Raw genomic sequence first — 48,358 nt, 5'->3', positions numbered from 1 at the left:
CTCGGTCTGCTGGGGGTCTGGTACAACAACTTCCACGACGCGCAGTCGCACGCGGTGCTGCCGTACTCGCACTACCTGTCGAAGTTCACCGCCTACCTCCAGCAGCTCGACATGGAGTCCAACGGCAAGTACGTCGGCCGGGACGGACGCGAGGTCGACTGGCAGACCGGCCCCGTGGTGTGGGGCACGCCGGGCACCAACGGGCAGCACGCCTACTACCAGTTGATCCATCAGGGCACCAAGCTGATCCCCGCCGACTTCATCGGCTTCGCCGAGCCCGTGGAGGAGCTGAGCGACCGGCTCGCCGCCCAGCACGACCTGCTGATGGCCAACTTCTTCGCCCAGACGCAGGCGCTGGCCTTCGGCAAGACCCCGGACGAGGTGCGCGCCGAGGGCGTGCCCGAGGACCTGGTCCCGCACAAGACCTTCCGGGGCGACCACCCCACCACGACGATCCTGGCCACCGCGCTGACCCCCTCGGTGCTGGGCCAGCTCGTCGCCCTCTACGAGCACAAGGTGTTCGTGCAGGGCGCCATCTGGAACATCGACTCCTTCGACCAGTGGGGCGTCGAACTCGGCAAGGTGCTCGCCAAGCGCGTGGAGCCCGCGCTCACCGAGGGCGCCGACGTCCCCGGCCTCGACCCGTCCACCAAGGCCCTGGTCGCCGCCTACCGGGAGCTGCGCGGACGCTGACACCGGGTGCGGGGGGCGGCCGTCCGCTCCCCGCACAGCACCAGCAGCGCGGGGGAGGGCGGCGGGGCGATCCCCGCGCCGATGCCGCTCGACCTGCCCCGGGTGCCGATCAGCCGGTGCGCCGGCGGCAGCCCTGGAAGGGCGGAGGGGTGTTCGCCCCTCCGCCCCTCCTTCCCGTTCCTGGGGGCCGCGCCCGTCCCCTCAGGGCCTCGTCCTCAAGCGCCGGACGGGCCGGCTACGGCGTCGCCGGCGGGTACAGCGACCTCGGGAGCTGGGACGCCGCCGCCGCGTCCAGGAGCCACAGGGTGCGGGAGCGGCCGTACGCGCCCGCTGCGGGGGCCTGGATCTCGCCTGCGCCCGAGAGGGCGAGGGCGGCGGCCTCCGCCTTGTCCTCGCCCGCGGCCAGGAGCCACACCTCGCGGGCCGCGCGGATCGCGGGCAGGGTGAGGGTGACCCGGGTCGGCGGGGGCTTGGGAGCGCCGTGGACGCCGACGACCGTGCGCTCCGTCTCGCGGACCGCGGGCAGTTCGGGGAACAGGGACGCCACATGGGTGTCCGGGCCCACGCCCAGCATCAGGACGTCGAAGGCCGGCACCGGGCCGTGGTCCTCCGGCCCCGCCGCCGCGGCCAGCTCCTCTGCGTAGGCGGCGGCCGCCGCCTCCACGTCCGAGCTGTGCGGACCGTCCGACGCGGGCATGGCGTGCACGCGCTTCGGGTCCAGCGGCACCGCGTCCAGCAGCGCCTCCCGGGCCTGGGTGACATTGCGGTCCGGGTCGCCCTCGGGCAGGAACCGCTCGTCGCCCCACCACAGGTCCAGACGCGACCAGTCGATCGCGTCCCGGGCCGGGGCGGCGGCCAGCGCGGCCAGCAGGCCGTTGCCGTTGCGGCCGCCGGTCAGCACGACCGACGCCCCGCCCCGGGAGGACTGCGCGTCCACGATCCTGGTGATCAGCCGGGCCGCCGCGGCCTGCGCCATCAGCTCCTTGTCCCGGTGCACGACCAGCTGGGGTGTCGTACTCACTTCGCCGCCGCCCTCTTCACCGGCGCCTCCGCCGTCGCTTCGGCCGCGGGACCCTTCGCGACCGACTCGACGGGAGCGGGGACGGCTTCCCGTTCTCCGCTCTCCCGTCGCCCGGCCTCCCCTTCTCCTTTGGCCGGCGCGTCACCGCCGTCCCCCTGCTTCAGCCGCTCCACGCCGTAGCGCAGGGCGGACGCGTAGGTGTCGTCCGGGTCCAGCCGGCGCAGTTCCTCCGCGATCAGCTCGGCGGTGTCCCGGCGCTTCAGCGCCACCGCGCGCTTCGGCTGGCCCTGGATGGCCAGCGTCGCCAGCGAGCCGTCGGCGCGGTCCAGCACGATCGGGCCGCAGTCGGTGTCCATGCGGACCGCCGTGAGACCCGGGCCCGCGGAGCGGGTGCGCCGGACGGGGACGTCCAGCCGGTCCGCGAGCCACATCGCCAGCAGCTCGCAGCTCGGGTTGAACTCCTCGCCCTCCACCTCGACGCCCTGCACCTCGCAGGCGACCTGGTCCAGCGCGGCGGCCAGCATCGAACGCCACGGCGTGATGCGGGTCCACGACAGGTCCGTGTCGCCCGGGGTGTAGGCGTCGGCGCGGGCGGCCAGCTCCTTCACCGGCTGCTCGCAGGCGTAGGTGTCGGTCACCCGGCGCTGGGCCAGCGCGCCCAGCGGGTCGTTCGCCGGGTCCAGCGGCGCGTTGACCGGCCACCACACCACCACCGGGGCGTCCGGCAGCAGCAGCGGCAGCACCACCGACTGGGCGTGGTCGACGACCTCGCCGTACAGCCGGAGCACCACCGTCTCGCCGGTGCCGGCGTCCGCGCCGACCCGCACCTCGGCGTCCAGCCGCGACTGCGTGCGGTCCCGCGGCGAACGGGAGACGCGCTTGATGACGACCAGCGTGCGCGAGGGGTGCTCGCGCGAGGCGTCGCCGGCCGCCTTCAGCGCGTCGTAGGCGTTCTCCTCGTCCGTCACGATGACCAGGGTCAGCACCATGCCGACGGCCGGCGTGCCGATGGCCCGCCGGGCCTTCACCAGCGCCTTGTTGATCTTGCTGGCCGTGGTGTCCGTGAGGTCTGTCTTCATGGCCGGCGCCAGCTCCGTCCGTCTCGTTCGAGCATGTCGTCCGCCTCGGCGGGTCCCCAGGTGCCGGCCTGGTACTGGGCCGGCTTGCCGTGGGCGTCCCAGTACTCCTCGATCGGGTCGAGGATCTTCCAGGACAGCTCGACCTCCTCCGTGCGCGGGAAGAGGTTGGAGTCGCCGAGCAGGACGTCGAGAATCAGCCGTTCGTACGCCTCCGGGCTGGACTCGGTGAACGACTCGCCGTAGGCGAAGTCCATCGACACGTCCCGGATCTCCATCGACGTGCCCGGCACCTTCGAGCCGAACCGCACCGTGACGCCCTCGTCCGGCTGGACGCGGATCACGATGGCGTTCTGGCCGAGCTCCTCGGTGGCCGTGGTGTCGAAGGGGGAGTGCGGCGCCCGCTGGAAGACCACCGCGATCTCGGTGACCCGGCGGCCCAGCCGCTTGCCGGTGCGCAGGTAGAAGGGGACGCCCGCCCAGCGGCGGTTGTCGATGCCCAGCTTGATCGCCGCGTAGGTGTCCGTCTTGGAGGACGGGTCGATGCCCTCCTCCTCCAGATAACCGATGATCTTCGCGCCGCCCTGCCAGCCGGCCGCGTACTGCGCGCGCACGGTGTCCCGGCCCAGGTCCCCCGGCAGCCGCACGGCGCCGAGCACCTTGGTCTTCTCCGCGGCCAGCGCGTCCGCGTCGAAGGAGGCGGGCTCCTCCATCGCGGTCAGCGCGAGCAGCTGGAGGAGGTGGTTCTGGATGACGTCGCGGGCGGCGCCGATGCCGTCGTAGTAGCCGGCCCGGCCGCCGATGCCGATGTCCTCGGCCATGGTGATCTGCACGTGGTCCACGAAGGACCGGTTCCAGATCGGTTCGAACATCTGGTTGGCGAAGCGCAGCGCCAGGATGTTCTGGACGGTCTCCTTGCCCAGGTAGTGGTCGATCCGGAAGACCTGCTCCGGGGCGAACACCTCGTGGACGATGGCGTTCAGTTCCTCCGCCGACCTCAGGTCGTGCCCGAACGGCTTCTCGATGACCGCGCGCCGCCAGGAACCGTCCGTCTGGTCCGCCAGCCCGTGCTTCTTCAGCTGCTGGATGACCACGGGGAAGGACCGCGGCGGCACCGACAGGTAGAAGGCGAAGTTGCCGCCCGTGCCCTGCGCCTTGTCCAGTTCCTCGATCGTGCCGCGCAGCCGCTCGAAGGACTCGTCGTCGTCGAAGGTGCCCTGCACGAACCGCATGCCCTGGACGAGCTGCTGCCAGACCTCCTCGCGGAAGGGGGTCCGCGCGTGCTCCTTGACCGCGTCGTGCACCTCCTGCGCGAAGTCCTCGTCCTCCCACTCCCGGCGGGCGAAGCCCACCAGTGAGAAGCCCGGCGGCAGCAGCCCCCGGTTGGCGAGGTCGTACACGGCCGGCATCAGCTTCTTGCGTGACAGGTCGCCCGTGACGCCGAAGATGACCAGGCCCGACGGCCCCGCGATACGCGGGAGCCGTCGGTCAGCGGGGTCACGCAGCGGATTGCTGCTCGACAAGATCTCAGCCCTCCGAGGGGGCGAGGCGCTGGAGCTCCGCCTCGGTCGACTTCAGCAGGTCGTTCCAGGACGCCTCGAACTTGTCGATGCCCTCGTCCTCCAGAAGCCGCACCACCTCGTCGTAGGAGATGCCGAGCCGCTCGATCGCGTCCAGATCGGCGCGCGCCTGCTCGTAGGTGCCGGAGACCGTGTCGCCCCGGATGTCACCCTGCTCCTCGGTGGCGAACAGCGTCGCCTCCGGCATGGTGTTCACCGTGTTCGGCGCCACCAGCTCGTCGACGTACATGGTCGCCTTGTACGCCTTGTCCTTCACACCGGTGGACGCCCACAGCGGACGCTGCTTGTTGGCGCCCTCGCGCTCCAGTGCGGCCCAGCGCTCGGTGGAGAAGACCTCCTCGTACGCCTGGTAGGCCAGGCGCGCGTTGGCGATGGCGGCCTTGCCGCGCAGCGCCTTGGCCTCGTCGGTGCCGAGCGCGTCGATCCGCTTGTCGATCTCGGTGTCCACGCGGGACACGAAGAAGGACGCCACGGAGTGAATCTCCGACAGGTCCAGGCCGCGGGACTTGGCCTTCTCCAGGCCCGCCACGAACGCGTCCATCACCTTGCGGTAGCGCTCCAGGGAGAAGATCAGCGTGACGTTGACGCTGATGCCCAGGCCGATGACCTCGGTGATGGCCGGGATGCCCGCCTCGGTCGCCGGGATCTTGATCAGGGTGTTCGGCCGGTCCACCAGCCAGGCGAGCTGCTTGGCCTCGGCGACCGTCGCACGGGTGTCGTGCGCCACACGCGGGTCCACCTCGATGGACACCCGGCCGTCCTGGCCGTCGGTGGCGTCGAAGACCGGGCGCAGGATGTCGGCGGCGTCGCGGACGTCCGCCGTGGTGATCATCCGGACGGCCTCCTCGACGGTCACCTTCCGGGCCGCGAGGTCGGTGAGCTGCGTGTCGTAGCCGTCGCCCTCGGAGATCGCCTTCTGGAAGATCGTCGGGTTGGTGGTGACGCCCACGACGTGCTGCTGGTCGATCAGCTCGGCGAGGTTGCCCGAGGTGATCCGCTTGCGCGACAGGTCGTCCAGCCAGATCGCGACGCCTTCGTCGGAAAGGCGCTTCAGTGCGTCTGTCATGGAAATTCCCTCTCCTACGTGTCGTATATGAGCGTCAGCGCCGGGCGGCGGCGATCGATTCCCGCGCGACGGCGGCCACGTTGTCGGCGGTGAAGCCGTACTCCTGGAACAGCACCTTGCCGTCGGCCGAGGCACCGAAGTGCTCCAGCGAGACGATGCGGCCGGCGTCGCCCACGTACTTGTGCCAGGTGAGGCCGATCCCCGCCTCGACGGCCACGCGCGCCTTCACGGACGGCGGCAGGACGCTGTCCCGGTACCCCTGGTCCTGCTCCTCGAACCACTCCACGGACGGCATGGACACCACGCGCGTCGGCACGCCGTCGGCCTGCAGCCGCTCCCGCGCCTCGACGGCGACGTGCACCTCGGAACCGGTGGCGATGAGGATGACCTCGGGCTCGCCGCCCTCGGCCTCGAACATCACGTAGCCGCCGCGGGCCGCGTCCTCGTTGGGCTCGTACGTCGGCACGCCCTGGCGGGTCAGCGCCAGACCGTGCGGGGCGCCCTTGCCGAACTCCTTGGTCCAGCGCTTCAGGATCTCGCGCCAGGCGATCGCGGTCTCGTTCGCGTCCGCCGGGCGGACCACGTTCAGGCCCGGGATGGCGCGCAGCGACGCGAGGTGCTCGACCGGCTGGTGGGTCGGGCCGTCCTCGCCGAGACCGATGGAGTCGTGCGTCCACACGTACGTCACCGGCAGGTGCATCAGCGCCGACAGGCGGACGGCGTTGCGCATGTAGTCCGAGAACACCAGGAAGGTGCCGGCGTAGATGCGGGTGTTGCCGTGCAGCGCGATGCCGTTCATCTCCGCGGCCATGGCGTGCTCGCGGATGCCGAAGTGGATCGTGCGGCCGTAGGGGTCCGCCTCGGGCAGCGGGTTGCCGGCGGGGAGGAACGACGACGTCTTGTCGATCGTCGTGTTGTTGGAGCCGGCCAGGTCGGCCGAGCCGCCCCACAGCTCCGGGATCACCGCGCCGAGCGCCTGCAGCACCTTGCCGGAGGCGGCGCGGGTGGCGATGCCCTTGCCGGGCTCGAACACCGGCAGCGCGTCCTGCCAGCCCTTGGGCAGTTCGCCGGCGGCGATCCGGTCGTACTCGGCGGCGCGCTCGGGGTTGCCGTCCCGCCACTGCTGGAAGGACTTCTCCCAGTCGGCACGCGCGGCCCGGCCGCGCTCCAGCGCCTTGCGGGTGTGCGCGATGACCTCGTCGGCGACCTCGAAGGTCTTCTCCGGGTCGAAGCCGAGGACGCGCTTGGTGGCCGCGACCTCGTCGTCGCCGAGCGCCGAGCCGTGCGCGGCCTCGGTGTTCTGCGCGTTCGGGGCGGGCCAGGCGATGATCGAGCGCATCGCGATGAAGGACGGCCGGTCGGTGACCTTCTTGGCCTCCTGGATCGCGTCGTAGATCGCGTGCGGGTCCAGGTCGCCGTCCGGCTTCGGCGCCACGCGCTGCACGTGCCAGCCGTACGCCTCGTACCGCTTGACCGTGTCCTCGGAGACGGCCGTCTCGGTGTCGCCCTCGATCGAGATGTGGTTGTCGTCCCACAGCAGGATCAGGTTGCCGAGCCTCTGGTGGCCGGCCAGCGAGGACGCCTCGGCGGAGATGCCCTCCTGGAGACAGCCGTCACCGGCGATGCAGTAGACGTAGTGGTCGAACGGCGACTCCCCGGCGGGGGCCTCCGGGTCGAACAGACCACGCTCGTAACGGGCGGCCATCGCCATGCCCACCGCGTTGGCGACACCCTGGCCGAGCGGGCCGGTCGTGGTCTCCACGCCCGTGGTGTGGCCGTACTCCGGGTGGCCCGGGGTCTTCGAGCCCCAGGTGCGGAAGGACTTCAGGTCGTCCAGCTCCAGGCCGAAGCCGGCCAGGTAGAGCTGGGTGTAGAGGGTCAGGGACGAGTGGCCGGCGGACAGCACGAAGCGGTCTCGCCCGACCCAGTCGGCGTCCGCCGGGTCGTGCCGCATCACCTTCTGGAAGAGGGTGTACGCGGCAGGCGCCAGGCTCATCGCCGTACCCGGATGGCCGTTGCCGACCTTCTGTACGGCATCGGCGGCCAGGACGCGGGCGGTGTCGACGGCCCGCTGGTCCCACTCGGTCCACTCGAGGTCTGTGGTGGTCGGCTTGATGCTCACCCTGAGTCAGGGCTCCTCTCCACATGTCGGATGCCGGTGTTCACCCACCGGCGAGGTCGAGCCTACCCCCGGAGGACGTGCCTTCCCCCGGGTCGTTCCAGAGTGCGGGCACTCCCTGGGACCCGCCTCCTGACCGGGAATTTTCCGCATCCGGCAGATGAATACGGAGCCGCTCATCCGCGTGCTCAATCGAGCCGGAGGGCGCACCTCGGAGGGGTTTCGCCAACACGACCGGACCCCCGCGAATGCCGGGGTCTGGGCAACGTCTAGAGTGGCGTGGTACGCGCGAGCCCTTACCGCCAGCTCACAGGGAAGGCTCGCTGGGATGTCTCTGTAGGGGTGTGCGTGACGGCCGTTGAATCCCGCCCGGCGGGGGTTTTGGGGACGAGTCAGAGCCCTGCGCATCGGCCGTTCCGGGCCCGTGTGATGGCTTTCGTGGCTCTCACCAAGCCGCGGATCATCGAACTGCTGCTCATCACCACCGTCCCGGTGATGTTCCTGGCGCAGCAGGGCGTGCCCGACCTGACGCTCGTGCTGCTGACCTGTGTCGGCGGCTACCTGTCGGCCGGCGGCGCCAACGCGCTCAACATGTACATCGACCGCGACATCGACGCGCTGATGGACCGCACCGCGCAGCGCCCGCTGGTGACCGGCATGGTCAGCCCGCGCGAGGCCCTGGTCTTCGGCATCACCCTGGCGGTCGCCTCCACGCTGCTGTTCGGCCTCACCGTCAACTGGCTGTCCGCCTGGCTCTCCCTCGGCGCGCTCCTCTTCTACGTGGTCGTCTACACGATGATCCTCAAGCGGCGCACGGCGCAGAACATCGTGTGGGGCGGCATCGCCGGCTGCATGCCGGTGCTGATCGGCTGGTCCGCGGTCACCAACTCGATGTCCTGGGCCCCGGTCGTCCTCTTCCTCGTCATCTTCTTCTGGACGCCGCCGCACTACTGGCCGCTGTCCATGAAGGTGAAGGAGGACTACGCGCGCGTGGGCGTGCCGATGCTGCCGGTCGTCGCCGGCAACAAGGCGGTCGCCCGGCAGATCGTCCTCTACAGCTGGGTGATGGTCGGCGTGTCGCTGCTGCTCACCCCGATGGGATACACCGGCTGGTTCTACACCGCGGTCGCCCTGGCGGCCGGCGGCTGGTGGCTGTGGGAGGCGCACGCGCTGCTGAACCGCGCCAAGGCCGAGGTGACGGGCGCCAAGCTCAAGGAGATGCGGCTGTTCCACTGGTCCATCACCTACGTCTCGCTGCTGTTCGTCGCCATCGCGGTGGACCCGTTCCTGCGCTGAGACACCTCCGGCACGCCGACGGGCGGGGCACGTGGCCAAGGCCACGGACCCCGCCCGTCGCCGTTTGATCTACCCGTCGGTAGCATCCTGGTCATGGCAGACACGCAGCAGGTGGACCCGAAGGACGGGCAGAAGGCGGCCCGGCTCGCCAAGCGGATCGGCGGCTTCGCCAAGGAGCACGGCGGTGCCGAGGGGCAGGTGTCGTACCTCGGGCAGCGCGGCGCCCGGATCGTCCTCGTCGGCGGGGACGGCGCCTGGGGGGACCTCCACGCCCCCTCCATGGAGAGCGCGCGGCTGGCCCTCGAGAAGGCGGGCATCACCGTCCACGAGGAGTTCGACGGCGAGTTCGCCGCCAAGGTGAGGACCGGCCCGTACGAGTGGAGCCGTATGGCGGGCATCCAGGTCGGCGGCCCCTCCAACGACTGACCGCCCCCGGGGCAGCACCTCTTCACCGGTTCACCCGTTAGGACCTGTAGGCAGCGACAGCGTCCACACGGGGAGAGCCCGGAGATGATCGACCCGCCATCCCTCGTGGACCAGTACTGCCACGGCGTACTGCGCACGGAGCTGGGCCTCGGCACGTTCGAGGCCCAGCTGGCCCGCACCGAGGGACCACCGGCCCCCGGCACCACCCTCTTCGACACCCAGACCGGCTTCGCGGTGCGCCGCTGGTGCCCGCCGCTGCTGGGCCTGGAGCCGCACTGCCCGCCCTCCCGGTACCTCGCCCGCCGCCGTGAGCTGGGCACGGCCGAGGCGGGCCGCCGGCTGCTGCGGGGCAGCGGCATCATCGCCTACCTCGTCGACACCGGCCTGCCCGGCGACCTCACCGGCCCCGCCGAGCTGGCCCGCGCCGGCCAGGCCGAGGCGCACGAGATCGTCCGCCTGGAGCAGCTCGCCGAACAGGTCGCCGACACCTCCGGCACCGTCGCGTCCTTCCTCGCCAACCTCGCCGAGTCCGTGCACGGCGCCGCCGCGCACGCGGTCGCCTTCACCTCCGTCGCCGGACTGCGGCACGGCCTCGCGCTCGCCCCCGAGCCGCCCGGGGCGGGGCAGGTGCGCGGCGCGGCCGGACGCTGGCTGGCCGCGCGGGGCGCCGGGGACCGGCTGACCGACCCGGTGCTGCTGCGCCACCTGCTGTGGACCGCGGTCGCCTCAGGACTGCCGCTCCAGCTGCACGCCGGGCTCGGCGGACCGGGCGCGCGCGTCGGCCGCACCGGCCCGGTGCTGCTGACCGACTTCGTCCGGGCCACCGCCGGACTCGGCACCGACCTGGTGCTGCTGCACGGCTACCCGTACCACCGGCGCGCCGCCCACCTCGCGGGCGTCTTCCCGCACGTCTACGCCGACTGCGGCGCCGCCCTGATCCGCACCGGCGCCCGCGCGGCCACCGTCCTCGCGGAGGTGCTGGAGCTGGCCCCCTTCGGCAAGATCCTCTTCTCCAGCGGCGCCCGCGGTCTGCCCGAGCTGCACGTGGTCGGCGCCCGCCTGTTCCGCGAGGCCCTCACCCGGGTCCTCGGCGGCTGGGTCTCCGAGGGCGCCTGGTCCCTGGACGACGCCCGGCGCGTCGCCACGATGATCGCCTCGGGCAACGCGGCACGGGTGTACGGCCTGACCTGACCGGAAAAGGCCGCCCGGGGGAGCTCCGGGGCGGAGACTGGGCGGATGCAGCAGACCGACGCCCTGCTCGGCCGCTTCCTGGCCGGACTCGCGCCCCTGTCCCCGGTCGCCGTGTGGGCGCACGGCTCACTGGCCGCGGGCGACTACCTCGAGGGCCGCAGCGACCTGGACCTGATCGCGGTCCTGCCGCCCCCGATCGGCCCGCGCACGGTGTGGCGGATCGCCGTCCTGCACGCCCGGCTGCGCGGCGAACCGCTCGCGGACGGGCTCCACTGCACGTATCTCACCCCCGGAACCGCCGCGGGGGCGGAGCGGCGCCACCTCACGTGGGCGCACGAGCGGCTGTTCCGGCGCACCGTCACCCCGGTCACCCGGACGGAGCTGCACACCTTCGGCCGGGTGCTGCGCGGGGCGCCGCCCGCGGACGTCCTGCCTCCGGTGCCGGACGGTGAACTCGCCGCGTACGTGGTGCGCGACCAGCGCGACTACTGGCGGCCGCAGGTGGACCGGACCGGCCTCTGGACCCGGGACGTCTGGGTCGACCTGGGCATGGTGACCTTCGCGCGCGCCACCGTCACCGTCCGGGAGGGCCGTCTGATCTCCAAGCGGGAGGCGCTGGAGGTGCTGCCGGGACTGGGCGCTCCCGAGGAGGTCGTCGCGGACATCCGGGCGCGCCGCCACGGCGGGACGGCGGCCACCGGCGAGGCGTGGATCCAACGGCGCGCCGAGCTGGTCCGCGGCTACCTGGGGCCGGCGATCGACGGGCTGGTGGCCGGTTCCTGAACCGGCACGGGCGCGGCCGCCGGGGCCGTCTCCTCCGGGCGTTCGCGCAGGGACAGCAGGACGCGCAGCACCCAGATCCACATCACGCAGGAACCGAGCATGTGCGCGCCCACCAGGACCTCGGGCAGGTCGGTGAAGTACTGCACATAGCCGATCACGCCCTGCGCCAGCAGGATCAGGAACAGCTCACGGGTGCGGGCCAGCGGGCCGCTCGGCGCGTCCACCGCCTTGAGGACGAACCACAGCGCGAAGGCCAGCGTCACCACGATCCACGCCAGCACGGCGTGCAGCTTGGTGACCGCCTCCCAGTCGACCGGCATCCGCGGGACGTCGCTGGAGTCGCCCGCGTGCGGGCCCGCGCCGGTGACCACCGTGCCGACCGCGATCAGCAGCACGGACACGGCCACCAGGAACCACACCAACTGCACCACGGCCCTGCCGGCCAGCGGCCGCGGCGCGGCGTCGCCCTCGCGGGTGCGCTGCCACATCACCGTCGCGACCGCGATCAGCGCCGAGGACAGCAGGAAGTGCGCCGCGACCGTGTACGGGTTCAGGCCGACCAGCACCACGATGCCGCCGAGCACCGCGTTGCCCATGACGATCCAGAACTGCGCCCAGCCCAGCCGGGTGAGGCCGCGCCGGTACGGCTTCTGCGAGCGCGCGGCGACGATCGCCCAGCCGACGGCGGCACAGAGCACGTACGTCAGCAGGCGGTTGCCGAACTCGATGATCCCGTGCAGACCCATCTCGCGGGTGGTGGTGAGCGAGTCCTCGGTGCACTTGGGCCAGGTCGGGCAGCCCAGGCCGGAGCCGGTGAGCCGGACCGCGCCGCCGGTGACCACGATGACCACCGACATCACGAGCGCGGTGAGGGCCGCGCGCCGGACGGTCCGGGGGTCCGGGGTCCAGCGGGCGGCGACGAAGGCGAGCGGGTTGCGCAGCAGCGTCGGGGCGTCGGCGCGGGTCACGTTTGGCACGCGTCCCATCGTAGGCGGCCGCTTGTGCACGCTTTCACGAGGGTCGGTCCCGGTCGTCACGCCCCTACTCCCAGCGGAAGAACGCGCCGGCGGCCGCGAGCCCCGCGACCGCCCACGCGGCGAGGATCCCCAGGCCGTCCCAGGGCGTCCCGGCGCCGTGCTGCAGCACGTCCCGCAGGCCCTCGGACAGCGCGGCGATGGGCAGCAGGCCGAGCACGTCCTGCGCCGCCTCGGGGAACCGGTCCAGCGGCACGACCACCCCGCCGCCGACGAGCAGCAGCAGGAAGACCAGGTTGGCGGCGGCGAGCGTGGCCTCCGCCTTGAGCGTGCCGGCCATCAGCAGCCCGAGTCCGGAGAAGGCGGCCGTGCCCAGGGCCAGCAGCGCGACCACCGCGAGGACGCCGCCCCGCGGGTCCCAGCCGAGCATCAGCGCGATCACCGTCACCAGCACCACCTGGAGCACCTCGGTGACCAGCACCGACAGCGTCTTGGCGGTCATCAGCCCCCAGCGCGGCAACGGGGAGGCGGCCAGCCGCTTCAGCACGCCGTAGCGGCGCTCGAAGCCGGTCGCGATGGCCTGCCCGGTGAACGCCGTCGACATCACCGCGAGCGCGAGGACGCCGGGCGCGAGGAAGTCCACCGCCGCGCCGTCGCCGGTGTCCACCACGTCCACGGTGCTGAACAGCACCAGCAGCACGGTGGGGATGATCACGGTGAGCAGCAGCTGTTCGCCGTTGCGCAGCAGCATCTTCGTCTCGAGCACGGCCTGCGCGGCGATCATGCGCGCCAGCGGCGCCGCGCCCGGCTGCGGTGAGTAGGTCCCGGTGGCCGTCACGAACGCAGCTCCTTGCCGGTCAGCTCCAGAAACACGTCTTCCAGGGTGTGGCGCTCCACCGAGATGCGGTCCGGCAGCACGCCGTGCTGCGCGCACCAGGACGTCACCGTGGCGAGCAGTTGCGGGTCGACCTTGCCGACGACCCGGTACGAGCCCGGCGTCACCTCGGCGGCCGAGGCGTCGGCGGGCAGCGCCTTCAGCAGGGAGGCCACGTCCAGTCCGGGCCGCCCGGTGAAGCGCAGGGTGTTCTCGGCGCCGCCCCGGCACAGCTCCTCGGGGGAGCCCTGGGCGACGACCCGGCCGGCGTCGATGATCGCCACGTCGTCGGCGAGCTGCTCGGCCTCGTCCATGTAGTGCGTGGTGAGGACGACGGAGACGCCGTCGGCGCGCAGGTCCCGCACCAGGTCCCAGGTGGCGTGGCGGGCCTGCGGGTCGAGGCCGGCGGTCGGTTCGTCCAGGAACACCAGTTCCGGGCGGCCCACCACGGCCATCGCCAGCGCGAGCCGCTGCTGCTGCCCGCCGGACAGCCGCCGGTACGCGGTCCGGCCGCAGGACCCGAGGCCCAGGCGCTCGATCAGCGCGTCCACGTCCAGCGGGCGCGCGTGCAGCTTCGCCACGTGCCGCAGCATCTCGTCCGCCCGCGCCCCCGCGTACACGCCGCCGGACTGGAGCATCACGCCGACGCGGGGCCGCAGCGCCGCCGACTCGCGGACCGGGTCGAGACCCAGGACGCGCACCGTGCCGGAGTCCGGCCGCCGGTACCCCTCGCAGATCTCGACCGTGGTCGTCTTGCCCGCTCCGTTGGGGCCGAGCACGGCGGTCACGCCGTGCCGGGCCGCCAGGTCGAGGCCGTCCACCGCGGTCTTCGTGCCGTACCGCTTCACCAGGGCCTGCACCTGGACCACGGGCTCACTTCGCATGGGTCATGAGTCTAGGGAGACGGCGGGGGGGTCCGGCCGGGGGGTGCGGGAAGCAGCCCGGACGGGAAAGGCGCTCTTGCGCGGCCCCCCGGAATGTGATCCGGAGCGGTGAGTGGGCCGGTCGGAGGGGGTGCGGGCGGCGCCCGCCGGGTGCTGCGGCCCGTCCCCGGTCCGATCGATCAGAGATCGTTTGCGCAGGTCAGATTAGGTATGCCTAAGTGATGCAAGGCACTTCGGGCCGTCCGGGCGCGGCTTGCCCGGCTCCGGCGAATTACGCAACAATGGCGTTGTGAAAAACGTTGGCGAGACGTCCCACGAGGATCTGGCAACCGGTGAGCGGTCCACCCGCAACCGCGTCGCCCGCTCCATCCTGGACCACGGCCCGTCGACCGTCGCCGAACTGGCCGGGCGGCTGAAGCTGACCCAGGCGGCCGTGCGCCGCCACCTCGACGCCCTGACCGCGGACAACGTCGTGGAGGCCCGTGACCGGCGCGTCTACGGCGCGCGCTCGCGCGGACGTCCTGCCAAGGTGTTCGCCCTGACCGACTGCGGCCGGGACGCCTTCGACCAGTCCTACGACAAGCTCGCGGTGGACGCGCTGCGCTGGATCGGCGAGCGGGAGGGCGGCAGCGAGGCGATCGCCGCGTTCGCCCGGGCCCGCATCGCCGCCCAGGCGGGCGCGTACCGCAAGGCCGTCGAGTCCGTACCGCCGGAGAAGCGCACGGAGGCCCTGGCCAAGGCGCTGAGCGAGGACGGGTACGCTGCGACCGCGCGCAGCGCGCCCCACCCCCAGCGGGGTGAGCAGCTCTGCCAGCACCACTGCCCGGTCGCCCACGCCGCCGAGCAGTTCCCGCAGCTGTGCGAGGCCGAGACGGAATTTTTCGCCGAGCTTCTCGGTACGCATGTACAGCGGCTGGCGACGATCGCCCACGGCGACGGCGTCTGCACGACGTTCATCCCCAAGATTTCCCACAACGCATCCGCAAGCACGTCCGGGAGGAACCCCGCATGACTCTCCCCACGGAGACTGCCCACCCCGAGCTGGAGGGTCTGGGCACCTACGAATACGGCTGGGCCGACCGTGACGAGGCTGGTGCGTCGGCGCGCCGCGGCCTGAACGAGGAAGTCGTCCGGGACATCTCCTCGAAGAAGGACGAGCCGGAGTGGATGACCAAGCTCCGCCTCAAGGGCCTGCGCCTGTTCGAGAAGAAGCCCATGCCGAACTGGGGTTCCGACCTCTCCGGCATCGACTTCGACAACATCAAGTACTTCGTGCGGTCCACGGAGAAGCAGGCGCAGTCCTGGGAGGACCTCCCCGAGGACATCAAGAACACCTACGACAAGCTGGGCATCCCCGAGGCCGAGAAGAAGCGCCTCGTCGCCGGTGTCGCCGCCCAGTACGAGTCGGAGGTCGTCTACCACCAGATCCGCGAGGACCTGGAGGAGCAGGGTGTCATCTTCCTGGACACCGACACCGCCCTGAAGGAGCACCCGGAGCTCTTCAAGGAGTACTTCGGCACGGTCATCCCGGCCGGTGACAACAAGTTCGCCGCGCTGAACACCGCCGTGTGGTCCGGCGGCTCCTTCATCTACGTGCCCCCGGGCGTGCACGTGGAGATCCCGCTCCAGGCCTACTTCCGGATCAACACCGAGAACATGGGCCAGTTCGAGCGGACCCTGATCATCGTCGACGAGGGCGCCTACGTGCACTACGTCGAGGGCTGCACCGCGCCGATCTACAAGTCGGACTCGCTGCACTCCGCGGTCGTCGAGATCATCGTCAAGAAGAACGCCCGCTGCCGCTACACGACCATCCAGAACTGGTCGAACAACGTCTACAACCTGGTCACCAAGCGCGCCGTCGCCTACGAGGGCGCCACCATGGAGTGGGTCGACGGCAACATCGGCTCCAAGGTGACGATGAAGTACCCGGCCGTCTACCTGATGGGCGAGCACGCCAAGGGCGAGACCCTGTCCATCGCCTTCGCGGGCGAGGGCCAGCACCAGGACGCCGGCGCCAAGATGGTCCACATGGCCCCGAACACCTCGTCGAATATCGTCTCCAAGTCGGTGGCGCGCGGCGGCGGCCGGACCTCCTACCGCGGTCTCATCGAGATCGGCGAGGGCGCCCCGGGCTCCAAGTCCAACGTGCTGTGCGACGCGCTGCTGGTGGACACCATCTCCCGTTCGGACACCTACCCCTACGTGGACGTCCGCGAGGACGACGTGTCCATGGGCCACGAGGCGACCGTCTCCAAGGTCTCCGAGGACCAGCTCTTCTACCTGATGAGCCGCGGCCTGTCCGAGGACGAGGCGATGGCCATGATCGTGCGCGGCTTCGTCGAGCCGATCGCCAAGGAACTGCCGATGGAGTACGCGCTCGAGCTCAACCGGCTGATCGAGCTCCAGATGGAAGGCGCGGTCGGCTGATCACCGCCGCCGTCTCCCGTCAGGCCCCATACGCAACGGAAAGCGAGCACTACGACAGCCATGGCTGAGGCTCAGAACATCCCGGTGGGTTCCACCACCGCCGGTTCGATCGCGGTCGCCGCCGAGTCGACCGTCGCCACGCGCATGAGCGCGCCCCCGTCCTTCGACGTGGCGGACTTCCCCGTCCCCCACGGCCGTGAGGAGGAGTGGCGGTTCACCCCGCTGGAGCGGCTGCGCGGACTGCACGACGGCACCGCCGCCGCCACCGACGCGGGCGTCAAGATCGCCGTCGGGGCCCCCGAGGGCGTCACCGTCGAGACCGTCGGCCGTGACGACGCCCGGCTCGGCCGCACCGGAGCCCCGGTGGACCGCGTCGCCGCCCAGGCGTACTCGGCCTTCACCCAGGCGTCGGTCGTGACCGTGCCCAAGGAGACCGTCCTCACCGAGCCGATCCGCATCGCCGTGCACGGCGAGGGCGGCACCGCCTTCGGTCACCAGGTGATCGAGCTCGGCGCCTTCGCCGAGGCCCTCGTGGTCATCGACCACACCGGCGACGCGGTGCTCGCCGCCAACGTCGAGTACGTCCTCGGCGACGGCGCCAAGCTCACCGTGGTGTCCGTCCAGGACTGGGACGACAAGGCCGTGCACGTCGCCCAGCACAACGCGCTCGTCGGCCGCGACGCCTCCTTCAAGTCCGTCGTCGTGACCTTCGGCGGCGACCTGGTCCGCCTCCACCCGCGCGTCACCTACGCGGGTCCCGGCGGCGAGGCCGAGCTGTTCGGCCTGTACCTCACCGACGCCGGCCAGCACCAGGAGCACCGCCTCCTGGTCGACCACAACGTCCCGCACTGCACGTCCAACGTCGTCTACAAGGGCGCGCTGCAGGGCGACGACGCGCACGCCGTGTGGATCGGCGACGTGCTCATCGAGGCCAAGGCCGAGGGCACCGACACCTACGAGATGAACCGCAACCTCGTCCTCACCGACGGCGCGCGGGTCGACTCGGTGCCGAACCTGGAGATCGAGACCGGCGAGATCGTCGGCGCCGGCCACGCCTCCGCGACCGGCCGCTTCGACGACGAGCAGCTCTTCTACCTGATGGCCCGCGGCATCCCCGAGAAGGACGCCCGGCGCCTGGTGGTCCGGGGCTTCTTCGCCGAGCTCGTCCAGCAGATCGGCGTCCCCGACATCGAGGAGCGCCTGATCGCCAAGATCGAGGAGGAGCTGGAGGCCGCGGTCGCATGACCTTCGTACGCGTCTGTGGACTGGGCGAGCTGGAGGAGGACACCCCGAAGCGGGTGGAACTCGACGGCACGCCGGTCTCCGTCGTGCGCACCGAGGGCGAGGTGTTCGCGATCAACGACATCTGCTCGCACGCGAACGTGTCCCTGTCGGAGGGCGAGGTGGACGACTGCCACATCGAGTGCTGGCTGCACGGCTCGCGTTTCGACCTCCGTTCCGGCAAGCCCGACGCCCTCCCGGCGACGCGCCCCGTCCCCGTATACCCCGTAAAGATCGAAGGGGACGACGTGCTCGTCTCCCTCACCCAGGAGTCCTGAGGCACCCATGGCAACGCTTGAAATCCGAGACCTGCACGTCACCGTCGAGGCCGACAACGCCACGAAGGAGATCCTCAAGGGCGTCGACCTCACCGTGAAGCAGGGCGAGACGCACGCCATCATGGGCCCCAACGGCTCGGGCAAGTCGACCCTCGCGTACGCGCTCGCCGGTCACCCCAAGTACACCGTCTCCGGCGGCACCGTCACCCTCGACGGTGAGGACGTCCTGGAGATGTCCGTCGACGAGCGGGCCCGCGCCGGCCTGTTCCTCGCCATGCAGTACCCGGTCGAGGTCCCCGGCGTCTCCGTCTCCAACTTCCTGCGCACCTCCGCCACCGCCGTCCGCGGCGAGGCCCCCAAGCTGCGCACCTGGGTGAAGGAGGTCAAGGAGGCCATGGAGCGCCTCAACATGGACCCCGCCTTCGCCGAGCGCAACGTCAACGAGGGCTTCTCCGGCGGTGAGAAGAAGCGCCACGAGATCCTTCAGCTCGAGCTGCTCAAGCCGAAGGTCGCGATCCTCGACGAGACCGACTCCGGCCTGGACGTCGACGCCCTGCGCGTCGTCTCCGAGGGCGTCAACCGCGTCCGCGAGTCCGGCGAGGTCGGCACCCTGCTGATCACGCACTACACGCGCATCCTGCGCTACATCAAGCCCGACCACGTCCACGTGTTCGCCGGCGGCCGCATCGTCGAGTCCGGCGGCCCCGAGCTCGCCGACAAGCTGGAGGCCGAGGGGTACGAGGCATACACGAAGGGTGGCGTATCCGCGTGACACAGCTGCCGGGCCTCCTCGACACCGAGGCGATCCGCAAGGACTTCCCCATCCTGGACCGACAGGTCCACGACGGGCGCAAGCTCGTGTACCTGGACAACGCGGCGACCAGCCAGAAGCCGCGCCAGGTGCTGGACGCCCTGAGCGAGTACTACGAGCGCTACAACGCCAACGTCCATCGCGGTGTGCATGTGCTCGCCGAGGAGGCCACGGCGCTGTACGAGGGCGCGCGCGACAAGGTCGCGGACTTCGTCAACGCGCCCTCGCGCGACGAGGTGATCTTCACCAAGAACGCCTCCGAGTCGCTCAACCTCGTGGCCAACATGCTCGGCTGGGCCGACGAGCCCTACCGGGTGGACCACGAGACCGAGATCGTCATCACGGAGATGGAGCACCACTCCAACATCGTGCCGTGGCAGCTGCTCGCGCAGCGCACGGGCGCGAAGCTGAAGTGGTTCGGCCTCACCGACGACGGCCGGCTCGACCTGTCGAACATCGACGAGGTCATCACCGAGAAGACGAAGATCGTCTCCTTCGTGCTGGTGTCCAACATCCTGGGCACGGTCAACCCGGTCGAGGCCATCGTGCGCCGCGCCCAGGAGGTCGGCGCCCTGGTGTGCGTCGACGCGTCCCAGGCCGCGCCGCACATGCCGCTGGACGTCCAGGCCCTCCAGGCCGACTTCGTGGCCTTCACGGGCCACAAGATGTGCGGCCCGACCGGCATCGGCGTCCTGTGGGGCCGCCAGGAGCTGCTGGAGGACCTGCCTCCGTTCCTCGGCGGCGGCGAGATGATCGAGACCGTGTCGATGAGCTCGTCGACGTACGCCCCGGCCCCGCACAAGTTCGAGGCGGGCACCCCGCCGATCGCCCAGGCGGTCGGGCTCGGCGCGGCGATCGACTACCTGTCGGCCATCGGCATGGACAGGATTCTCGCGCACGAGCACGCCATCACCGAGTACGCCGTCGAGCGTCTCCTCTCGGTGCCGGACCTGCGCATCATCGGTCCGGCCACGGCCGAGGACCGCGGCGCCGCGATCTCCTTCACCCTCGGGGACATCCACCCGCACGACGTGGGCCAGGTCCTCGACGAGCAGGGCATCGCGGTCCGGGTCGGACACCACTGCGCCCGCCCCGTCTGCCTGCGGTACGGAATTCCCGCGACCACGCGGGCGTCGTTCTATCTGTACTCCACGCCGGCGGACATCGACGCACTGGTCGACGGTCTGGAGCACGTACGGAACTTCTTCGGATGAGGGGCTGAGGCGTGAAGCTGGACTCCATGTACCAGGACGTCATCCTGGACCACTACAAGAACCCGCACGGGCGGGGCCTCCGGGACGGCGACGCCGAGGTGCATCACGTCAACCCGACGTGCGGTGACGAGATCACGTTGCGCGTGAAGTACGACGGCACGACCATCAGCGACGTCAGCTACGAGGGACAGGGCTGTTCCATCAGCCAGGCGTCCGCGTCCGTGCTGAACGACCTGCTGGTCGGCAAGGATCTCGCCGAGGCGCAGAAGATCCAGGGGACCTTCCTGGAGCTGATGCAGTCCAAGGGGAGGATCGAGCCCGACGACGCGATGGAGGAGGTGCTGGAGGACGCGGTGGCGTTCGCCGGCGTCTCCAAGTACCCCGCGCGGGTCAAGTGCGCCCTCCTGAGCTGGATGGCGTGGAAGGACGCGACGGCCCAGGCGCTGGGCGCCGACGCCGAAAGGACTACGGCATGAGCGAGACCGTGGAGATGAAGCCGGCCTCGGAGGAGGAGCTCCGTGAGGCCCTGATGGACGTCGTCGACCCCGAGCTGGGCATCGACGTCGTCAACCTCGGCCTGATCTACGGCATCCACGTCGACGACTCCAACGTGGCGACCGTCGACATGACGCTGACCTCGGCGGCCTGCCCGCTGACCGACGTCATCGAGGACCAGGCGAAGTCCGCCACGGACGGCCTGGTCAGCGAGTTGCGGATCAACTGGGTCTGGATGCCGCCGTGGGGCCCGGACAAGATCACGGACGACGGCCGTGAGCAGCTGCGGGCGCTGGGCTTCAACGTCTGAGACGCACGGCAGCACGACACGTGGAACGGCGACGCCTTCGGGCGTCGCCGTTTTCCGTGGGGCCGGCCGCCGTTGTGTACGCTTGTACACATGGGATACCTGCTGCTGGCCGGCGCCATCGCGGCCGAGGTGTGCGCCACCACCGCCATGAAGTACAGCGACGGCTTCAGCAGGCTGTGGCCCTCCCTGCTGACCGTTCTCGGGTACGTCGTCTCCTTCGCCCTGCTCGCGCAGACGCTGCGCACCCTCTCCATCGGCACGGCCTACGCCATCTGGTCCGGGGTGGGCACCGCCGCCATCGCGACGATCGGCGTCCTGTTCCTCGGCGAGGCGTTCACCGCGGCCAGGGCCGCCGGCATCGCGCTGATCATCGTGGGCGTGGTGGTGCTGAACACGGGCGGTGCGCACTGATGGCCCGGCGGCACGACCCCGAGCGGCGACAGCGGATCATCGACGCGGCGATCCGGGTGGTCGGCCGCAGCGGCATCGCCGGGCTCACCCACCGCAGCGTCGCCCGCGAGGCGGACGTGCCGCTCGGCTCCACCACGTACCACTTCGCGACCCTCGACGAACTGATGGTGGCCGCCCTGCGCCAGGCCAACGAGGGCTTCGCCAAGGTGATCGCCTCACGCGGCGGCCTGGAGGACCCGCGGACCGACCTGGCGGCCGAGCTGGCGGCGCTGATGGGCGAGTGGCTGGGCGGCGAGCGGACCGGCGTGGAGCTGGAGTACGAGCTGTATCTGGCCGCGCTGCGGCGCCCCGCGCTCCGCCCGGTCGCGGCGGAGTGGTGCGAGGACACGGCCGCCGTGCTGTCCCGCCGCACGGACCCGGTGACCGCGCGGGCCCTGGTCGCGCTGATGGACGGCATCTCCCTCCAGGTCCTGCTGACGGGCACGCCGTACGACGAGGAGTACGCCCGCGAGGTGCTGGGGCGGCTCCTGCGGGGCACCTGACCGGGGTCATGGGACCGGCACGCGAGATGCGGGCGGCACCGGTTCGCGTCCGGCGCCACCGGCCGGTTAGGTTGCCCTCATGACCGACACGACTGCTCAGAGCACCACCGGCGCAGTGGCCGCCGGCCTCGCCACCCTCGCCGCCGACGGCACCGTCCTCGACACCTGGTTCCCGGCCCCCGAGCTCGCCGCCGAGCCGGGCCCGTCCGGCACCGAGCGCCTCTCCGCCGAGCAGGCGGCGAAGCTGCTGGGCGGCGGTGCCACCGCCGCGGCCGGCCCGGACCCGCGCCGGGGCGTCGAGGTCGTCGCGGTCCGCACGGTCATCTCCTCGCTGGACGCCAAGCCGGTCGACGCGCACGACGTCTACCTGCGCCTGCACCTGCTCTCCCACCGCCTGGTGAAGCCGCACGGCCAGAACCTGGACGGCATCTTCGCCCACCTCGCCAACGTCGCCTGGACCTCGCTGGGGCCGGTCGCCGTGGACGACCTGGAGAAGGTGAGGCTCAATGCCCGTGCGGAGGGCCTGCACCTCCAGGTGACCTCCGTCGACAAGTTCCCGCGCATGACGGACTACGTGGCCCCCAAGGGCGTGCGCATCGCGGACGCCGACCGCGTCCGCCTCGGCGCGCACCTCGCCGAGGGCACCACCGTGATGCACGAGGGCTTCGTCAACTTCAACGCCGGCACGCTCGGCACGTCGATGGTCGAGGGCCGGATCTCGGCGGGCGTCGTCATCGGCGACGGCTCCGACATCGGCGGCGGCGCGTCCACGATGGGCACCCTGTCGGGCGGCGGCAACGTCCGCATCTCCGTCGGCGAGCGGTGCCTGATCGGCGCGGAGGCGGGCGTGGGCATCGCCCTCGGTGACGAGTGCGTGGTCGAGGCCGGCCTCTACGTCACCGCCGGCACCCTGGTCACCATGCCCGACGGGCAGGTCGTCAAGGCCCGCGAACTCTCCGGCGCCTCCCACATCCTCTTCCGCCGCAACTCGGTCACCGGCACGGTGGAGGCCCGCCCGAACAACGCGGTGTGGGGCGGGCTGAACGAGGTGCTGCACAGCCACAACTGATCATCGGTGGCCGTGACCTGCGGCCGCCTTATCGATCAACGCCCTGACCTGCGGCTGAGCCGTCGGTAACTGTCGACGTTGGTCAACGTTGAGCGCCCTTCCACGGCCCTGAGGCGGCCCGGGAGGGCGCTCGTCGATGAGATAGCCAGTTGTGACACGGCGACCGCTAGCGGGTGCCTCGGACGCGAACGATGAGACGGTGCTGGCAAGCTGAGGAACCGAAACCTCAATAAGTGGATGCTTCGAATCGCGAACGTCACTAGCATGATGGTGTGACGACTGGAATTAAGACCTATTGGCTTTCGGTGGACTTCGATGAAAGCTTCATCGATGGCTCCTCGCAATATGGATTGGATCCAGGGAGCCTTGCGCTTAAGCGCCGCGCGGACGCCTCTTTTGCTCATGCGGAATACCGGCTATCCAATCATTCCGTCAAGTATGACCGAATTGATGGAATTCTGGCGCTCAAGAGGGCGATGCAGACGCGCTTAGAGCATCTGGACAAGATCTATGGGCTGCGGCAGTATCCGCAATCAAAGGCCGGGGGGTGGTTGGCTGTCCTTGAAAGTTGGGGCGTAATCCGTCGGCGGATGTTGCAGCGCATGAATCGTCTGCGCAATGCTGTTGAACATGATGGGGCAGAACCTCCTGGCAAAGAGGAGTGCGAGGACTACTGCGAAGTTGTTTGGTGGTTCCTCAGAGCGACTACATCGCTACTCACCCCGTATGAGGAGCTGAGCCTTGTCCTTCGGAGCGATGAGTTTTGCTCCATGAAGCTGCAGTTCAATCCCGTCCGAATTGGTCTTCACGCCTATATGCTGCCGGAGAATATATCCGATGCTGAGCTGCCTGGGTGGGAAAAGATCGAGACTGTTCTCAAGGATACGCCCCCGGGACGAGACAAGTATTTCTTCCAGCCTCTACCGCCGGGTACCTCTGAGCTTGAAGCCAAGATTTCTGACCCAGTCGTCGCTGAGGTTTTCGTTAAGGCCTCTCTGTCTCACCTCATGTGAACGCCCGCGGATGGGGCAAAGGGGAGGGGACTTCACCTCCTGCGGAGCGACATTCGAAGGTCGGTGGAGCGGCTTTGGGCTGGAGCTGCTTTGGGGCGAGTGATCTTGGCCCCGTAAGCTGATGGCGAGTCGGGCAGTCTGTGGACCTGCCCGTTGAAGCACGACGTTGGGGCCATGATCTTAGAGGCTCGCCCCAAAGTGGCTGCCTAAAGCCGTGGAACCGACCGCCCCAGCCACAGAGGGTGTCTCCCCCTTCATGCCCGCAGCCGCCGAGCGCGCCGCCGGGCGCGGCCAGCCGGGGCGAAGACAGGAGGCAGGCCGCGCCGCAGAGGCGGCGCGCGCCCGCGCCGTGCGCGGGCCTTGATGAAGTAGGGAAAGTCTTACCGCACCCATGATCAGCAACCGCCCCGATCGTGGCCTGTCGGCTCTCTGCTCGCCTCGGCTAACGTTCCATGCATGCCTTCTGTACTGGACACGCCCCAGGGAGCGGCCGAACTCGCCGAGTCCCTGCTTCCTCCGCTCGGGAACCGCTGGCTGCACACTCAGGCCGTGGCCGGTCGGGCGCGCGAGGCTTCCGCGGCTGTGTCCGAGGCGGACCGGGATCTCCTCGTCGCTGCCGCGTGGCTGCATGACATCGGCTACGCCCCCGAGCTGCGTGACACCGGCTTCCATCCCCTCGATGGTGCTCGGCACCTCGAATCGCTGGGTGCGCCGGCGCGCCTGGTGCGGCTGGTCGCTCACCACTCCGGAGCCGTGTACGAAGCGGAGCAACGCGGGCTCTCGGCAGAGCTGGCCGTCTATGAGCGAGAAGACTCCCCGGTCCTGGACGCCCTGATCTTCGCTGACATGACAACCGGCCCCGCCGGGCAGTCCTTCGACTTCGACACCCGGATCGACGAGATCTTGGTCCGTTACGAGCCCGGCAGCGAGGTTCACAACGCGATCAGCAAGGCACGGCCGTATCTCCGGGGCGCTGTCGAGCGGACTCGCGACCGCATGGCGCATCAGCCGATGTAGGGCTCCGCCCGGTCAGACAGGCCGTGCTCGATCCGCATGCGCATCGACGGGTGGATGTTCAGCTCGTCCAGCTTGCTCGGGTCGACGAATGCCACTTCCTTGCTCTCGCTGCTCGTCCGCAGCTCGCCGCCGGTGATGCGAGCCTGGAAGCAGATGGAGAACTGCTGGCGGACCTCGCCGTCGTCGTACGCCATGACGTGGCCTGGGTTGGTGTAGATGCCGACGAGGCCGGTCACCTCCACGTTGAAGCCGGTCTCTTCCTTCGTCTCGCGCACGGCTGCGTCCGGGGCCGACTCGCCCAGATCGACGCCGCCACCGGGCAAGGCCCAGAGGTCGTTGTCGGTCTTGTGGATCAGCAAGATCTCTCCAGCCTCGTTGCGTGCAACGGCGGTCACGGAGGGGACGAGGCTGTTCGCCTTCGGGGCGTTGGGATCGTTGAAGTAGTCGACACGGGCCATGTGTTCAGCGTTGCACGTCCGGGGCCTGTTACGCCTCCCGGCCCCGCTCCCATGCATAGTCGAAGCTCCGCATGTAGTGCCGGAAGGTCCGCGCTCCGGGGAGGTACCGGAAGTGCATCACCGGGTTCTGGCCGGCGGGAGCTCCGAGGACGTGCGGGTTCACGAGAACGTCCTCGTCGAACCGGTAGATCGAGTTGTAGAGGATCGTGTCGTGCAGTCGAACTTCGACGCCGGGCGTCGACATGGCGGGCTCGAGGTAGCGCCGGGTGATCCGGGCACGCGCGGCCAGGTCACCACCGATGCCCTCCTCTTCGCCGCGCTGACGGACCGCTTCGGAGTCGGGATCGCCGAGCAGGATGCGGACCTGGGCGCCGGCCTTCGCCTTCTCGGCCAGCTGGTCGGGCAGGTCCGGATTGCTGTCGAAGAGGAAGAGTCCGGCGTACACGAGGATGTCGACCTGGTCCGTCGCCTTCTCGATCAGGGATGACCAGAGAGGGGCGGGCACCGCGCCACGGTGCGGGTAGTACGTGATCAGCTCGGACGTGCTGGCCTTTTCCGCCTGCTTCTCCACGGACGGCCAGAGGTAGACCTCGTCGACCCCGAGGAAGCTCGCCGCCTTCCAGCGGTGCCCGCGGTGCGGAGTGCGGCCGGTGGTAATCCACCGCTCGACGCTCTTGGGGTCCACTCCGACGTGCTCGGCAACGGACTGGATCGTCTCGCCCTTCGCTGAAATCGCCGCGCGCAGCCGCTCGTTCGCCATGACGTGCCCTTCACTCGGACGGCTAGGGACGTTTTGACGGTAGCTCAGACGTCCCCAAACGTCCATACGGGCGGTGATGCGTCCACCCCTTCTCACGGTCTCCTGATCTCACCGACGGGATGTCGGTCAACACCTCACAGCAACAGGAGACAAGACGATGCGTCAGATCCCCGTGGACACCGCCAACGCCACCGTGATGGTCGCCAAGGCCCCGCAGCCCAAGGTGAAGGACCGCCGTACCGGTGAGATCGCCACCGACAAGGACGGTGCCACCCTGATGGTCGTGGAGGTCATGTTCTCCACGCCCGACGAGGTGGAGATCCTCAAGCTCACCGTTCCGCAGTCCGGCGTCTCCGAGGACCTGGCCATGGGCACTCCGGTGGTCCTGACCGGCCTGGTCGCCTCGCCGTGGGAGAACGAGTTCAACGGCCAGAAGCGGCACGGCATCGCTTTCCGTGCGGTCGCGGTGACCTCGCTGACCGCTGCTGACTCGGCCTCGAAGGCGGCCTGAGCCGTGACGTGGCTGATCGTCGCCCTGGTGCTGGTCGTCGCCGCTGCGGGTCTTCTGCGGTGGCGGCGTCCCGCCTGGTACTGGCTGACCTTCGGGGTCACCCTCGCCGCGCTGCGGGTCCTGGTCCGGTACGGCTCGGTCATGGACGCCTGCGGCCTCACCGTCCCGGCTCCTCGCTGGCGACTGGCCCTGGCCCGGATGACGAACCGCCCCGTTCCCGGACCCCGTGCCCCGCGCATCTTGCGGGTCCGAGTGACCCGGACCGGCCTGGTGCTCCGGCTCAAGCTCCGCCCCGGTCAGGACGCCTTCGACGTGGCCGCCTCATGTGATCGGCTGCGGCACTCGTTCGCCATGTACGGCGTGACCTCCCGTGAGCTGCGGTCGGGTGTGGTCGAGCTGCGCATGACCGGTTACGACGTGCTCAAGCGTGTGCAGATGCCTGCCGTGGCCGACACCCAACCGATGCGGGTCCCGGTTGCCCTGCGTGAAGACGGGGCCGTCCACTACCGCGACTACCGAGCCGTTCCGCACGCCCTCACCCTGGGGGCCACGGAGTCCGGGAAGTCGGTCTATCAGCGCAATCTCGTCGCCGCCCTCGCGCCGCAGCACGTCGCCTTGGTCGGCATCGACTGCAAGCAGGGTGTCGAGCTGTTCCCGCTGGCCCGCCGGTTCTCCGCGCTCGCCGACAACCCCGACACCGCCGCTGAACTCCTCGACGCGCTGGTGTCCCACATGGAGGACGTCTACCAGCTCATCCGGGCCGAGCAGCGGATCACCGCTGACGTGCCGGATGCGGAGATCGCCGCCGACATCTGGGACCTGCCCGAAGGACTGCGCCCGGTGCCCATCGTGGTCCTGGTCGACGAGGTCGCCGAACTCGCCCTCTTCGCGACCAAGGAGGAGGAGAAGCGGCGGGACCACATCATCACCGCCCTGGCCCGGCTCGCCCAGCTCGGCCGCGCGGCCGGCATCTATCTGGAGATCTGCGGGCAGCGCTTCGGCTCCGAACTCGGCAAGGGCATCACCATGCTCCGCGCCCAGCTCACCGGCCGCACCGCCCACCGCGTCAACGACGAATCCTCCGCGAATATGGCCCTCGGCGACATCGCCCCGGACGCCGTCCTCGCCGCGATTCAGATCCCCACCGACACCCCCGGCGTCGCCATCACCGGCGACTCAACCGGCGGCTGGGCCCGCATCCGCGCCCCGTACACCTCGCTGCGGCAGGCCGTGAACATCTGCAACCGGCACGCCGACCTGACCCCGGACCTTCCCGCCCTCGCTCCATTCCGGCCCGCGCTCGGCACCCTCGCACCGGTTCCGGCCCCGGCAGTCGAGTCCGCCCCGGCCGCTGCCTGAGCCACACCACCTGATCGGTCGGCGCGACCGCTTCGCGCCAAGTCCCTACCCCTGCCATGCCAGAAACCGGAGGTGCACCCGTGGACACCCGCGAGGACTTCAACCGTACGGTGCAACTGCTCAGCGCCCTGGCCCTGTACGCCCACACCTTGGGCGCCGACCCCGCCTTCGTCGACGCCATCGGCCCGTCCCTGGCCGTCTCCCTCCCCGAACCCCCGCCCGGCATCTTCCCGCCCGGCTACGACCCCACCGACGGCCCTCAGTACCCGGGAGGGCAGCCGTGATGGCCACCCGTTTGCGCATCGATGCCGTCCTGGTCCAGGCCGTCATCGCCGGGGCGCTGTCCTTCGCGCACCTGCACGACCTGGCCGCCGCTGCCGGACAGGACGGCTGGAAGGCCTGGGCCTACCCGGTCTCGGTCGACCTGCTCCTGGTGGCCGCCTGGCGTCGACTGCGTACGGACGGGCCGTCCCGGCTCGCCTGGTGCTGGTTCCTCATCGCCTTGGTCGCCTCGCTCGGCGCGAACGTCGCCACCGCCGGACTCCTCGACCTGGGCGACGTCCCGGCCTGGTTGCGCATCCTCGTCGCCGCCTGGCCCGCCCTGGCCTTCATGGGCGGCACCCTCCTCGCCCACTCACCCAATCGGCAGGAGCCGGAAGCGCCGGCACCCTCCGTCCCGGACCCGGAGCATGAGCCCGAACCGGTCACCGCTGCTGAGCCGGACCCGGAACCTCAAGCCGTAGCGGTCCCGGCGGCCGAGGAAGCCCCGGCCCTGCCCACCGCGAAGCCCCGTCCGGTGGTGCCGGTCCCGGCCGCGCTGGTCGACCACGCCCGCAAGGTCGCCGCCGACCACCAGCAGCGCACCGGCTCCCGGATCGACACCGACACCCTCCGCGCCCGCCTCGGCGTCCCGCCCCAACTCGCGGACGCCATCGCTGCCCAGCTCACCTGACCCGAGAGGAGACCCCGTCATGCCTGCCCGCGACTTCTTCCACGCCGTGATGCGGATCGGCCCGGTGCAGATCGGCACCCACCGCGATCGCAACGGCACCACCAAGCACGCCGCCGTGTGCAGCTCGGACGGCTGCGGCTGGTCCGCCGACTACTCCAGCCAGTCCGCCGCCCAGCTCGCCGCCCGCACCCACCGCTGCAAGGTCCGCTAGGAGGCCACCCCATGGATGTCCCCCTCTGGTTCGCCCTGGTCGTCGTCGGCTGGCTCGGCGTCAAGCTCATCCGTCCGCCGCTCTGGCTGGTCCTGGTGCTGCTGCTCGGCGGCTACCTCCTCGCCGACAGCCTCCTGTCCCCGGTCATCGACACCGCCGTCAAGTAAGGAGACCCGCTCATGTTCCGGCCCAAGCTCCCGACCATGCCCCAGCCCACCGGCACGGTCACCCCTCCCGCCGTGGTGGAGCCGACCACCATCACCCCGGGCACCTCGGTTTCGCCGCCCACCCCGGCCCCGGTCGCTGGCCCTGCCCGTCCCACGGTCCAGCTCACCCCCGGCACCGCGCTCGCCCTGGTCGGCGGCGGCACCGCCGTGGTCCTGGTCGTCGGCGCCGTCCTGGTCTCCATGCTCCTGGCCGTCGCCATCACCGCCGCCTCGGTCGCCGTCTGCGCCGTCGTCCTGCGCTCGCTGCTGGCCTCCCAGCACCGCCGCTGACCAGTCCCGGTGGCGACGCACAAGCCGCCAAGCACGCCGCCGCCTTCCGGGACCCGTACCTCGCCAACCGCCGTCACCGAAGGGAACGCTCATGGACCTGCAGATAGCCGCCGCCCTGGTGCCGTTACTGGGCTGGGCCGTGCACGGGGGCATCCTCACCCACCGGCTCGCCGCCGCCCGCCGTGACCCGCTGACCGGTCTGCACACCCGCGCCGGTTGGACCACCCGCGCCGAACACTGCATCCGCCGGCACCCGGCCGCCGCCGTCCTCCTGGTCGACCTCGACCACTTCAAGACCCTCAACGACACCCACGGCCACGCCGCCGGGGACGCCGCACTCATCGCCACCGCCGACCGGCTGCGCACCTGGTGCGGAGGCCACGGCACCGCCGGACGCCTGGGCGGGGACGAGTTCGTCGCCGTCGTCCAGGACCTGGCCGCCGTCGACCTCGACGCGCTCACCACCGCACTCCACCGGCCACTGGACTACAACGGCGTTTCGCTGCCGCTGGCCGCGTCGGTCGGCGTCTGCCGCCTCGCCGAGCTGCCGGTGCCGCTGCTGACCGATGCCCTCGCCGCCGCCGACGCGGCCATGTACGCGGCCAAGGGCCGTGGTCGCCGGGGCTCACGCCTCTCTCGCTGACCGGCCGCCGGGTGGCGCACAAGCCGCCAAGCACGCCGCCACCCGGGGCCGTTCCTTCCAACCGCAATCGAAAGGAACCACCATCATGACCCAGCACACCCCGCCCGCGTCGCGTATCTGCCCGGCCTGCGACGGCTTCGCCTCCGTCGCCGTCACCATCGGCGGCCGTGACCTGCGCGGGCACCTGCGCACCATCACCGCTCACTGCCCGGTCTGCCATGGCACCGGTACGGTCACCGCCCGCCGCGTCCGGGAGGGCGCTGGTGCCTGAGACGCTGCTCGACCCGACCACCCTCGGCGACCTGCTGAGGGTGGCTTCGGCCGTCGACTACCGCCGTTGGGAAGAACAGATACGCCGCACCGGTGGCTGCGCCGACCCCATCCACCTGACCGGCTGGGTCGTGCACAAGGACAAGACCACCGGCGAGACCCTGCACCACTACTCCACCGAGGGCGAGCCGGGCGGCCGTCTCCGCCTGGCCTGCGGCAACCGGCGTGCCTCCCGGTGCCCGTCCTGCGCCTGGACCTACGCAGGGGACACCTACCACCTCATCCGCGCGGGCCTCGCCGGTGACGACCGCCGCGACATCTCCGCCACCGTCCGCGATCACCCGCGCGTCTTCGCCACCCTCACCGCACCCTCGTTCGGTCCCGTCCACAACCGCCCTGACCGTGGCGTCTGCCGCTGCGGAGTACGGCACACCCCGGACGCTCCGGAACTGGGCACCGCCCTCGACCCGGCGACGTACGACTACGCGGGCGCGGTGCTGTTCAACAACCACGCCGGGCAGCTCTGGCAGCGCTTCACCAACCGGCTCCGCCGCGAGATCGCCGCCCGCGCCGGCCTCACCCAGCGCGAGCTAAAAGAGCGTGCCCGGCTGTCGTACGGCAAGGTCGCCGAGTTCCAGAAACGCGGAGCCCTGCACTTCCACGCCGTGATCCGCATCGACGGACCCGACGGCCCGGACACCCCGCCGCCGTCCTGGGCCACCGTCGACATGCTCGCCGACGCGATCCGCGCCGCCGCCGCGCACTCCTACACCTCGGTCTCGGTCCCGGCCGCCGAAGACCAACCGGCCCGGACCTTCCGCTGGGGCACCCAGCTCGACGTCCGCCCCGTGAAGGCCTTCGGGGACGGCTCCGAGATCACCGAGCAGGCTGTCGCCTCCTACGTCGCCAAGTACGCCACCAAAGCGGCCGAGAACACCGGCACCCTGGACCGCCGCATCGGGGAGCTCTCCGAGCTCGATCGCCACCAGGTCCCCGACCACACCCGTCGCCTGATCGAAGCCTGCAAGACCCTCGACCCGCTCTACCCGGACCGACGGCTGTGGGCCTGGGCTCACATGCTCGGCTTCCGCGGCCACTTCTCCACGAAGTCCCGCCGCTACTCCACCACCCTCGGCGCTCTTCGCCAGGCCCGCGCCGACTACCGGGCAGCCCAGGAACACGCCGCCCTCGGCCTCGACGACGACCGCGAGCCGGACACCGTCCTCGTGCTCGCCGACTGGCAGTACGCCGGACACGGCCACACCCCCGGCGAATCCGTCCTCGCCGCCACCATCGCCCGCGACCTCCAACTCAACCGCGAAACCGCACGCGAAGAACTCGCCCTGCTGTCAGACGAGAAGGAATGGTGACCATGCCAACCCGACTGCCCGACCGCTACCTCACCCCCGAGGACCTGGTCCGGCTCTTCGAGCTGCCCAGTGTCGAGACCGTCTACCAGTGGCGGAGGAAGCGCATGGGTCCCCGCGGCTTCCGGGTCGGCCGGCACCTCCGGTACGACCCCGCAGAGGCGCAGGCATGGGTCAGGTCCCGCACGGAAAGGGCCGCCGCCTGATGGCCGGACACGTTCAGGACCGCTGGTACAAGACCGTCCCCGGGCCGGACGGCAAGACCGTCAGGGTCAAGACCGACCGCCACGGTGTCGGCCACCGCTACCGCGCTCGGTACATCGCGCCGGACGGCTCCGAGAAGTCGAGGAGCTTCCCGGACAAGCAGAAACGCAAGGCCGAAGCCTGGCTGTCCAACATCGAGGCGGACATGTCCCAGGGCCGGTACATCGATCCGGCCGCGGGCTCGGTGACCTTCGCGCAGTACGCCAAGGAGTGGATGGCGGCGCTCACCGTCGACCCCGTGACCCGCGAGAGCGTCGAAATCCGTCTGCGGGTCCACGCCCTTCCATACCTCGGGGACCGGCCGATGGCGTCCTTCCGGCCCTCGCACCTGCGGGCGTGGATGCGCCAGCTGGAGGCGACCGGGCGTGCGGCGTCCTACCGGCGGTCGATCTTCGCCAACGTGTCGGCCGTGTTCACGGCGGCCGTGGAGGACCGGATCATCGCTGAGAACCCATGCCGGGCCCGCTCGGTGCGGGCGCCCTCCCTCGACGGCCGGAAGGTCAAGCCCTGGTCGGTAGAGCGCGTCATGGCCATGCACGAAGCCATGCCGGACGTCTACCGGGAGATGGTTTCCCTGGGGGCAGGCTGCGGTCTCCGGCAAGGCGAGATCTTCGGCCTGGCGCTGGAAGACGTCGACTTCCTGGGCGGGACGGTGCACGTCGTCCGGCAGGTCAAGCTCCTGCGCGGTACGCAGATGGTCTTCGGTCCGCCTAAGGGCGGTAAGGAACGGCACGTGCCCTTGCCGGAGACGGTCGCCTTCGCACTGGCCGATCACATCACGCGGCACGAGCCGGTAGAGGTCTCGCTGCCCTGGAAGACGCCGGACGGCCCGCCCGTGACGGCCTCGCTGCTGTTCGTCAACGTCCGGAACGAGGCGCTGGCGCTGCACCGGAATCGCTTCAACCAATACGTGTGGCGACCGGCTCTCGCGTCGGCCGGCATCCCCCTCGGACGCGAGAACGGCATGCACGCCCTCCGCCACTTCTACGCATCCGTCCTCCTGGACGCGGGGGAGAGCATCAAAGCCCTGAGCGAGTACCTGGGTCATCACGACCCGAGCTTCACCCTGCGCACGTACACCCATCTGATGCCGAACAGCGAGGCACGGACCCGGGCCGCCGTGGATCGCGTCTTCCGGGACCCGGACAGTACCGAGGACGGCCCCGAAACGGCCCCTGGGGCAAGCTGACCGCCTGACCTGCATCGCGATCAAAACAGCCACAACTGACCGCCACCGGTCGTCGCCGAGCGCCCTCCACGGTCCGAACGCGGCCCGGGAGGGCGCTCGTGCTGCGAGCAGGTTCCCGGGACCGTTCCAGGCGCCGGTGACGGGGCTCGTTGTCCTTGGGCTGTGTTTCCCTCTCAGGCCATGGACGAACGGGATCCACCTCCGAGTTCCTCCACCGCGTCCTCACCGATGCCGATTTCCGGCCGTCCGGCATCGCGCACGACGGCCTCGGCGCGACGTTCGTGCCCGAGTCCGATGGCCGCCCGCTCCGACGAAGACGGGCAGTGGCCGTGTGACACCATCGCGGGATGCTGCGACTCACCGATTTCATCATCGACTGTCCGGACACGATGAAGCTGGCGGGCTTCTACTCGGAGGTGACGGGGCGGCCCCTCAAGGAGGACAGTTCCGCGGACTGGGCCGGGATCCGGTTCGGGGAGGTCGAACTCGCGTTCATCCGGGTGGACGACTACCGGGCGCCGCAGTGGCCCGACACCGAGCATCCCAAGCAGTTCCACCTGGACTTCGAGGTCGATGACATCGACGCCGAGCAGGCCCGCGTGCTCGGCCTCGGGGCGACGTTGCGGCAGGACTTCGTCGGGCCCGAAGGCTACGGGTGGCGGATCTACACCGACCCGATCGGGCACCCCTTCTGCCTGTGCCGGAACAAGGGCGTCGTCTGGACCGACCAGGGTCCCGTCTGGCCCGGGCGCGACTGACCGGCCGTCGTGCTCGAGGTCTTCGGCGGAGTCCCAGCCGAGTTTCGCGCGCCCGTGGACGGGGCCGCGCCGAGGGAGGCGGAGCGGCTGCTCGGGCGGAGGGTGCCGGCGCGGCTGGGCGCCCTGGTGCGGGAGACGGACGGGATCGCCGACCCGTACGGGACCGGTGTCGTGTGGCCGCTTGAGCACATCGTCGGGCAGAACCTGCTGTTCTGGTCCGGTGAGGCGTTCGCCGGGCTCTCCACGCCCTTCGACTCCCTCCTGTTCTTCGGGGACAACGGCGGCGGCGACCAGTTCGCCCTCGTCGTCGCGCCCGAGCGGGACGACGTCTTCGTCCGGGAGCACGAGACCGACAGCCGGGTGTGGGTCGCGGGCGGGCCGGAGGAGTATCTGCGGCGGGCGCTCGGCGGGGAGGGTGACTGGTGGCGGTAGCTGGTCCTCGTACGGGTTACTTTCCGTGACCTTGAGGTCGTTTTGGCGGATGAACGGGTGGACACAGGGTCCGATCAGACGCCAAGGCGACTGAATGTGCACGGAAAAGGGGACGGGCGATGTCCGACAAGTGGGTGCGGGGCGTGCTGCGCTGTGTGATCGGCGGGATGGGGGTGGCCGCCATGCTGATCTTCTGCGGGGCCGTGGCGGACACCGCGTACGCCGATGAGACGGCCACCGGTTCCGGCAACGGGCACCGGGTGGGGCTGGTCAACGCCGATCTCGGGCAGATCGACGATCCCGCCGAGGACGTGCTGGAGCACGTTCTGCTGTTCAGCGACGGGCAGTTGTGGAACTGACCTCCGCGGTCAGGCGGGCGTAGGCCTCCCGCAGGGCGGTCGCCGCCCCTGGGTCCGCCGGGCACAGGGGCGGGCGGACCGGGCCTGCGGGGAGGCCCAGGGCGGCGAGCAGGGCCTTCGCCGTCACCGTGCCGGGGAGGCCGCCCGCCATCATGGCCTCGATCAGCGGGGTCAGGCGGTGCTGGAGGCGGACGGCCCCGGCCGTGTCGCCCTCGTCGAAGGCGTCGAGGACGGCTCGGACCTCGGACGGGGCCACGTTGGCCACCGTGCTGACGCAGCCGGCGCCGCCCACCGCGTACAGCGCCAGGTTGTGTTCGTCGCAGCCCGCGTAGTACGCCAGGTCCGTGCGGGCCATCACCGTCTGCGCCGCCAGGAAGTCGTTGCTGCAGTCCTTCACCGCCACGATGCGCGGGTGTTCGGACAGGCGCAGGAGGGTGTCCGGTTCGATGCGGACGCCGGTGCGGACCGGGACGTCGTACAGGACCACGGGCAGGCCCGTCGCGTCGGCGGTCTCGCGGAGGTACGCCTCGATCGCGTCCTGCGGGGGGCGGCTGTAGTACGGGGCGGCCAGGAGGACGGCGTCGGCGCCCGCCCGCTCGGCCTCGCGGGCCAGCGTGACGGTGTGCGCGGTGTCGGGGGTGCCGACGCCGGCGATCAGCGTGGCGCGGGTACCGACGGCCTCCCGCACGGCCGCGATCAGGGACCGCTTCTCCGCGTCCGACGTGGTCGGGGACTCCCCGGTCGTGCCGGACAGCACCAGGCCGTCGCAGCCCCGGGCGGCCAGGTGACCGGCGAGGCGCTGGGCGCCGTCCAGGTCCAGCGCGCCGGAGGACGTGAAGGGGGTGATCATCGCGCACAGGGCGCGGCCGAGGGCGGGACGCGTCGAGGTCATGGGAGGAGTGTCGGCCGAGGAACGGTGAAGTTCCACTTACTTTTCCTCACTGGTACCGGTAAGCGTTGCTTGAGGGATAGTCGGCTGACGCCAGGGGTACTCGGGTGACCCACCCCACCGAGAGGAGGCGCACCGTGGCCGGAACCATCCATCAACGGCCCGTCCGCGACGAGCACAGCGTCGGCGAACTCGTCGGACAGGCCACCGAACAGATCTCGCGACTCGCACGGCAGGAAGTGGCGCTCGCCAAGGAGGAACTGGCCGAGAAGGGGCGCCGGGCCGGAGTCGGCGGCGGCATGCTGGGAGCGGCGGGAGCGTTCGGTTACGCGGGGCTGCTCGCGCTGGCCGCCACGGGAATCGCCGCACTCGACCTCGTGCTGCCTCTGTGGGCGGCGGCGCTGATCATCACGGTGGTGCTGTTCGCGATCGCCGGCGTGCTGGCGATGGCCGGACGCGGGCAGCTGCGCCGGGCCACGCCGCCCAAGCCGGAGCGGACGCTGGGCAGCGTGAAGGCCGACGTCGAGGAGATCAAGGAAAGGGCGCACCGATGACGCACGAGGTGAGGGGCGCGACGTCCCCGTCGGGGGCCCATCTGGACGCCGGGAGCGAGGCGGAGCGCGGGGCCAAGGGTCCGGACGAACTGCGCCGGGAGATCGAACGGACGCGGCACGAACTCGGCGACACCGTCGAGGAACTGGCCGGGAAGATGGACGTCAAGGCACGCGCCCGGGCGCGCGCCGACGACCTGAAGGACCGGGCCGGCGCGATGACCGTGCAGATGCGCAGCAGCGCCGCCCAGGTGGGCGAGCTCGGCAAGCAGCACCGCAAGCCGCTGACGGCCGCCGCGGGCGCGCTGGTGATGCTGGCCGTGGGCGTGGTGATGGTGCAGCGCCGCCACCACTGATCGCGCGGGCCACGCGGCCACGGGATCCGGCACCGGGTGCGGGCCGGAGGGCGGCGGGGGACGGAGCGGACAGCCGCTTCCGCCCCCCGCCGCCCGCTGTCAGGGCGAGGTCACGGCTTGAAGCGCAGGACCTGCGGGTCGTGGTCGCTGATCTGGTCGTGGAACTCCGCGTTGATGTGCACGCTGTCGTAGCTGAACGAGCACTGGCGGCGGATGGAGGGGCTGATCAGGATCTGGTCGAGCACCTGGCTGTTGCCCTGGTACACGTACGAGTAACGCTCCGACGGGGGAAGCGACTTGACGGCCGACCAGAGGGTGCCGCCGCCCTCCAGGATGCGGGTGGTGCGGGAGAACTCGAAGTCGTTGATGTCGCCGAGCGCCACGACCGCCGCGTTCTTCTGGACCTTGAGGATCTTCGCGGTGAAGTCGTGGACCTCCTGCGCCTGGAGGTGGCGCTGCGCCTCCGAGTTGCGCGCCGGTGGCTGGAACTGCGAGGTCAGGCTCTGGTCGCCGCCCTTGGACGAGAAGTGGTTGGCGATGACGACGACCGTGCGGCCGCGGAAGACGAACTCGCCGGCCAGCGGCTTGCGGCTGTCCTCGAAGGCCGCCGAGTCCGGTGCGATCCGGCCGGGGGAGAGGGTCAGGGCGGCCTTGCCGCGGACCTTGACCACGTCGGTCGGCGTGGTGGCGTCGCCGCCGGGCCGGTCGGTGAAGGACACCCGGGCCGGGTTGAACAGGAAGGCCTGGCGGATGTTGCCGCCCGGCTCGCCCCCGTCCTGCTTGTCGGCCGGGTCGACGGCGCGCCAGTGGTAGCGCGGGCCGCCGGCCGCCTCGACGGCGTCGATCAGCTTCGTGAGCGTGACGTCCGCGGCGACCGTGCCGTCGTCCGTGGCGCCGTTGTTGTCCTGGATCTCCTCCAGCGACACGATGTCGGGCGAGGAGAGGTGGTCCACGATCGCCTCGGCGTGCGCCGCGAAGGTGCCGTCGGACGGGTCGAGGTTCTCGACGTTGTACGTGGCTATCGCGAGCTCGGAGCGGTGCTGCTCGCGGGTCGTCTCCCGCTCGGTGCCGCCGGGTCTCAGGGTGCCGAGCTCGCTCGCCACCAGGGTGTAGCCGCCGTACTGGTTGTAGTCCAGCGGGCCCGTGGTGGCGCCCGCGAGGACGTCGCCGACGTTCGCGTCGGGGAAGTCGGCCGCCTTGCCCAGCGACTGGATCTGCAGCCGGCCGGTGTTCTGGGCGTCGTACGAGCCGTAGACCGTGCCGCCGCGCCGGGTGCGGTTCTCGTGGGGCTTCACCGTGACCCAGAGTTCCGTGTACGGGTCGGTGGCGCCCACCACGCGTGCGTCGGCGACCCGGACGTTCATGCCCTCCAGCGACTCGTACAGGTCGAGGGCGTACCTGGCCGGGCGCAGCGGCAGGGCGTTGACCGAGCCGCCGGCCGCCGGGTCGCCCTTCGGCGTGTACGCGGCGGGGACGGAGCGCGCGTCGAGGGTCGCCGGGACCGGGACCGGGTTGCCGCGCGAGACGACGGTGACGGTGGGTCTGGTGATCTGGGTCAGCGACTGGTTCCCGGAGGACGCGCCGCCGGGGACGAACTCCGTGACCGTGCCGGAGACGGAGACCTCGTCGCCCACCGCGACACCCTGCGGGGTGGAGCCGGTGAAGACGAACACGCCCTCGCTGGTGGCCGGGTCGGCGTCCGGGGCGGGGTCCTGCATCCAGAAGCCGCGGGACGACCCGTAGGCACGGACGCCGGTGACGATGCCGGTCACGTCCGTGACCTGCCGGCCGGCGTACGGCGACACGCGGGTGTCGCCCTGGATGTCGTGGATGTGCACGGACTCGGCGTGCGCGGGCGTCGTGAGGACGACGGTGGACGCCGCGGAGCACACGGCGGCGACGGTGAGCGCGGCGAGACGCGCGGACGGCTTGCTCGGCAACGGATTCCCTCCGGGGGCCGGAACGAGGGTGGATGCGGGACGCACACCCTGTCTACGCGCGTCAATGTCCAGCCTGGCCAAGCCACTTGTCAAGGTTTCGGCCATGTGCGCCGCCCGGCGCGGAGAGGAAGTGGGCGGCATGGGTGGAAATCCGTCTAGGCTGAGCGGCTGAGTCGTAGAGGGCACTAGGAGAAACAGCCGATGTCAGACAGCTCCATCCTGCCGCCGGCGCGGTTGCGCCCCGAAGCGGAGCTGGCGCGCGACGCCCTGTCCACTCCGGTGCTGTCCCGGGCCGCCAGGCTCGCCCGCTGGACAGGCCCCGGGACCCGCGTGGACGCCGGCGGCGGACTGGTGGACGAACAGCTCCCCGAGGCTGCCGCGGAGCTGGGTCTGAGCGGGGAGGACGCGGCGGCCGAGGCCAGCGAGGCCTGGCGGGTCGCGGTGGACACCGGGCTCGTCGAGGTGGTCGACGAGGAGGAGGGCACCGTCCGCGCGGGCGCCGAACTGGATCTGCTCACCGGAGGGTCGCCGCAGGACGTGCTGGGCGTCTGGCTCGGCGCCCTGGAGACCGTGCTGGACGACGCGAGCGTGCCGGACCTGGGCGGGCTGGTCGACGCCATCGCCGAGGGGTCGGGGGAGCTGGACCTCGACGCGCTGGACTGGAACCCGGAGGCCGAGGCGGAGTTCCTCGACGGGGTGCTCGGCAACCTGTACCTGCTGACCGTCGGCGAGGCCGCGCCCGGCGACGCGCCGGTGCCGCTGCCCGCGCTGGCGGCGTCCGTCATCGTGCCCGAGGACATGGCGGAGCCCAGCGACGACGTTCTGGAGCAGGTGTCCGACGCGATGATGCGGCTGGACGACCAGTTCCGGATGCTGGAGCCGATCGGACTCGTGGAGTACCGGCCGGTCGACGAGGCGCTGATGGCCGACGCCGACGAGGAGCCCGCCGCCCCCGTCGACGACACGGACGTCGCCCGCTACGGACTGGTGCGGCTCACCCCGCTCGGGCTGTACGGGCTGCGCGCCCGGCTGCTGGAGGCGGGTTTCGAGGCGCCCGCCGTCGGCGACCTCGCGGACAAGGGCGCCGACGCGCTGCTCGACGGCACGGCCGCGTACCCGCCGGCCGCCGCCCACGCCGAGACCGAGCACTGGCTGGAGCGGCGCCGGCCGTTGGAGGCGGCGCGGGAACTGCTGGCCGCGGCGCGCGGCGCGGACCCGGGGGCGCCGCTGCGGCGGCTGCGCTGCCAGCAGGCGCTGTCGCTGGTGGGCGCCGCCGCGGAGCCCGCGCTGCGGGACGTGCTGGACGACGCCGAACTGGGCGGGCTGGCGCGGGTCTGGCTCGCCGAGCACAGGGCCGCGGACGTGCCGCCGCCGTCCGAGGCGATGATCTTCTGGCTCACCATCGACACGGTGGCCGCGCAGCTCGCCGCCGAGGGCGAGTCCGAGGAGCTGCGCTCCTTGGTGGAAGGGCTGGCGCAGCAGCACAGCGGCTTCTTCGACACGGCGTGGCGGGTGGACCACCCGGCCACGGCGGACGTCCTGGAGGCGATGGGGCGCCTGCACGCCGACAGGAAGACCGCCAAGGAGGCGCGGAAAGCGGCCTTCAAGGCGCGGTCCCAGCAGGGCGGTTAGACGCCGCCGGGCGCCACTCGGGGGCGCGGGGCGAACCACGTGGCCGGAGCCCGGTGACGCCTCGCGGCACCGGGCGGGGCGTCCGGCGCCCCCCGGGACGGGCGCCGGACGCTTCGCAGCGGTGGGTCAGAGGGCCTGGGCGGCCGGCTTGACCATGCCGCGCACCGTACGGCCCTTCACGAACTGGCCCATCGCGGTCATCTCCCACTCGCCGGAGTACTGCCGGATCAGCTTCGCCATCATCACGCCCGTCTGCGGCTCGGCGCCGGCGAGGTCGAAGCGGACCAGCTCCTCGCCGGTGGCGGCGTCCATCAGGCGGCAGTACGCCTTGGCGACCTCCGTGAACTTCTGCCCGGAGAAGGAGTTCACCGTGAAGACCAGGCCCGAGACCTCCATGGGGAGGCGGCCGAGGTCGACGGTGATGACCTCGTCGTCGCCGGCGCCCTCACCGGTGAGGTTGTCACCGGAGTGCCGGACCGCGCCGCCCAGGATCTGCAGCTTGCCGAAGTAGCAGCTGTCGATGTGGTTGCGCTGCGGGCCGAAGGCGATCACCGAGGCGTCCAGGTCGATGTCCTTGCCGCGGTAGGCGGGCTCCCAGCCGAGACCCATCTTCACCTGGGACAGCAGCGGGCGGCCGCCCTTCATCAGGGAAACGGTCTGGTTCTTCTGGAGGCTGACCCGGCCCTTGTCCAGGTTGATCTTGCCGGTGCCGGGCGCGGCGGCGGGCGGGGCCGGGGGAGCAGCCGGGGCGGGCGGCGCCTGCGGGGCGGCGGCCGGGGGAGCGGGCGGGGCGGCCTGCGGGGCCTGCGGGGCCTGCGGGGTCACCGGCTGGGCCGGGGCGGCCGGCTCCTCGACCGTGACGCCGAAGTCCGTGGCGATGCCGGCCAGGCCGTCGGCGTAGCCCTGGCCGACGGCGCGGACCTTCCAGGCGCCGTTGCGCAGGTAGATCTCGACGATCACCAGGGCCGTCTCCGCGCCGAGCTGCGGGGGCGTGAAGGTCGCCAGGACGGCGGCGGTGTCCGCGTCGCGGACGGTCGCGGTGGGCTCGATGCCCTGGAAGGTCTGGCCCGCCGCGTCGGGGCTCGCGGTCACGACGATCTTTTCGATGCCGGGCGGTACGGCCGTGGTGTCGACCGTGATGGCGTCGGGGGCCGCGCCCCCGCCGGAGCGGTAGGTCACGCCCGGGCCCGTGGGCTGGTTGTAGAAGATGAAGTCGTCGTCGGAGCGCACCTTGCCGTCGGCGGTGAGCAGCAGGCCCGATACGTCGAGCCGCACGGGCGCGGCGACGTCCACCGTCACGCGGGCGGTGGGAAGAGGGATGTTCGAGCCGGGGGTCATAGCTGTCATGCCGGGTGAACGAGCGAGGCGGTTTTACCGTTCCCTTACCTGTGGTCCGTTCGGCGCAGCCGACCGCTCCGGTCCTGCTCGGCCCCGGCCGGCTGACGGACCGTGGTCGCCGGACGCCGTCACGGAACGGCACTTCGGTTTCCCGGGAGACGCCCGGACCGCGGGTACCGTCCTCGCCGCCGCACCGGCTCCCCTCGTGGAGCGCCCGCAGAGGTCCGCTCCGGCCCGTGGTCGCACCGCCCCGCACGGCACCCCCTCGGAACCGGCCCCCCGGCCCGCCCAGGTCAGCCACCGCTCGGCCGGCAAGGGGAGCCCCGACGGCCGGGCGTCGGGGCTCCCGAGCCGCGCGGTCGCTACGGCACCACCACGATCTTGCGGCCCACGCCCGCCGCGAACTGGTCCAGGGCCTGGGGGTACCGGTCCAGCGGGAGGCGGTCGCTGATGAAGACGTCCGGGTCCAGGACGCCGTTCGCGAACAGCTCCGCCGCGCGCTCGTAGCTGTGCAGGACGGCCATGGAGCCGGTGATGGTGATCTCCTGGTTGTAGATGCGGTACGGGTCGATCTCCACGCGGGTCGCGTAGTCCGCGACCCCGAACTGGAGGAACGTGCCCGCCTTGGCGACCCGGCTGAGCCCGTCCTGGATGGCTGCCGCGTTGCCGGTCGCGTCGATGACCAGGTCCCAGCCCTGCGGGCGGTCCAGCTCGTCCGGGGTGGCCGCGGAGGCGGAGACCCCCAGCGTCCGGGCCGTCTCCAGGCGCGCCGGGTTCAGGTCGACCACGTCGACGCTCGCCGCGCCGGTCCGCTTGGCCAGCTCCAGCATCATCAGGCCCATGGTCCCGGAGCCGTAGATCAGCACGTGCGCGCCGAGGCGGGAGCGGAGCACGTCGTAGCCGCGCACCGCGCAGGACAGCGGCTCGATCAGCGCCGCGTCCTGGGTGCGCACGTGCTCGGGCAGCTTGACGCAGTTCGCCACCGGCGCGACCGCGTACTGCGCGGCGCCGCCCGCCGCGGTGACGCCGATCGCCGCCCAGCGCTCGCAGAGGTTGTTGTGGCCGGTACGGCAGTAGCGGCACTCGTGGCAGTACAGGGAGGGGTCGACGGCGACCCGGTCGCCGAGCGCCACCTCCGTGACCTGGGAGCCGACGCCGACCACCTCGCCGGCGAACTCGTGCCCCGGCACGATCGGCAGCTTGGGCGCGAACTCGCCCTGGAGGATGTGCAGATCCGTCCCGCACAGTCCGCACGCGGCGACCTCGACGACGACGTCCCTCGGGCCCGGCACCGGGTCCGGGACCTCGGTGACGACGGCCCTGCCCACGGACTCGATGACGGCGGCCTTCATTTCACGGCTCCCAACGACAGGCCCTGGACGAGTTTGTCCTGGGCGGCGAATCCCGCGGCGAGCACCGGCAGGGAGATGACGAGCGACGCGGCGCACACCTTGGCCAGGAACAGGCCCTGGCTGGTGATGAAGCCGGTCAGGAAGACGGGGGCGGTCTCGGCGACCACGCCCGTCAGGACCCGGGCGAACAGCAGCTCGTTCCAGCTGAAGATGAAGCAGATCAGCGCCGTCGCCGCGATGCCCGGGAGGGCGATCGGGGCGACCACCCGGGTCAGCACCGTCGGCAGCCGGGCGCCGTCGATCCGGGCGGCCTCGATGACCGCGACCGGGACCTCGGAGAGGAAGGACTGCATCATCCACACCGCGATCGGCAGGTTCATCGAGGTGTAGAGGATGACGAGCAGCCAGACGTTGTCGAGCATCCCGGCGTTCTTGGCGAACAGGTAGATCGGCAGCAGACCGGCCACCACGGGCAGCATCTTGGTGGAGAGGAAGAAGAACAGGACGTCCGTCCACCGCTTCACCGGGCGGACGGACAGCGCGTAGGCGGCGGGCAGGGCCAGCACGAGGACCAGCAGCGTCGAGGTCACGGACGCGACCGTCGAGTTGATCAGGGCGGGCCAGGGGCTGGCGCCGCCGTCCGCGCCGAAGAACTCGCGGTAGCCGTCGAGGGTGAGGGCGGCGCCCCACGAGGGCGGGTTGGTGGCCGCGTCCGTCTCGGAGTGGAAGGACGTCAGGGCCATCCAGGCGACGGGCAGGAAGAACACGATGCCGGCCAGCCAGGCGACCAGGCCGAGGCCCGCTCCGCCGCGGAACCGGCCGCGGGTGCGTACGGCGGTGCTGCTCATGCGCGGGACACCTCCTCGCGGAACAGGGACGACACCACGCGCAGGGCGAAGGTCGCGATGACGATGGAGCCGATGACGACCAGGACGCCGGCCGCCGAGGCGAGGCCGTTCTCGTGCGCCTGGTAGAAGGTCTGGTAGACGGTGTAGGGCAGGTTGGCGGTGCCGAGCCCGCCGGACGTGAGGGTGAAGACGGCGTCGAAGTTCTGCACGATGTAGATCGAGCCGAGCAGGGCGCCCAGTTCGAGGTAGCGGCGCAGGTGCGGCAGCGTGAGGTGCACGAAGATCTGCCAGTCGCTCGCGCCGTCGACGCGGGCCGCCTCGATCTGCTGCTGGTCCCGGCTCTGCAGCCCGGCCAGCAGGATGAGCATCATGAACGGCGTCCACTGCCACACCAGCGACGCCTGCACGGCGAGCAGCGGGGTGCCGGAGATCCAGTCGGGCTGCGGACCGCCGACGTAGTGCAGCAGGCCGTTGAGCAGGCCGTACTCCGGGTTGTAGAGGACGTGCTTCCAGAGCAGGGCGGCGGCGACCGGGACCACCAGGAACGGCGCGATGAGCAGGGTGCGCACGACGGCCCGGCCGCGGAACCTCCGGTCGAGCAGCAGCGCGAGGAGCAGTCCGACGACCAGGCTGGCCAGGACGACGCCCACGGTGAGCAGGACGGTCGTCCAGACCGACTTGCGCAGCGCCGCATCGGTCAGCACCTCCTGGTAGTTGGCGAGCCCGGCGAAGCGGCGGGCGTCGGGGTAGAGGGAGTTCCAGTCGAAGAAGGAGATCACCAGGGTCGCCACGAACGGCAGCTGGGTGACCACGATCATGAAGATCAGGGCGGGCAGCAGCGGGGCGCGGGTGGCCCAGGCGCGGAGCCGGGCGGAGGGCCGGTGCGGTGCGGCGGACGTCTGCGGTGCGGCCGGAGGAGCCGTGGTCGTGGCGGTCATCGTCCCTCGTACTCCTCGGCGATCTCTTCTGCGAGCTGCTGGGACTTCCTCAGGGCCGTGTCGACGGACTGGCGTCCGGCGATGGCCGCGCTGATCTCCTGGGAGACCTTGGTGCCGAGATCGGTGAACTCCGGGATGCCGACGAACTGGATGCCGGGCGCCGGGCGGGGCTGGACTCCGGGGTCGTCGGGGCGGGCCTGTTCGATGGCCCGCTTGGTCATCTCCTGGAAGGCGGCGGCCTCCGCCCGGTAGTCGGGGTGGGCGTAGGTGGAGGCGCGCTTGCCGGCCGGGACGTTGGACCAGCCGATCTCCTCGCCGACCAGCCGCTCGTACTCCTTGCTGGACGCCCAGGAGACGAACTTCCAGGCGTTGTCGGGGTTGCGGGAGGCGTTCTGGATGCCCCACGCCCAGGTGTAGAGCCAGCCGGACGACTCCGTCTTCTCCACCGGCGCCGGCGCGTAACCGATCCTGCCGGCGACGGGGGAGCCGTCGGCCTCCAGGGAGCCGGCCGCGGACGTGGCGTCGTACCACATGGCGACCTTGCCCTGGGTCAGGTTGTTCAGGCACTCGGCGAAGCCGGCCTGGGGCGCGCCGGCCTCGCCGTGCTCGCGGACCAGGTCCACGTAGAAGGTGACGGCCTCCTTCCACTCGGGGGAGTCGAGCCGGGCCTTCCAGTCCTCGTCGAACCAGGTGCCGCCGAAGGTGTTGACCACGGTGGTGAGCGGCGCCATGACCTCGCCCCAGCCGGGCAGTCCGCGCAGGCAGATGCCCTTCATGCCGGGCCGCGCCCCGTCCGCCTTCGCGGCCAGGTCGGCGACCTGCCGCCAGGTGGGCCGGGCGGGCATCGTCAGGCCCTTCTCCGCGAAGACGTCCTTGCGGTACATCAGGAACGACGACTCGCCGTAGAACGGCTGGCCGTAGACCTTGCCGTCCTCGCCGGTGAGGGACTGCCGCATCGGCTCGAGGATGTCCTGCTGGTCGTACGCCCTGTCCTCGGCGACGTAGGGGTCCATCTCCTTCAGCCAGCCGTTCTTGGCGTAGATCGGTATCTCGTAGTTGGACAGGGTGGCCACGTCGTACTGGCCGGCCTGGTTGGCGAAGTCCTGGCTGATCTTGTCGCGGACGTCGTTCTCCGGCAGCACGGTGAAGTTCACCTTGATGCCGGTCTCCTCGGTGAAGTGGGCGGCGGTCAGCTTCTGCAGCTCGACCATCTGCGAGTTGTTCACCATCAGGACGTTGACGGCGTCGCCGCCGGACCCGGCCCCGCCCGCTCCGACCCAGCAGCCGGAGAGCAGCGGGGCGATCAGCGTCCCTGCGGCGGCCGCGGCGAGTACGCCTCGTGGCCTCCGTCGGCTCTGGGTTCGCATGGATCGCTCCTGGACGTATAGGGAGACATCGGGCGTCACCTGGCATGGTTCGGCCCCGTGGGGACGTGAAGCGGTGTGCGGTGGGGTGCGCGGAACTGCTCAGACCCGTACGACCTGAGGTCCGAGCAGGGAGTAGCGGTGGGCCTCGGAGGCCGGGAGCAGGGTGCTCGTCACGATCGCCTCCAGCGCGCCGACCTCGGCGAACCGGCAGAAGCTGACCGCTCCGAACTTGGTGTGGACGCCCGCGAACACCACGCGGCGGGCGGCCCGCACCGCCTGCGCCTTGACCTCGCCGACCGCCGGATCGGGCGTGGTCAGGCCGTGTTCGCGGGAGATGCCGTTGGCGCCGATGAACGCCAGGTCGATGACGAAGCCGGAGAGCATCTTCGTCGTCCAGTGGTCCACGGTGGCGAGCGTCCCGGAGCGGACGCGGCCGCCGAGCAGCAGGACGGACGCGTCGCCGTTCTGTGCGAGCGCGCCCGCGACCGGCAGGGAGGCGGTGACCACGGTGAGCGGCCGGCCGGCGGGCAGGGCCTCGGCGATGAGCTGCGGGGTGAAGCCCTCGTCGACGAAGACCGTCTCGGCGTCCCCGAGCAGCCCGGCCGCCGCGGCGGCGACCCTGCGCTTCTCCGGGACGTGACGGGTGGCGCGGAAGGCGAGCGTCGTCTCGAAGCCGGCGCTCTCCACGGGGTAGGCGCCGCCGTGGGTACGGCGCATCAGTCCGTGGTCCTCCAGGGCGCGCAGGTCGCGGCGGACGGTCTCCTTGGCCACGCCCAGGCCGGTGGCGAGCGCGGTCACGTCGACCGAGCCGGTGGCGCGGGCCACCCGCACGATCTCGCGCCGGCGCTCCTCGGCCGTCCTGTCGCTCATGGCCGGACCCCTGCTTTCTCGACTCGCCGCTGTGGTGCCTGGTTGCCCGTTCGGGCCACTGCAGGAAGTTGTACAGCGAGGGCGGGGCGCTGACCAGGTCTGTTGCGGGTCCGTTGCTGCCCGGTTGTGCCCGCTTGAGCGGGCGGGTGTCCGGCTCGGACCTGGGTGGAGGGTGGGAGCGGGCGGTCCCGGTGCCCGATTGCGGGTGCGCGGACGTGTGTTTCGTGCCCGCGTGGGTGTACGCCCGCACGTTTTCCGCCGCGCGGCGCGCTTCTCAGCACGCGGTGGCGCGAGGGGCCGCAGGGCGGTGGCTCCCGGGCGCGCTGCAAGGTGCTGCCTGCGCCCGCCCGTGCCGCCCCGGCGGAACGACTGCCCGCAGGCCGCGGTGTGCCCTTCCCGGGGGACGGGCGGCCGTCAGTACGGCCAGACCGGGGGGTCCGTCACGAAGTGGCCGCCCAGGCACGCGTGGGCCGGGTCCGCCGGGTCCGGCTCGCCCTGCTCGGCGAGCAGTTTCTCCGCATAGACCTCGGAGTCGTCCCGCGGCTCGTACCCCAGCGCCCGCGCCGGCCCCAGGTCCCACCACAGCCGCGTGTTCGCGGAGGAGCCGTACACCACGGTGTGCCCCACGCCCTCGGCGGTCAGCGCCGCGTGGAACAGCCGCGCCCCGTCCGCCGGACTCATCCACAGCGACAGCATCCGCACGCTCGTCGGCTCCGGGAAGCAGGACCCGATCCGCACGGAGACCGTCTCCACCCCGTGCTTGTCCCAGTACAGCTGGGCCAGGTCCTCGCCGAAGCACTTGGACAGTCCGTAGAAGGTGTCCGGCCGGTGCGGCGTGCCGACCGGGATCAGCGGGTCGTCGCCGTGGGGGCGCGGGGTGTGGCCGACGGCGTGGTTGGAGGAGGCGAAGACGATCCGGCGGACGCCTTCCTCGCGGGCGGCCTCGTAGAGGTGGTACGTCCCCTCGATGTTCGCCTTGAGGATCTTGTCGAAGGACGCCTCGAGCGAGATGCCCGCGAGGTGCACGACCGCGTCGGCCCCGCGCACCGCCTCGCGCACGGCGTCCCGGTCGCTCAGGTCACCGACGATCGCGTCGGGTGCGCCGTCCACCGGCCGCAGGTCGAACAGCCGCAGCTCGTAGCCGTACCGCGGGAGCAGTTCCCGCATCAGCGTGCCGAGGCCGCCGGCGGCGCCGGTGAGCAGGACGGTGCGGGGAGCGGGCATCTGCGGGTCTCCTTGCGGCGCCGGCCGGAACATACGGAGCGAACGTGCAGGTGGGCGTACGCCGTTCACGTGCGTGGACACGCTAAGGAGGCAGGACGCGGCGCGTCAAGTATCCCTCCCCCGTCACTTCGGCGTCAGTCGCGTGCAACGATCCGCTTGACCCGCCTCC

The 48,358-nt window shown here is 71.1% G+C and carries 54 protein-coding genes and 1 pseudogene; 36 read left to right on the top strand and 19 right to left on the bottom strand.

Features of this window, described 5'->3' with window-relative positions; all coding sequences use genetic code 11:
• A pseudogene (locus tag ACIQ8B_RS24035) lies at positions 1 to 693 on the top strand (glucose-6-phosphate isomerase); the annotation flags it as partial.
• Between the two features lie 235 nt (positions 694 to 928).
• Here ACIQ8B_RS24035 and pgl read toward each other — a convergent pair.
• From pgl to tkt, 5 genes are read right to left on the bottom strand one after another with little or no spacing between them, the layout of a single operon-like run.
• On the bottom strand, positions 929 to 1,714 hold the full coding sequence (pgl, locus tag ACIQ8B_RS24030) for a 6-phosphogluconolactonase (RefSeq protein ID WP_403549467.1): 786 nt from the start codon (positions 1,712 to 1,714) through the stop codon (positions 929 to 931).
• Positions 1,711 to 2,793, bottom strand: a complete 1,083-nt coding sequence (gene opcA / locus ACIQ8B_RS24025) for a glucose-6-phosphate dehydrogenase assembly protein OpcA (RefSeq protein WP_106414762.1) — start codon at positions 2,791 to 2,793, stop codon at positions 1,711 to 1,713. The genes pgl and opcA overlap by 4 nt, the downstream gene beginning before the upstream one ends.
• On the bottom strand, positions 2,790 to 4,313 hold the full coding sequence (zwf, locus tag ACIQ8B_RS24020) for a glucose-6-phosphate dehydrogenase (protein ID WP_403549465.1): 1,524 nt from the start codon (positions 4,311 to 4,313) through the stop codon (positions 2,790 to 2,792). The genes opcA and zwf overlap by 4 nt, the downstream gene beginning before the upstream one ends.
• A gap of 4 nt (positions 4,314 to 4,317) precedes the next feature.
• Positions 4,318 to 5,436 carry a transaldolase gene (tal, locus tag ACIQ8B_RS24015; protein ID WP_403549463.1) on the bottom strand — a complete coding sequence of 373 codons (1,119 nt, stop codon included), beginning with the start codon at positions 5,434 to 5,436 and terminating at the stop codon, positions 4,318 to 4,320.
• 34 nt (positions 5,437 to 5,470) lie between these two features.
• Positions 5,471 to 7,558 carry a transketolase gene (tkt, locus tag ACIQ8B_RS24010; RefSeq protein WP_403549461.1) on the bottom strand — a complete coding sequence of 696 codons (2,088 nt, stop codon included), beginning with the start codon at positions 7,556 to 7,558 and terminating at the stop codon, positions 5,471 to 5,473.
• A gap of 339 nt (positions 7,559 to 7,897) precedes the next feature.
• Between tkt and ACIQ8B_RS24005 the strand changes: the two genes are divergently transcribed.
• The 4 genes from ACIQ8B_RS24005 (at position 7,898) to ACIQ8B_RS23990 (ending at position 11,251) form a co-directional block, all read left to right on the top strand.
• On the top strand, positions 7,898 to 8,851 hold the full coding sequence (locus ACIQ8B_RS24005; RefSeq protein WP_198602585.1) for a heme o synthase: 954 nt from the start codon (positions 7,898 to 7,900) through the stop codon (positions 8,849 to 8,851).
• Between the two features lie 93 nt (positions 8,852 to 8,944).
• Positions 8,945 to 9,277: a hypothetical protein gene (locus tag ACIQ8B_RS24000; RefSeq protein WP_290007932.1), complete on the top strand. Its 333-nt coding sequence runs from the start codon at positions 8,945 to 8,947 to the stop codon at positions 9,275 to 9,277.
• 84 nt (positions 9,278 to 9,361) lie between these two features.
• A complete protein-coding gene (locus tag ACIQ8B_RS23995; protein ID WP_403549458.1) occupies positions 9,362 to 10,468 on the top strand; it encodes an amidohydrolase family protein in 1,107 nt (368 codons plus the stop codon).
• Between the two features lie 45 nt (positions 10,469 to 10,513).
• On the top strand, positions 10,514 to 11,251 hold the full coding sequence (locus ACIQ8B_RS23990) for a nucleotidyltransferase domain-containing protein (protein ID WP_403549456.1): 738 nt from the start codon (positions 10,514 to 10,516) through the stop codon (positions 11,249 to 11,251).
• Here ACIQ8B_RS23990 and ACIQ8B_RS23985 read toward each other — a convergent pair.
• Genes ACIQ8B_RS23985 through ACIQ8B_RS23975 form a run of 3 tightly spaced genes read right to left on the bottom strand, consistent with a single transcriptional unit; the run spans position 11,209 to position 13,983 of the window.
• On the bottom strand, positions 11,209 to 12,237 hold the full coding sequence (locus ACIQ8B_RS23985) for a heme A synthase (protein WP_290007924.1): 1,029 nt from the start codon (positions 12,235 to 12,237) through the stop codon (positions 11,209 to 11,211). The two genes, ACIQ8B_RS23990 and ACIQ8B_RS23985, sit on opposite strands and share 43 nt — an antisense overlap.
• 55 nt (positions 12,238 to 12,292) lie before the next feature.
• Positions 12,293 to 13,063, bottom strand: a complete 771-nt coding sequence (locus ACIQ8B_RS23980; protein ID WP_403549453.1) for an ABC transporter permease — start codon at positions 13,061 to 13,063, stop codon at positions 12,293 to 12,295.
• Positions 13,060 to 13,983 carry an ABC transporter ATP-binding protein gene (locus ACIQ8B_RS23975; protein WP_106414771.1) on the bottom strand — a complete coding sequence of 308 codons (924 nt, stop codon included), beginning with the start codon at positions 13,981 to 13,983 and terminating at the stop codon, positions 13,060 to 13,062. The genes ACIQ8B_RS23980 and ACIQ8B_RS23975 overlap by 4 nt, the downstream gene beginning before the upstream one ends.
• A gap of 289 nt (positions 13,984 to 14,272) precedes the next feature.
• On the opposite strand from ACIQ8B_RS23975, the gene ACIQ8B_RS23970 reads away from it, so the two are divergent.
• The 13 genes from ACIQ8B_RS23970 (at position 14,273) to ACIQ8B_RS23910 (ending at position 24,854) form a co-directional block, all read left to right on the top strand.
• Entirely contained in the window at positions 14,273 to 14,995 is a 723-nt protein-coding gene (locus ACIQ8B_RS23970) for a metalloregulator ArsR/SmtB family transcription factor (RefSeq protein ID WP_106414772.1), read from the top strand.
• Entirely contained in the window at positions 14,992 to 16,413 is a 1,422-nt protein-coding gene (gene sufB, locus ACIQ8B_RS23965; protein ID WP_106414773.1) for a Fe-S cluster assembly protein SufB, read from the top strand. The genes ACIQ8B_RS23970 and sufB overlap by 4 nt, the downstream gene beginning before the upstream one ends.
• Before the next feature lie 60 nt (positions 16,414 to 16,473).
• Entirely contained in the window at positions 16,474 to 17,658 is a 1,185-nt protein-coding gene (sufD, locus tag ACIQ8B_RS23960) for a Fe-S cluster assembly protein SufD (protein ID WP_403549450.1), read from the top strand.
• Positions 17,655 to 17,972: a non-heme iron oxygenase ferredoxin subunit gene (locus tag ACIQ8B_RS23955; protein WP_024887259.1), complete on the top strand. Its 318-nt coding sequence runs from the start codon at positions 17,655 to 17,657 to the stop codon at positions 17,970 to 17,972. The genes sufD and ACIQ8B_RS23955 overlap by 4 nt, the downstream gene beginning before the upstream one ends.
• 7 nt (positions 17,973 to 17,979) lie before the next feature.
• Positions 17,980 to 18,744: a Fe-S cluster assembly ATPase SufC gene (gene sufC / locus ACIQ8B_RS23950; protein ID WP_106414775.1), complete on the top strand. Its 765-nt coding sequence runs from the start codon at positions 17,980 to 17,982 to the stop codon at positions 18,742 to 18,744.
• Entirely contained in the window at positions 18,741 to 19,997 is a 1,257-nt protein-coding gene (locus ACIQ8B_RS23945) for a cysteine desulfurase (RefSeq protein WP_403549448.1), read from the top strand. The genes sufC and ACIQ8B_RS23945 overlap by 4 nt, the downstream gene beginning before the upstream one ends.
• Before the next feature lie 11 nt (positions 19,998 to 20,008).
• Positions 20,009 to 20,473 (top strand): Fe-S cluster assembly sulfur transfer protein SufU, encoded by a 465-nt coding sequence (gene sufU, locus ACIQ8B_RS23940; protein ID WP_031019827.1) that lies wholly within the window; start codon positions 20,009 to 20,011, stop codon positions 20,471 to 20,473.
• Complete coding sequence (locus tag ACIQ8B_RS23935; protein WP_004989638.1) at positions 20,470 to 20,802, top strand: metal-sulfur cluster assembly factor; 333 nt, start codon at positions 20,470 to 20,472, stop codon at positions 20,800 to 20,802. The genes sufU and ACIQ8B_RS23935 overlap by 4 nt, the downstream gene beginning before the upstream one ends.
• A 90-nt stretch (positions 20,803 to 20,892) precedes the next feature.
• Positions 20,893 to 21,213: a multidrug efflux SMR transporter gene (locus ACIQ8B_RS23930; RefSeq protein ID WP_290007898.1), complete on the top strand. Its 321-nt coding sequence runs from the start codon at positions 20,893 to 20,895 to the stop codon at positions 21,211 to 21,213.
• Positions 21,213 to 21,755, top strand: coding sequence for a TetR/AcrR family transcriptional regulator (locus tag ACIQ8B_RS23925; RefSeq protein WP_403549445.1), 543 nt, complete (start codon positions 21,213 to 21,215; stop codon positions 21,753 to 21,755). Before ACIQ8B_RS23930 ends, ACIQ8B_RS23925 begins: the two co-directional genes overlap by 1 nt.
• 79 nt (positions 21,756 to 21,834) lie before the next feature.
• The gene (dapD, locus tag ACIQ8B_RS23920; protein WP_290007896.1) at positions 21,835 to 22,824 is read left to right on the top strand and encodes a 2,3,4,5-tetrahydropyridine-2,6-dicarboxylate N-succinyltransferase; all 990 of its coding nucleotides are present in this window, start codon (positions 21,835 to 21,837) and stop codon (positions 22,822 to 22,824) included.
• Between the two features lie 272 nt (positions 22,825 to 23,096).
• Positions 23,097 to 23,837, top strand: coding sequence for a hypothetical protein (locus ACIQ8B_RS23915; protein ID WP_403549443.1), 741 nt, complete (start codon positions 23,097 to 23,099; stop codon positions 23,835 to 23,837).
• Between the two features lie 456 nt (positions 23,838 to 24,293).
• Entirely contained in the window at positions 24,294 to 24,854 is a 561-nt protein-coding gene (locus tag ACIQ8B_RS23910) for an HD domain-containing protein (RefSeq protein WP_403549441.1), read from the top strand.
• Here ACIQ8B_RS23910 and ACIQ8B_RS23905 read toward each other — a convergent pair.
• Both ACIQ8B_RS23905 and ACIQ8B_RS23900 read right to left on the bottom strand, forming a co-directional pair.
• Complete coding sequence (locus ACIQ8B_RS23905) at positions 24,842 to 25,312, bottom strand: NUDIX hydrolase (protein ID WP_403549439.1); 471 nt, start codon at positions 25,310 to 25,312, stop codon at positions 24,842 to 24,844. The two genes, ACIQ8B_RS23910 and ACIQ8B_RS23905, sit on opposite strands and share 13 nt — an antisense overlap.
• Before the next feature lie 28 nt (positions 25,313 to 25,340).
• Positions 25,341 to 26,072 (bottom strand): XRE family transcriptional regulator, encoded by a 732-nt coding sequence (locus tag ACIQ8B_RS23900; RefSeq protein ID WP_030767829.1) that lies wholly within the window; start codon positions 26,070 to 26,072, stop codon positions 25,341 to 25,343.
• Between the two features lie 157 nt (positions 26,073 to 26,229).
• On the opposite strand from ACIQ8B_RS23900, the gene ACIQ8B_RS23895 reads away from it, so the two are divergent.
• The 15 genes from ACIQ8B_RS23895 to ACIQ8B_RS23825 all read left to right on the top strand — a co-directional run bounded on the left by ACIQ8B_RS23895 (position 26,230) and on the right by ACIQ8B_RS23825 (position 34,884).
• Complete coding sequence (locus ACIQ8B_RS23895) at positions 26,230 to 26,583, top strand: hypothetical protein (protein ID WP_176128836.1); 354 nt, start codon at positions 26,230 to 26,232, stop codon at positions 26,581 to 26,583.
• A 3-nt stretch (positions 26,584 to 26,586) separates the two neighbouring features.
• Positions 26,587 to 27,942 (top strand): FtsK/SpoIIIE domain-containing protein, encoded by a 1,356-nt coding sequence (locus tag ACIQ8B_RS23890; RefSeq protein WP_403549436.1) that lies wholly within the window; start codon positions 26,587 to 26,589, stop codon positions 27,940 to 27,942.
• A gap of 80 nt (positions 27,943 to 28,022) precedes the next feature.
• The gene (locus ACIQ8B_RS23885) at positions 28,023 to 28,226 is read left to right on the top strand and encodes a hypothetical protein (protein WP_234342140.1); all 204 of its coding nucleotides are present in this window, start codon (positions 28,023 to 28,025) and stop codon (positions 28,224 to 28,226) included.
• A complete protein-coding gene (locus ACIQ8B_RS23880; RefSeq protein WP_403549434.1) occupies positions 28,226 to 28,894 on the top strand; it encodes a DUF2637 domain-containing protein in 669 nt (222 codons plus the stop codon). Before ACIQ8B_RS23885 ends, ACIQ8B_RS23880 begins: the two co-directional genes overlap by 1 nt.
• Before the next feature lie 19 nt (positions 28,895 to 28,913).
• Positions 28,914 to 29,105 (top strand): mobile element transfer protein, encoded by a 192-nt coding sequence (locus ACIQ8B_RS23875; protein WP_403549432.1) that lies wholly within the window; start codon positions 28,914 to 28,916, stop codon positions 29,103 to 29,105.
• A gap of 11 nt (positions 29,106 to 29,116) precedes the next feature.
• On the top strand, positions 29,117 to 29,272 hold the full coding sequence (locus ACIQ8B_RS23870; RefSeq protein ID WP_106412442.1) for a hypothetical protein: 156 nt from the start codon (positions 29,117 to 29,119) through the stop codon (positions 29,270 to 29,272).
• Positions 29,273 to 29,284: 12 nt separating this feature from the next.
• On the top strand, positions 29,285 to 29,602 hold the full coding sequence (locus ACIQ8B_RS23865; RefSeq protein WP_403549430.1) for a SpdD-like protein: 318 nt from the start codon (positions 29,285 to 29,287) through the stop codon (positions 29,600 to 29,602).
• Positions 29,603 to 29,693: 91 nt separating this feature from the next.
• Positions 29,694 to 30,245 (top strand): GGDEF domain-containing protein, encoded by a 552-nt coding sequence (locus ACIQ8B_RS23860; protein ID WP_403549428.1) that lies wholly within the window; start codon positions 29,694 to 29,696, stop codon positions 30,243 to 30,245.
• A gap of 85 nt (positions 30,246 to 30,330) precedes the next feature.
• Positions 30,331 to 30,516: a hypothetical protein gene (locus tag ACIQ8B_RS23855; protein WP_102637910.1), complete on the top strand. Its 186-nt coding sequence runs from the start codon at positions 30,331 to 30,333 to the stop codon at positions 30,514 to 30,516.
• Positions 30,509 to 31,885, top strand: coding sequence for a replication initiator protein RepSA (gene repSA, locus ACIQ8B_RS23850; protein ID WP_403549426.1), 1,377 nt, complete (start codon positions 30,509 to 30,511; stop codon positions 31,883 to 31,885). The genes ACIQ8B_RS23855 and repSA overlap by 8 nt, the downstream gene beginning before the upstream one ends.
• Positions 31,879 to 32,088 carry a helix-turn-helix transcriptional regulator gene (locus ACIQ8B_RS23845; protein WP_403549424.1) on the top strand — a complete coding sequence of 70 codons (210 nt, stop codon included), beginning with the start codon at positions 31,879 to 31,881 and terminating at the stop codon, positions 32,086 to 32,088. The genes repSA and ACIQ8B_RS23845 overlap by 7 nt, the downstream gene beginning before the upstream one ends.
• A complete protein-coding gene (locus ACIQ8B_RS23840) occupies positions 32,088 to 33,335 on the top strand; it encodes a tyrosine-type recombinase/integrase (protein WP_403549422.1) in 1,248 nt (415 codons plus the stop codon). The genes ACIQ8B_RS23845 and ACIQ8B_RS23840 overlap by 1 nt, the downstream gene beginning before the upstream one ends.
• A 347-nt stretch (positions 33,336 to 33,682) precedes the next feature.
• Positions 33,683 to 34,093, top strand: a complete 411-nt coding sequence (locus ACIQ8B_RS23835; protein ID WP_290007894.1) for a VOC family protein — start codon at positions 33,683 to 33,685, stop codon at positions 34,091 to 34,093.
• A gap of 54 nt (positions 34,094 to 34,147) precedes the next feature.
• Entirely contained in the window at positions 34,148 to 34,525 is a 378-nt protein-coding gene (locus tag ACIQ8B_RS23830; RefSeq protein WP_403549420.1) for an SMI1/KNR4 family protein, read from the top strand.
• A 119-nt stretch (positions 34,526 to 34,644) separates the two neighbouring features.
• Positions 34,645 to 34,884 carry a hypothetical protein gene (locus ACIQ8B_RS23825; protein WP_403549418.1) on the top strand — a complete coding sequence of 80 codons (240 nt, stop codon included), beginning with the start codon at positions 34,645 to 34,647 and terminating at the stop codon, positions 34,882 to 34,884.
• On the opposite strand, the gene dapA is transcribed toward ACIQ8B_RS23825, so the two are convergent.
• Entirely contained in the window at positions 34,859 to 35,776 is a 918-nt protein-coding gene (gene dapA, locus ACIQ8B_RS23820; RefSeq protein WP_403549416.1) for a 4-hydroxy-tetrahydrodipicolinate synthase, read from the bottom strand. The genes ACIQ8B_RS23825 and dapA overlap by 26 nt on opposite strands.
• A gap of 134 nt (positions 35,777 to 35,910) precedes the next feature.
• Between dapA and ACIQ8B_RS23815 the strand changes: the two genes are divergently transcribed.
• Together ACIQ8B_RS23815 and ACIQ8B_RS23810 are read left to right on the top strand one after the other, a co-directional pair.
• Entirely contained in the window at positions 35,911 to 36,327 is a 417-nt protein-coding gene (locus ACIQ8B_RS23815) for a phage holin family protein (protein ID WP_403549414.1), read from the top strand.
• On the top strand, positions 36,324 to 36,680 hold the full coding sequence (locus tag ACIQ8B_RS23810) for a DUF3618 domain-containing protein (protein ID WP_290007885.1): 357 nt from the start codon (positions 36,324 to 36,326) through the stop codon (positions 36,678 to 36,680). The genes ACIQ8B_RS23815 and ACIQ8B_RS23810 overlap by 4 nt, the downstream gene beginning before the upstream one ends.
• Before the next feature lie 110 nt (positions 36,681 to 36,790).
• On the opposite strand, the gene ACIQ8B_RS23805 is transcribed toward ACIQ8B_RS23810, so the two are convergent.
• A complete protein-coding gene (locus tag ACIQ8B_RS23805) occupies positions 36,791 to 38,620 on the bottom strand; it encodes an endonuclease/exonuclease/phosphatase family protein (RefSeq protein WP_403549412.1) in 1,830 nt (609 codons plus the stop codon).
• A gap of 201 nt (positions 38,621 to 38,821) precedes the next feature.
• Between ACIQ8B_RS23805 and ACIQ8B_RS23800 the strand changes: the two genes are divergently transcribed.
• Complete coding sequence (locus ACIQ8B_RS23800) at positions 38,822 to 40,252, top strand: hypothetical protein (RefSeq protein ID WP_403549410.1); 1,431 nt, start codon at positions 38,822 to 38,824, stop codon at positions 40,250 to 40,252.
• A 126-nt stretch (positions 40,253 to 40,378) separates the two neighbouring features.
• Here ACIQ8B_RS23800 and ACIQ8B_RS23795 read toward each other — a convergent pair whose 3' ends face one another.
• From ACIQ8B_RS23795 to ACIQ8B_RS23765, 7 genes are all read right to left on the bottom strand, one after another.
• Positions 40,379 to 41,590, bottom strand: coding sequence for a TerD family protein (locus ACIQ8B_RS23795; protein ID WP_403549472.1), 1,212 nt, complete (start codon positions 41,588 to 41,590; stop codon positions 40,379 to 40,381).
• Positions 41,591 to 41,952: 362 nt separating this feature from the next.
• A complete protein-coding gene (locus tag ACIQ8B_RS23790; RefSeq protein ID WP_403549408.1) occupies positions 41,953 to 42,942 on the bottom strand; it encodes a zinc-dependent alcohol dehydrogenase family protein in 990 nt (329 codons plus the stop codon).
• On the bottom strand, positions 42,939 to 43,790 hold the full coding sequence (locus ACIQ8B_RS23785) for a carbohydrate ABC transporter permease (protein ID WP_403549406.1): 852 nt from the start codon (positions 43,788 to 43,790) through the stop codon (positions 42,939 to 42,941). The genes ACIQ8B_RS23790 and ACIQ8B_RS23785 overlap by 4 nt, the downstream gene beginning before the upstream one ends.
• Complete coding sequence (locus ACIQ8B_RS23780; protein ID WP_403549404.1) at positions 43,787 to 44,728, bottom strand: carbohydrate ABC transporter permease; 942 nt, start codon at positions 44,726 to 44,728, stop codon at positions 43,787 to 43,789. The genes ACIQ8B_RS23785 and ACIQ8B_RS23780 overlap by 4 nt, the downstream gene beginning before the upstream one ends.
• The gene (locus tag ACIQ8B_RS23775; protein ID WP_403549402.1) at positions 44,725 to 46,095 is read right to left on the bottom strand and encodes an ABC transporter substrate-binding protein; all 1,371 of its coding nucleotides are present in this window, start codon (positions 46,093 to 46,095) and stop codon (positions 44,725 to 44,727) included. Before ACIQ8B_RS23775 ends, ACIQ8B_RS23780 begins: the two co-directional genes overlap by 4 nt.
• 99 nt (positions 46,096 to 46,194) lie before the next feature.
• The gene (locus ACIQ8B_RS23770; protein ID WP_403549400.1) at positions 46,195 to 46,965 is read right to left on the bottom strand and encodes a DeoR/GlpR family DNA-binding transcription regulator; all 771 of its coding nucleotides are present in this window, start codon (positions 46,963 to 46,965) and stop codon (positions 46,195 to 46,197) included.
• 414 nt (positions 46,966 to 47,379) lie between these two features.
• Complete coding sequence (locus tag ACIQ8B_RS23765) at positions 47,380 to 48,189, bottom strand: NAD-dependent epimerase/dehydratase family protein (RefSeq protein WP_403549398.1); 810 nt, start codon at positions 48,187 to 48,189, stop codon at positions 47,380 to 47,382.
• Positions 48,190 to 48,358 lie beyond the last annotated feature (169 nt).

Origin of the sequence: Streptomyces sp. NPDC096105, assembly GCF_044763335.1 — a bacterium.
In the GTDB taxonomy this organism is placed as follows: domain Bacteria; phylum Actinomycetota; class Actinomycetes; order Streptomycetales; family Streptomycetaceae; genus Streptomyces.
The sequence above is the reverse complement of the archived record's forward strand: the minus strand, read 5'-3'. Positions and strand labels throughout refer to the sequence as shown.

Excerpts from the sequence above, each read along its gene's own strand:
- opcA (WP_106414762.1), bottom strand. The coding sequence starts at position 2,793 with ATGAAGACAGACCTCACGGACACCACGGCCAGCAAGATCAACAAGGCG.
- tal (WP_403549463.1), bottom strand. The coding sequence starts at position 5,436 with ATGACAGACGCACTGAAGCGCCTTTCCGACGAAGGCGTCGCGATCTGG.
- ACIQ8B_RS24000 (WP_290007932.1), top strand. The coding sequence starts at position 8,945 with ATGGCAGACACGCAGCAGGTGGACCCGAAGGACGGGCAGAAGGCGGCC.
- ACIQ8B_RS23995 (WP_403549458.1), top strand. The coding sequence starts at position 9,362 with ATGATCGACCCGCCATCCCTCGTGGACCAGTACTGCCACGGCGTACTG.
- ACIQ8B_RS23990 (WP_403549456.1), top strand. The coding sequence starts at position 10,514 with ATGCAGCAGACCGACGCCCTGCTCGGCCGCTTCCTGGCCGGACTCGCG.
- ACIQ8B_RS23985 (WP_290007924.1), bottom strand. The coding sequence starts at position 12,237 with ATGGGACGCGTGCCAAACGTGACCCGCGCCGACGCCCCGACGCTGCTG.
- ACIQ8B_RS23975 (WP_106414771.1), bottom strand. The coding sequence starts at position 13,983 with ATGCGAAGTGAGCCCGTGGTCCAGGTGCAGGCCCTGGTGAAGCGGTAC.
- sufB (WP_106414773.1), top strand. The coding sequence starts at position 14,992 with ATGACTCTCCCCACGGAGACTGCCCACCCCGAGCTGGAGGGTCTGGGC.
- sufD (WP_403549450.1), top strand. The coding sequence starts at position 16,474 with ATGGCTGAGGCTCAGAACATCCCGGTGGGTTCCACCACCGCCGGTTCG.
- ACIQ8B_RS23955 (WP_024887259.1), top strand. The coding sequence starts at position 17,655 with ATGACCTTCGTACGCGTCTGTGGACTGGGCGAGCTGGAGGAGGACACC.
- sufC (WP_106414775.1), top strand. The coding sequence starts at position 17,980 with ATGGCAACGCTTGAAATCCGAGACCTGCACGTCACCGTCGAGGCCGAC.
- ACIQ8B_RS23935 (WP_004989638.1), top strand. The coding sequence starts at position 20,470 with ATGAGCGAGACCGTGGAGATGAAGCCGGCCTCGGAGGAGGAGCTCCGT.
- ACIQ8B_RS23930 (WP_290007898.1), top strand. The coding sequence starts at position 20,893 with ATGGGATACCTGCTGCTGGCCGGCGCCATCGCGGCCGAGGTGTGCGCC.
- ACIQ8B_RS23925 (WP_403549445.1), top strand. The coding sequence starts at position 21,213 with ATGGCCCGGCGGCACGACCCCGAGCGGCGACAGCGGATCATCGACGCG.
- dapD (WP_290007896.1), top strand. The coding sequence starts at position 21,835 with ATGACCGACACGACTGCTCAGAGCACCACCGGCGCAGTGGCCGCCGGC.
- ACIQ8B_RS23910 (WP_403549441.1), top strand. The coding sequence starts at position 24,294 with ATGCCTTCTGTACTGGACACGCCCCAGGGAGCGGCCGAACTCGCCGAG.
- ACIQ8B_RS23905 (WP_403549439.1), bottom strand. The coding sequence starts at position 25,312 with ATGGCCCGTGTCGACTACTTCAACGATCCCAACGCCCCGAAGGCGAAC.
- ACIQ8B_RS23900 (WP_030767829.1), bottom strand. The coding sequence starts at position 26,072 with ATGGCGAACGAGCGGCTGCGCGCGGCGATTTCAGCGAAGGGCGAGACG.
- ACIQ8B_RS23895 (WP_176128836.1), top strand. The coding sequence starts at position 26,230 with ATGCGTCAGATCCCCGTGGACACCGCCAACGCCACCGTGATGGTCGCC.
- ACIQ8B_RS23880 (WP_403549434.1), top strand. The coding sequence starts at position 28,226 with ATGGCCACCCGTTTGCGCATCGATGCCGTCCTGGTCCAGGCCGTCATC.
- ACIQ8B_RS23875 (WP_403549432.1), top strand. The coding sequence starts at position 28,914 with ATGCCTGCCCGCGACTTCTTCCACGCCGTGATGCGGATCGGCCCGGTG.
- ACIQ8B_RS23870 (WP_106412442.1), top strand. The coding sequence starts at position 29,117 with ATGGATGTCCCCCTCTGGTTCGCCCTGGTCGTCGTCGGCTGGCTCGGC.
- ACIQ8B_RS23865 (WP_403549430.1), top strand. The coding sequence starts at position 29,285 with ATGTTCCGGCCCAAGCTCCCGACCATGCCCCAGCCCACCGGCACGGTC.
- ACIQ8B_RS23860 (WP_403549428.1), top strand. The coding sequence starts at position 29,694 with ATGGACCTGCAGATAGCCGCCGCCCTGGTGCCGTTACTGGGCTGGGCC.
- ACIQ8B_RS23855 (WP_102637910.1), top strand. The coding sequence starts at position 30,331 with ATGACCCAGCACACCCCGCCCGCGTCGCGTATCTGCCCGGCCTGCGAC.
- ACIQ8B_RS23845 (WP_403549424.1), top strand. The coding sequence starts at position 31,879 with ATGGTGACCATGCCAACCCGACTGCCCGACCGCTACCTCACCCCCGAG.
- ACIQ8B_RS23840 (WP_403549422.1), top strand. The coding sequence starts at position 32,088 with ATGGCCGGACACGTTCAGGACCGCTGGTACAAGACCGTCCCCGGGCCG.
- ACIQ8B_RS23835 (WP_290007894.1), top strand. The coding sequence starts at position 33,683 with ATGCTGCGACTCACCGATTTCATCATCGACTGTCCGGACACGATGAAG.
- ACIQ8B_RS23825 (WP_403549418.1), top strand. The coding sequence starts at position 34,645 with ATGTCCGACAAGTGGGTGCGGGGCGTGCTGCGCTGTGTGATCGGCGGG.
- dapA (WP_403549416.1), bottom strand. The coding sequence starts at position 35,776 with ATGACCTCGACGCGTCCCGCCCTCGGCCGCGCCCTGTGCGCGATGATC.
- ACIQ8B_RS23810 (WP_290007885.1), top strand. The coding sequence starts at position 36,324 with ATGACGCACGAGGTGAGGGGCGCGACGTCCCCGTCGGGGGCCCATCTG.
- ACIQ8B_RS23800 (WP_403549410.1), top strand. The coding sequence starts at position 38,822 with ATGTCAGACAGCTCCATCCTGCCGCCGGCGCGGTTGCGCCCCGAAGCG.
- ACIQ8B_RS23795 (WP_403549472.1), bottom strand. The coding sequence starts at position 41,590 with ATGACCCCCGGCTCGAACATCCCTCTTCCCACCGCCCGCGTGACGGTG.
- ACIQ8B_RS23790 (WP_403549408.1), bottom strand. The coding sequence starts at position 42,942 with ATGAAGGCCGCCGTCATCGAGTCCGTGGGCAGGGCCGTCGTCACCGAG.
- ACIQ8B_RS23785 (WP_403549406.1), bottom strand. The coding sequence starts at position 43,790 with ATGAGCAGCACCGCCGTACGCACCCGCGGCCGGTTCCGCGGCGGAGCG.
- ACIQ8B_RS23780 (WP_403549404.1), bottom strand. The coding sequence starts at position 44,728 with ATGACCGCCACGACCACGGCTCCTCCGGCCGCACCGCAGACGTCCGCC.
- ACIQ8B_RS23775 (WP_403549402.1), bottom strand. The coding sequence starts at position 46,095 with ATGCGAACCCAGAGCCGACGGAGGCCACGAGGCGTACTCGCCGCGGCC.
- ACIQ8B_RS23770 (WP_403549400.1), bottom strand. The coding sequence starts at position 46,965 with ATGAGCGACAGGACGGCCGAGGAGCGCCGGCGCGAGATCGTGCGGGTG.
- ACIQ8B_RS23765 (WP_403549398.1), bottom strand. The coding sequence starts at position 48,189 with ATGCCCGCTCCCCGCACCGTCCTGCTCACCGGCGCCGCCGGCGGCCTC.